Annotated in this window: 54 protein-coding genes and 1 pseudogene (2 of these 55 only partly in view); 30 read left to right on the forward strand and 25 right to left on the reverse strand. The window is 67.4% G+C overall.

What is annotated here, in order from left to right; genetic code table 11:
- From ASC87_RS29925 to ASC87_RS29960, 9 genes and pseudogenes are all read left to right on the forward strand, one after another.
- Positions 1-1,076 carry the 3' portion of an MFS transporter gene (locus tag ASC87_RS29925; protein WP_056671881.1) on the forward strand. 139 nt of this gene lie to the left of the window's left edge, so only the last 1,076 of its 1,215 coding nucleotides appear in the window; its start codon lies beyond the left edge, outside the window; the stop codon is at positions 1,074-1,076.
- Positions 1,073-1,204 carry a hypothetical protein gene (locus tag ASC87_RS33565; protein ID WP_255359274.1) on the forward strand — a complete coding sequence of 44 codons (132 nt, stop codon included), beginning with the start codon at positions 1,073-1,075 and terminating at the stop codon, positions 1,202-1,204. The genes ASC87_RS29925 and ASC87_RS33565 overlap by 4 nt, the downstream gene beginning before the upstream one ends.
- Positions 1,205-2,010, forward strand: a pseudogene (locus ASC87_RS29930) (SDR family oxidoreductase).
- Positions 2,007-2,573, forward strand: coding sequence for a bifunctional 2-polyprenyl-6-hydroxyphenol methylase/3-demethylubiquinol 3-O-methyltransferase UbiG (locus tag ASC87_RS29935; RefSeq protein WP_056671884.1), 567 nt, complete (start codon positions 2,007-2,009; stop codon positions 2,571-2,573). Before ASC87_RS29930 ends, ASC87_RS29935 begins: the two are co-directional and overlap by 4 nt.
- Positions 2,574-2,600: 27 nt before the next feature.
- Positions 2,601-3,482 carry a 4-hydroxy-tetrahydrodipicolinate synthase gene (dapA, locus tag ASC87_RS29940; protein ID WP_056671887.1) on the forward strand — a complete coding sequence of 294 codons (882 nt, stop codon included), beginning with the start codon at positions 2,601-2,603 and terminating at the stop codon, positions 3,480-3,482.
- Between the two features lie 160 nt (positions 3,483-3,642).
- The gene (bamC, locus tag ASC87_RS29945) at positions 3,643-4,791 is read left to right on the forward strand and encodes an outer membrane protein assembly factor BamC (RefSeq protein WP_157604461.1); all 1,149 of its coding nucleotides are present in this window, start codon (positions 3,643-3,645) and stop codon (positions 4,789-4,791) included.
- Between the two features lie 25 nt (positions 4,792-4,816).
- Positions 4,817-5,593: an MBL fold metallo-hydrolase gene (locus ASC87_RS29950; protein ID WP_157604470.1), complete on the forward strand. Its 777-nt coding sequence runs from the start codon at positions 4,817-4,819 to the stop codon at positions 5,591-5,593.
- A gap of 185 nt (positions 5,594-5,778) precedes the next feature.
- A complete protein-coding gene (locus tag ASC87_RS29955; protein WP_056671896.1) occupies positions 5,779-6,471 on the forward strand; it encodes an excisionase family DNA-binding protein in 693 nt (230 codons plus the stop codon).
- Positions 6,468-7,127, forward strand: a complete 660-nt coding sequence (locus tag ASC87_RS29960; RefSeq protein ID WP_056671899.1) for a hypothetical protein — start codon at positions 6,468-6,470, stop codon at positions 7,125-7,127. Before ASC87_RS29955 ends, ASC87_RS29960 begins: the two co-directional genes overlap by 4 nt.
- Positions 7,128-7,338: 211 nt before the next feature.
- Here the strand turns inward: ASC87_RS29960 and ASC87_RS29965 are convergent, their stop codons facing one another.
- The 3 genes from ASC87_RS29965 to ASC87_RS29975 all read right to left on the reverse strand — a co-directional run bounded on the left by ASC87_RS29965 (position 7,339) and on the right by ASC87_RS29975 (position 9,456).
- Positions 7,339-7,668, reverse strand: a complete 330-nt coding sequence (locus tag ASC87_RS29965; RefSeq protein WP_056671904.1) for a hypothetical protein — start codon at positions 7,666-7,668, stop codon at positions 7,339-7,341.
- 158 nt (positions 7,669-7,826) lie between these two features.
- Positions 7,827-8,318 carry a hypothetical protein gene (locus ASC87_RS29970; RefSeq protein WP_056671907.1) on the reverse strand — a complete coding sequence of 164 codons (492 nt, stop codon included), beginning with the start codon at positions 8,316-8,318 and terminating at the stop codon, positions 7,827-7,829.
- Positions 8,319-8,337: 19 nt separating this feature from the next.
- A complete protein-coding gene (locus ASC87_RS29975) occupies positions 8,338-9,456 on the reverse strand; it encodes a JmjC domain-containing protein (protein ID WP_056672179.1) in 1,119 nt (372 codons plus the stop codon).
- 24 nt (positions 9,457-9,480) lie between these two features.
- Between ASC87_RS29975 and ASC87_RS29980 the strand changes: the two genes are divergently transcribed.
- On the forward strand, positions 9,481-10,002 hold the full coding sequence (locus ASC87_RS29980; RefSeq protein ID WP_056671910.1) for a peptidylprolyl isomerase: 522 nt from the start codon (positions 9,481-9,483) through the stop codon (positions 10,000-10,002).
- Between the two features lie 106 nt (positions 10,003-10,108).
- On the opposite strand, the gene dut is transcribed toward ASC87_RS29980, so the two are convergent.
- The 3 genes from dut to lepB are packed head-to-tail and all read right to left on the reverse strand — an operon-like array spanning position 10,109 to position 12,581.
- Positions 10,109-10,558, reverse strand: coding sequence for a dUTP diphosphatase (dut, locus tag ASC87_RS29985; protein ID WP_056671913.1), 450 nt, complete (start codon positions 10,556-10,558; stop codon positions 10,109-10,111).
- A gap of 8 nt (positions 10,559-10,566) precedes the next feature.
- A complete protein-coding gene (gene coaBC / locus ASC87_RS29990; protein ID WP_056671916.1) occupies positions 10,567-11,778 on the reverse strand; it encodes a bifunctional phosphopantothenoylcysteine decarboxylase/phosphopantothenate--cysteine ligase CoaBC in 1,212 nt (403 codons plus the stop codon).
- Between the two features lie 2 nt (positions 11,779-11,780).
- Positions 11,781-12,581 (reverse strand): signal peptidase I, encoded by an 801-nt coding sequence (gene lepB, locus ASC87_RS29995; protein ID WP_056671919.1) that lies wholly within the window; start codon positions 12,579-12,581, stop codon positions 11,781-11,783.
- Positions 12,582-12,737: 156 nt separating this feature from the next.
- Here lepB and ASC87_RS30000 point away from each other — a divergent pair, with 156 nt between their 5' ends.
- From ASC87_RS30000 to ASC87_RS31395, 8 genes are all read left to right on the forward strand, one after another.
- The gene (locus tag ASC87_RS30000) at positions 12,738-13,298 is read left to right on the forward strand and encodes a GbsR/MarR family transcriptional regulator (protein ID WP_056671922.1); all 561 of its coding nucleotides are present in this window, start codon (positions 12,738-12,740) and stop codon (positions 13,296-13,298) included.
- On the forward strand, positions 13,298-14,692 hold the full coding sequence (locus ASC87_RS30005; protein ID WP_056672183.1) for a cytochrome ubiquinol oxidase subunit I: 1,395 nt from the start codon (positions 13,298-13,300) through the stop codon (positions 14,690-14,692). The genes ASC87_RS30000 and ASC87_RS30005 overlap by 1 nt, the downstream gene beginning before the upstream one ends.
- Complete coding sequence (locus tag ASC87_RS30010; protein ID WP_056671925.1) at positions 14,689-15,684, forward strand: cytochrome d ubiquinol oxidase subunit II; 996 nt, start codon at positions 14,689-14,691, stop codon at positions 15,682-15,684. Before ASC87_RS30005 ends, ASC87_RS30010 begins: the two co-directional genes overlap by 4 nt.
- Before the next feature lie 373 nt (positions 15,685-16,057).
- Complete coding sequence (locus ASC87_RS30015) at positions 16,058-16,618, forward strand: hypothetical protein (protein WP_157604462.1); 561 nt, start codon at positions 16,058-16,060, stop codon at positions 16,616-16,618.
- A 409-nt stretch (positions 16,619-17,027) separates the two neighbouring features.
- Positions 17,028-18,629, forward strand: a complete 1,602-nt coding sequence (locus ASC87_RS31390; protein ID WP_082569065.1) for a nitrous oxide reductase family maturation protein NosD — start codon at positions 17,028-17,030, stop codon at positions 18,627-18,629.
- 120 nt (positions 18,630-18,749) lie between these two features.
- Complete coding sequence (locus ASC87_RS30025) at positions 18,750-19,163, forward strand: hypothetical protein (protein ID WP_056671934.1); 414 nt, start codon at positions 18,750-18,752, stop codon at positions 19,161-19,163.
- Positions 19,164-19,576: 413 nt separating this feature from the next.
- A complete protein-coding gene (locus ASC87_RS30030; RefSeq protein WP_162255227.1) occupies positions 19,577-20,011 on the forward strand; it encodes a hypothetical protein in 435 nt (144 codons plus the stop codon).
- A gap of 181 nt (positions 20,012-20,192) precedes the next feature.
- Entirely contained in the window at positions 20,193-20,657 is a 465-nt protein-coding gene (locus ASC87_RS31395; protein WP_082569066.1) for an ADP-ribosylglycohydrolase family protein, read from the forward strand.
- A 257-nt stretch (positions 20,658-20,914) separates the two neighbouring features.
- Here ASC87_RS31395 and ASC87_RS30035 read toward each other — a convergent pair whose 3' ends face one another.
- The 4 genes from ASC87_RS30035 to ASC87_RS30050 form a co-directional block, all read right to left on the reverse strand.
- The gene (locus ASC87_RS30035) at positions 20,915-21,595 is read right to left on the reverse strand and encodes a hypothetical protein (RefSeq protein WP_157604463.1); all 681 of its coding nucleotides are present in this window, start codon (positions 21,593-21,595) and stop codon (positions 20,915-20,917) included.
- Between the two features lie 4 nt (positions 21,596-21,599).
- On the reverse strand, positions 21,600-23,027 hold the full coding sequence (locus tag ASC87_RS30040) for an alkaline phosphatase (RefSeq protein WP_056671944.1): 1,428 nt from the start codon (positions 23,025-23,027) through the stop codon (positions 21,600-21,602).
- 28 nt (positions 23,028-23,055) lie between these two features.
- A complete protein-coding gene (locus ASC87_RS30045) occupies positions 23,056-24,528 on the reverse strand; it encodes an alkaline phosphatase (protein WP_056671947.1) in 1,473 nt (490 codons plus the stop codon).
- Positions 24,529-24,604: 76 nt separating this feature from the next.
- Positions 24,605-26,053, reverse strand: a complete 1,449-nt coding sequence (locus ASC87_RS30050; protein WP_056671950.1) for a SulP family inorganic anion transporter — start codon at positions 26,051-26,053, stop codon at positions 24,605-24,607.
- Between the two features lie 122 nt (positions 26,054-26,175).
- Here ASC87_RS30050 and ASC87_RS30055 point away from each other — a divergent pair, with 122 nt between their 5' ends.
- The 3 genes from ASC87_RS30055 to ASC87_RS30065 all read left to right on the forward strand — a co-directional run bounded on the left by ASC87_RS30055 (position 26,176) and on the right by ASC87_RS30065 (position 29,338).
- Positions 26,176-27,627 carry a carotenoid oxygenase family protein gene (locus ASC87_RS30055; RefSeq protein WP_056671953.1) on the forward strand — a complete coding sequence of 484 codons (1,452 nt, stop codon included), beginning with the start codon at positions 26,176-26,178 and terminating at the stop codon, positions 27,625-27,627.
- A gap of 70 nt (positions 27,628-27,697) precedes the next feature.
- Positions 27,698-28,489 (forward strand): acetoacetate decarboxylase family protein, encoded by a 792-nt coding sequence (locus ASC87_RS30060; protein WP_056671956.1) that lies wholly within the window; start codon positions 27,698-27,700, stop codon positions 28,487-28,489.
- 54 nt (positions 28,490-28,543) lie between these two features.
- Positions 28,544-29,338 (forward strand): AraC family transcriptional regulator, encoded by a 795-nt coding sequence (locus ASC87_RS30065; protein ID WP_157604464.1) that lies wholly within the window; start codon positions 28,544-28,546, stop codon positions 29,336-29,338.
- 42 nt (positions 29,339-29,380) lie between these two features.
- On the opposite strand, the gene ASC87_RS30070 is transcribed toward ASC87_RS30065, so the two are convergent.
- The 5 genes from ASC87_RS30070 to alaS all read right to left on the reverse strand — a co-directional run bounded on the left by ASC87_RS30070 (position 29,381) and on the right by alaS (position 34,781).
- Positions 29,381-30,046 (reverse strand): hypothetical protein, encoded by a 666-nt coding sequence (locus ASC87_RS30070; protein WP_056671963.1) that lies wholly within the window; start codon positions 30,044-30,046, stop codon positions 29,381-29,383.
- Positions 30,027-30,728: a hypothetical protein gene (locus ASC87_RS30075; protein ID WP_056671966.1), complete on the reverse strand. Its 702-nt coding sequence runs from the start codon at positions 30,726-30,728 to the stop codon at positions 30,027-30,029. The genes ASC87_RS30070 and ASC87_RS30075 overlap by 20 nt, the downstream gene beginning before the upstream one ends.
- A 122-nt stretch (positions 30,729-30,850) precedes the next feature.
- The gene (locus ASC87_RS30080) at positions 30,851-31,522 is read right to left on the reverse strand and encodes a hypothetical protein (RefSeq protein WP_157604465.1); all 672 of its coding nucleotides are present in this window, start codon (positions 31,520-31,522) and stop codon (positions 30,851-30,853) included.
- A gap of 32 nt (positions 31,523-31,554) precedes the next feature.
- A complete protein-coding gene (locus ASC87_RS30085; protein WP_056671973.1) occupies positions 31,555-32,157 on the reverse strand; it encodes a hypothetical protein in 603 nt (200 codons plus the stop codon).
- Positions 32,154-34,781 (reverse strand): alanine--tRNA ligase, encoded by a 2,628-nt coding sequence (alaS, locus tag ASC87_RS30090; RefSeq protein WP_056671976.1) that lies wholly within the window; start codon positions 34,779-34,781, stop codon positions 32,154-32,156. The genes ASC87_RS30085 and alaS overlap by 4 nt, the downstream gene beginning before the upstream one ends.
- 155 nt (positions 34,782-34,936) lie before the next feature.
- Between alaS and ASC87_RS30095 the strand changes: the two genes are divergently transcribed.
- On the forward strand, positions 34,937-36,403 hold the full coding sequence (locus ASC87_RS30095; RefSeq protein WP_056671979.1) for an NAD-dependent succinate-semialdehyde dehydrogenase: 1,467 nt from the start codon (positions 34,937-34,939) through the stop codon (positions 36,401-36,403).
- An 18-nt stretch (positions 36,404-36,421) separates the two neighbouring features.
- On the opposite strand, the gene ASC87_RS30100 is transcribed toward ASC87_RS30095, so the two are convergent.
- The 6 genes from ASC87_RS30100 to ASC87_RS30125 form a co-directional block, all read right to left on the reverse strand.
- A complete protein-coding gene (locus ASC87_RS30100) occupies positions 36,422-38,137 on the reverse strand; it encodes a YopJ family acetyltransferase (RefSeq protein WP_056671982.1) in 1,716 nt (571 codons plus the stop codon).
- A 303-nt stretch (positions 38,138-38,440) separates the two neighbouring features.
- Positions 38,441-38,860: a cupin domain-containing protein gene (locus tag ASC87_RS30105; protein ID WP_235582349.1), complete on the reverse strand. Its 420-nt coding sequence runs from the start codon at positions 38,858-38,860 to the stop codon at positions 38,441-38,443.
- Between the two features lie 31 nt (positions 38,861-38,891).
- Entirely contained in the window at positions 38,892-39,830 is a 939-nt protein-coding gene (locus ASC87_RS30110) for a GGDEF domain-containing protein (RefSeq protein WP_056671984.1), read from the reverse strand.
- Between the two features lie 219 nt (positions 39,831-40,049).
- Positions 40,050-43,175 carry an efflux RND transporter permease subunit gene (locus tag ASC87_RS30115; RefSeq protein WP_056671986.1) on the reverse strand — a complete coding sequence of 1,042 codons (3,126 nt, stop codon included), beginning with the start codon at positions 43,173-43,175 and terminating at the stop codon, positions 40,050-40,052.
- A 13-nt stretch (positions 43,176-43,188) separates the two neighbouring features.
- Positions 43,189-44,355, reverse strand: a complete 1,167-nt coding sequence (locus ASC87_RS30120; protein ID WP_157604466.1) for an efflux RND transporter periplasmic adaptor subunit — start codon at positions 44,353-44,355, stop codon at positions 43,189-43,191.
- 80 nt (positions 44,356-44,435) lie between these two features.
- Positions 44,436-45,950 carry an efflux transporter outer membrane subunit gene (locus ASC87_RS30125; protein ID WP_235582350.1) on the reverse strand — a complete coding sequence of 505 codons (1,515 nt, stop codon included), beginning with the start codon at positions 45,948-45,950 and terminating at the stop codon, positions 44,436-44,438.
- 181 nt (positions 45,951-46,131) lie between these two features.
- Here ASC87_RS30125 and ASC87_RS30130 point away from each other — a divergent pair, with 181 nt between their 5' ends.
- The 3 genes from ASC87_RS30130 to ASC87_RS30140 are packed head-to-tail and all read left to right on the forward strand — an operon-like array spanning position 46,132 to position 49,131.
- Positions 46,132-47,091, forward strand: a complete 960-nt coding sequence (locus ASC87_RS30130; protein ID WP_200954594.1) for a MipA/OmpV family protein — start codon at positions 46,132-46,134, stop codon at positions 47,089-47,091.
- A complete protein-coding gene (locus tag ASC87_RS30135; RefSeq protein WP_056672191.1) occupies positions 47,091-47,777 on the forward strand; it encodes a response regulator transcription factor in 687 nt (228 codons plus the stop codon). Before ASC87_RS30130 ends, ASC87_RS30135 begins: the two co-directional genes overlap by 1 nt.
- Positions 47,746-49,131 carry a HAMP domain-containing sensor histidine kinase gene (locus ASC87_RS30140; RefSeq protein ID WP_056671997.1) on the forward strand — a complete coding sequence of 462 codons (1,386 nt, stop codon included), beginning with the start codon at positions 47,746-47,748 and terminating at the stop codon, positions 49,129-49,131. The genes ASC87_RS30135 and ASC87_RS30140 overlap by 32 nt, the downstream gene beginning before the upstream one ends.
- Before the next feature lie 25 nt (positions 49,132-49,156).
- On the opposite strand, the gene ASC87_RS30145 is transcribed toward ASC87_RS30140, so the two are convergent.
- Positions 49,157-49,894, reverse strand: coding sequence for an SDR family oxidoreductase (locus ASC87_RS30145; RefSeq protein WP_056671999.1), 738 nt, complete (start codon positions 49,892-49,894; stop codon positions 49,157-49,159).
- Between the two features lie 61 nt (positions 49,895-49,955).
- Between ASC87_RS30145 and ASC87_RS30150 the strand changes: the two genes are divergently transcribed.
- The 4 genes from ASC87_RS30150 to ASC87_RS30165 all read left to right on the forward strand — a co-directional run bounded on the left by ASC87_RS30150 (position 49,956) and on the right by ASC87_RS30165 (position 53,172).
- Positions 49,956-50,972 (forward strand): AraC family transcriptional regulator, encoded by a 1,017-nt coding sequence (locus ASC87_RS30150; RefSeq protein WP_235582351.1) that lies wholly within the window; start codon positions 49,956-49,958, stop codon positions 50,970-50,972.
- Between the two features lie 96 nt (positions 50,973-51,068).
- Positions 51,069-51,368: a hypothetical protein gene (locus ASC87_RS30155; protein WP_056672005.1), complete on the forward strand. Its 300-nt coding sequence runs from the start codon at positions 51,069-51,071 to the stop codon at positions 51,366-51,368.
- Between the two features lie 46 nt (positions 51,369-51,414).
- Positions 51,415-52,110, forward strand: coding sequence for a type 1 glutamine amidotransferase domain-containing protein (locus tag ASC87_RS30160; RefSeq protein WP_056672009.1), 696 nt, complete (start codon positions 51,415-51,417; stop codon positions 52,108-52,110).
- A gap of 30 nt (positions 52,111-52,140) precedes the next feature.
- The gene (locus ASC87_RS30165) at positions 52,141-53,172 is read left to right on the forward strand and encodes an amidohydrolase family protein (RefSeq protein ID WP_056672012.1); all 1,032 of its coding nucleotides are present in this window, start codon (positions 52,141-52,143) and stop codon (positions 53,170-53,172) included.
- Positions 53,173-53,245: 73 nt separating this feature from the next.
- On the opposite strand, the gene ASC87_RS30170 is transcribed toward ASC87_RS30165, so the two are convergent.
- Complete coding sequence (locus ASC87_RS30170; RefSeq protein WP_200954596.1) at positions 53,246-54,301, reverse strand: NADP-dependent oxidoreductase; 1,056 nt, start codon at positions 54,299-54,301, stop codon at positions 53,246-53,248.
- Between the two features lie 12 nt (positions 54,302-54,313).
- On the opposite strand from ASC87_RS30170, the gene ASC87_RS30175 reads away from it, so the two are divergent.
- Positions 54,314-55,201, forward strand: a complete 888-nt coding sequence (locus tag ASC87_RS30175) for a LysR family transcriptional regulator (protein ID WP_235582352.1) — start codon at positions 54,314-54,316, stop codon at positions 55,199-55,201.
- A 57-nt stretch (positions 55,202-55,258) separates the two neighbouring features.
- Here ASC87_RS30175 and ASC87_RS30180 read toward each other — a convergent pair whose 3' ends face one another.
- Positions 55,259-55,477, reverse strand: a complete 219-nt coding sequence (locus ASC87_RS30180) for a SlyX family protein (RefSeq protein WP_056672022.1) — start codon at positions 55,475-55,477, stop codon at positions 55,259-55,261.
- A gap of 14 nt (positions 55,478-55,491) precedes the next feature.
- A protein-coding gene (locus ASC87_RS30185) for an FUSC family membrane protein (RefSeq protein WP_056672027.1) crosses the window boundary here: on the reverse strand, positions 55,492-56,271 show its 3' portion. The gene runs 1,320 nt beyond the window's last position; only the last 780 of its 2,100 coding nucleotides appear in the window; the start codon falls outside the window, past its right edge; the stop codon is at positions 55,492-55,494.

Below are 56,271 nucleotides of genomic sequence, written 5' to 3' on the forward strand. Positions count from 1 at the left end.
GCGAGACCTTCGCGTTCGCACTGGCCATCCAGAACCTCGCGTGGGGCGTGGCCACCCCGTTCGCCGGCATGCTGGCCGACCGGTTCGGCGCGTTCCGCGTGCTGGTCTCCTGCGCGGTGCTGTACGGCCTCGGCCTGGCCGGCATGGCGGTGGCCACCACCGGCCTCGCGTTCACCACCAGCGCCGGCATCGTGCTGGGCCTGGCCCAGTCGGGCACCACCTACGCGGTGGTGTATGGCGTGATCGGCCGCAACGTGCCGGCCGACCGGCGCAGCTGGGCCATGGGCGTGGCCGCGGCCGCCGGCTCGTTCGGACAGTTCCTGATGGTGCCGGTGGAAAACGCGCTGATCAGCCAGCTCGGCTGGCAAGGCGCGCTGTTCGCGCTGGGCGTGGTGGCGCTGGCCATCGTGCCGCTGGCCCTCGGCCTGAAAGAAGCGCCGTTCGCCAAACCCACGGCCGCGCAGCAAAGCATCGGCGGCGCCATCCGCGAGGCCTTCGGGTACCCGAGTTTCGTGCTGCTGATGGCGGGCTACTTCGTCTGCGGCTTCCAGGTGGTGTTCATCGGCGTGCACATGCCCAGCTACCTGAAGGACCACGGGCTGACCGCCAACGTGGCCACCACCGCGCTCGCGTTGATCGGCCTGTTCAACGTGATCGGCACCTACGCGGCCGGATCGCTGGGCCAGGTGTTCCCGAAACGCTACATCCTCTCGGCCATCTACCTGCTGCGGTCGGTGGTGATCGTGATCTTCCTGAACGTGCCGCTGTCGCCGATGAGCGTGTACGTGTTCGCGGCCACGATGGGCGTGCTGTGGCTGTCCACCGTGCCCCCCACCAACGCCATGGTGGCGCAGATCTTCGGCGTGCGCCACCTGTCCATGCTGGGCGGGTTCGTGTTCTTCAGCCACCAGATCGGCTCGTTCCTCGGCGTGTGGCTGGGCGGCCGCCTGTACGACGCCACCGGCAGCTACGACGTGGTGTGGTGGATCGCGGTGGGCCTCGGCGTGTTCGCCGCGCTCGTGAACCTGCCCGTGCGCGAGACGGCCATCGAGCGGCCCGTCGCCCAGCCCGCATGAGGACTGCCGCCGTGCGCCGCCTGCTCGCCTGGGCGCTCACCGGTGCCGCGCTCGTGGCCGTGTTCCTGGCGTACCTGAACCCGCAACTCGCGTTGACCCTCGCCAACCAGCTCTGGAACTGCTTCTAGATGACAGACACCGCTCGCGTGATCGTGATCACCGGCGCCTCGGACGGCATCGGCGCTGAAATGGCCCGCCAATGGGCCACCCGCGGCGTGGCCCTCGTGCTCGCGGCCCGGCAGGTGGACAAACTCGAGGCGGTGGCCGCACAGTGCCGCGCCTCCGGCGCCCGGGTGGCCGTGCAGCGGTGCGACGTGGGCGTGCAGGCCGACTGCCAGGCCCTGGCCGGGGCAGCCGTGGCCGCGTTCGGCCGCATCGACGTGCTGGTGAACAACGCCGGCGTCTCTGCCCACGCGCTGCTCGGCGACGTGACCGACCTCGGCTGGTACCAGGACGTGATGCGCGTGAACCTGTGGGGTGCGGTGTGGTGCACCCACGCGGCACTGCCGCACCTGAAGGCCACGCGCGGCCAGGTCGTGGCGGTGTCGAGCCTCGCCGGGCTGGTGGGGTGCCGGGGCGCACCGCCTACAGCGCCAGCAAGTTCGCGATGACGGGGTTCTTCGAGGCGCTGCGGGTCGAACTGGCCGGCACCGGCGTCGGCGTGACCCTGGCCTACCCCGGCGTGGTGGCCACGGAGATCCGCTACCGCGGCTACAACGCGAGCGGCCAGCCGGCCGGCCGCAGTGGCCTGGACGAACGCGGTGCCATGACGGTCGAGACCTGCGCGCGCCTGATCGTCGATGGTGCCGAGGCCCGCCGGCGTGACATCGTCATGTCCGCGAAAGGCAAGGCGGGCCGCTGGCTCAAGCTGATCGCGCCGGGCCTCGTGGACCGCCTGGCGCTGAAGGCGCTGAACCAGGACGCGCACCGGTGACCGAATCGCCCTGGATCACGCGCTGGGCGCACCTCGCCCCGCCCGGCGGCACGGTGCTGGACGTGGCCTGCGGGTCGGGCCGCCACACCCGCTGGTTCGCCGCCCGCGGCCACGCCGTCACGGCAGTGGACCGCGACGCCACGGCCGTCGCCGCGCTCGCCCCGGTGGCCGAGGGGGTGGTGGCCGACCTGGAAGACGGCCCCTGGCCGCTGGGTGACCGCCCCTTCGACACCATCGTGGTCACGAACTACCTGTGGCGCCCGCTGCTGCCGGTGCTGGTGGCCCGCCTCGCACCCGGCGGGCTGCTGCTTTACGAAACCTTTACGTTGGGCCAGCAGACCGTGGGCCGGCCGTCGAACCCCGATTTCCTGCTGCGGCCCGGTGAACTGCTGGACGCCGCCCGCGGCCTGCACGTGGTCGCCTACGAGGATGGCTTCGCCGACAATCCCCCCTGTTTCGTGCAGCGGCTGGCCGCTGTGCGGGCCCTGTCCGGCGGGACGCACCCGGTGCGCTTCCCGCTGTCTCCCGCCCCGAATTCCCCTGCCCCCTCCGAGGGTGAGTAAAATCGGCGGATTCCGAGGAAGAACCGAATGAAACCCATTGTTGGCAGCATCGTGGCGCTCGTGACGCCGATGCAGGAAGACGGCAGCGTCGACTACCCGGCCCTGCGCCGCCTGATCGACTGGCACATCGCCGAAGGCACCGATTGCATCGCCGTCGTCGGCACCACCGGCGAATCGCCGGTCGTGTCGGTCGAAGAGCACTGCGAGATCATCCGCGTGTCGGTCGAGCAGGCCAAGGGCCGCGTGCCCATCATGGCCGGCACCGGCGCGAACTCCACGCACGAGGCCATCGAGCTGTCGCGCTTCGCGAAGAAGGCCGGCGCCGACTGCACGCTGTCGGTCGTGCCGTACTACAACAAGCCCTCGCAGGACGGCATCTACGCGCACTTCAAGGCCATCGCCGAAGCCGCCGACATCCCGATGGTGCTGTACAACGTGCCCGGCCGCACGGTCGCGGACATGCTGCCCGAAACGGCACTGCGCCTCGCCACGGTGCCCGGCATCATCGGCATCAAGGAAGCCACCGGCGACATCGAGCGCGCAGGCTGGCTGATCAAGCAGGCCCCGAAGAACTTCTCGATCTACTCCGGTGACGACTCCACCGCGGTGGCCCTGATGCTCCTCGGCGGGCATGGCAACGTCAGCGTGACCGCCAACGTGGCGCCGCGCCTGATGCACGAACTGTGCACCCTCGCACTGGCCGGCAAGGCCCGCGAGGCCGCCGAACTGCACTTCAGGCTGCTGCCGCTGCACAAGCACCTGTTCGTCGAGTCGAGCCCGGCCCCCACCAAGTGGGCCATGGCCAAGCTCGGCCTGTGCGGCGACGCGCTGCGCCTGCCCATCGTGCCGCTGTCGGCCGCGGGCCGAACCACCGTGGAACAAGCGCTGCGCGATTCGGGTCTCATCTGACGCCGGCCCCCGCCGGCAACGTCCGGCAGGGTGTGTTGCCCGCCTTCCCATCGATCCCTCGGCCCCGGTCCGGCCCTTTTGGCCGGCCGAGTCCAGCATGTGCTCCCCGGAGATGAACAACGTGACCTCTTCCACCCGCTCGACCCCCGATATCCGGCCGATGCGCCTTCCCCTCCGGTCCGTTTCTGTCGCCGTGGCGCTCGCGCTCGGCTTGGCCGGGTGCCAATCGCTCAACGACCTGGTCGGTGGCGACAAGGTCGACTACCGTGGTGGCGCAAAGGCGGGCAAGTCGCTCGAAGTGCCGCCCGACCTGACCCAGCTGTCGGTCGACAACCGCTACCAGCCGTCGGCCATCCGCGGTGCGGTGAGCGCCTCCGATTTCGCCGCCGCGGCCTCCGCTCCGGTGGCTGGCGCCGTCTCCACGAACACCGTGGCGCCCAACGCCGTGGGTGAAGCGCGCATCGAGCGCCTCGGCTCGCAGCGCTACCTGTACGTGCCCATGACGCCGGAACAGGTGTGGCCGCAATTGCAGGCCTTCTGGCAGGAACGCACGCTCGCCCTCACCATCGACAAACCCGAAACGGGCGTGATGGAAACCGAGTGGGCCGAGAACCGCGCCAAGCTGCCCACCGACATCGTCCGCCGCACCATCGGCAAGGTGTTCGACGGCATGTTCTCCACCAACACGCTCGACAAGTTCCGCGTGCGGGTCGAACGTTCGCCCTCCGGCGCCGGCTCGGAAATCTACGTGACCCAGAGCGGCCTCGAGGAATTCTTCGGCGGCCCGCAGAAGGACCAGTCGGTGTGGCAACCGCGCCCGCGTGACTACCAGCTCGAAAACGAGGTCCTCTCGCTGATCATGCTCAAGCTCGGCGTCAAGCCCGAGCAGGCCAAGGCCGCCGTGGCCGCCGCCGCGTCCGCACCGGCCACGGCGCTTCGCGCCCGCGCCATCGAAGGCCGCCCGGCCGCCACCGTGCAGGTGGACGACGGCTTCGACCGCGCCTGGCGCCGTGTGGGCCTCGCGCTCGACCGCAGCGGCTTCACGGTGGAAGACCGCGACCGTGCCCAGGGCCTGTACTTCGTGCGTTACGTCGACCCGGCCAGTGCCGGCCGCGAAGAGCCGGGCTTCCTGTCGCGCTGGTTCGGCGGCGACAAGAAGAAGGCCGACAACGCGCTCGTGCGCTACCGCGTCAGCGTGAAGGGTGAAGGCGAGACCACCGAGGTGTCGGTGCTCAACGCCAGCGGCGCCCCGGAAAACGGCGAAGCGGGTCAACGCATCGTGCGCTTCCTGGTGGAAGAGCTGAAGTAAACCCGGCCCGCGGCATCTGCCCATGATGCGTTTTTGCAGCCTGGGCAGCGGCAGCACCGGCAACGCCACGCTCGTCGAGGCGGCAAGCGGCACCACCACCACCCGCGTGCTGGTGGACTGCGGCTTTTCGCTGCGCGAACTCACCGCCCGCCTGGCCCGCATCGGCCTCACCCCGGCCCACATCGACGCCGTGTTCGTCACGCACGAACATGGCGACCACGTGGGCTGCGCCACCACGCTCGTGCGCCGCCATGGCACGGCCCTCTGGACCAGCCGCGGCACGTGGCGCGCCATCGGTGAACCCGAACTGCCTGCGCTGCCGCAGTTCGCGCGCGACAGCGAGCCCATCACGGTGGGTGACCTGTGCCTCACGCCATACACCGTGCCCCACGATGCCGGTGAGCCGCTGCAGCTGTGTTTCAGCGATGGCCACACGAAACTCGGCGTGCTCACCGACGCCGGGATGGCCACGCCCCACGTGCTCGCCCACCTGCAGCACTGCGACGCCCTGCTGCTCGAATTCAACCACGACCGCGACATGCTCGCGCGCTCCAGCTACCCCGCGTCGCTCAAGGCCCGCATCGGCGGCCGGCTGGGGCACCTCGCCAACGACACAGCAGCGGAGATCCTGGCGGCCTGCCTGCACCCGGGACTGCGCCATGTGGTGGCCGCGCACCTGAGCGAGCAGAACAACACGCCCGACCTCGTGCGCGCGCTGATGGCCCAGGTGACCGGGGGGTCGGCCGGCGACTTCGTGGTGGCCCATCCGGGCGCGGGCTTCGACTGGCTGGCCTTGGGCTGACGCACAAGAGTCGTACTGCGCAGATGGCCCGAGCGATGCAACAGAGCCGAGAAGGGGCCAGATGGACACACCTTTTCAGTGCGCCCATTCATGCTGAAGCATCTCGACCAGCGAGGCCGTGAGTTTCGTTTTTTTCGTTTTATTCCAATGAGGTGCTACACTCGTCACTCCCTTGGAGAACTCCGATGCCTCGCGCTCATCCCCCCGTCGTCAAGGCAGCCGGCGCTGCCCGATACATCCCTGCCCTTGCGGACCCGCTGAACCCTCTTGCACAAGAGGTGGGCAAGGTCGTGGCGCAGGAGATGAAGGTTCTGAACGCCCGGAGTGCGAAGGGGACACAGAAGGCGCATGGGGACGCGCGCATCGTCGTCAACATCGACGAGCTCGGGGCGCACATCACCGTACTGGTTGCGAAGATCCTCAATCAGTCGCTGACGTCGCCGACAGAGGAAGGCAAGGCGTTACGCATGGCGCTCATTGCCAAGCTGGCCAACGCAGAGATTGCTCAAGGCGCTGTCATCGCTTCCGCCCCAGCAGGGGCAACAGCCGCCGATGCGCTGTTGACCACGGCGGAAGCCGCAGCCAAGCTGGAAGTCAGCCGCCCGTACGTGTCCATGCTCTGCGATGCAGGCAAGCTGGGCGAGGTCGTCATGACCGAGGGAGGCCACCGGCGAATTCGGTCATCCGCAGTTGATGCATACCTGACCGGACGTACTCGGCAACATGAGAGCGCACCATCGCCTCGCGCCGCCGGGGTAAAAGCAGGCTTGTACGACCATCCGGACGGGCACTTCACAAACGTCGTCCGCGGCGCGCCCGCAGTCAAAGTACCCCGCGAAGCGGCACCCGTAAAAGCTGCGCGCAAGCCCCGTTCGTGAACCTGCAGGACACCTTCGTCATCCTGGATACCTGCGTGCTGCTCAAGCCGCGGGTGTCCGACGTCCTCATGGACTTGCGGGCAGAAAAGGTCTTCGCGGCCCACTGGACCGAGAACATTGACGTCGAGTTCCTGCGCAACATGCAGGAGGTCTTCGGTGTCTCTGAGGCAGGCGCCCAGAATCGCCTGCGCGCGATGAAACGACGCTGCCCGGAATGGGAGGTCTACATGTTCAGCTCGGACTTCAGTGCCGTTCCCAAGCAGGTCGACGCAAAAGACCGCCACGTCGCTGCAGCAGCGATCGCCCTGCGACATGCCGTGGACAAGGACATCGAGGACGACGCACCCGGCGCGTCCTATGACGTCATCCTGGTCACCGACAACGTCAAGGACCTGGCGAAGAACCAGATGGCGAAGCTCGGCGTTCGAGTGCTGCGGTCGGGTGCATTTCTCAATGAGGTGTACACGGCCGAGCCCGAAGCCACGACTCGCGCTGTCTTGCAAGCCGCCAAGGACTTGAAGACGCCACCATATACCGTGGCCGAACTACTCCATGCCCTTCGGGAGCAAGGCGCCACGACACTGGTCGCCCAGATGTCAAAGGCTCTCGCTGTGAAGCCGGTAGAGCGCGAGCGGATGCCGAAGGCGACCGCGTGAGCGTCCGTTCAACGCCTTTGTGCCACCCGAAACCGCCGTTCAAATGAGCCGGGGGCAACAGCTTGGCGGATGCCAAGACCTGCAGGTTCAAGGCAAGCACCTTGTAGAACCGGCCATGCTCCTATTGCAGAAACTCGGGAAGCTGCAAGTCCGCCCACACCCAAACAAAAAGCCGCCCGAAGGCGGCCTTTGCGAAACCGGGAAGCCCGATTTACTTCTTGACAGCGTCGGCAGCCTTGTTGGCGGCGTCCTTGGCAGCGTCAGCAGCCTTGTTGGCAGCGTCAGCAGCAGCGTCGACGGCAGCGCCAGCAGCGGCGGAAGCGCCGGCAGCAGCAGCGTCAACAGCAGCCGAAGCGGCGCCGGTGGCGGCCGAAGCGGCGTCGGTGGCAGCAACAGCGGCGGCGGAAGCAGCGTCAGCAGCCGGCGTCACGATAGCCGAAGCGGCGCCAGCAGCAGCGGCAGCTGCCTCGTCAGGCTTCTTGCCGCAAGCGGCCAGAGCAACAGCAGCAACCAGGGTAGCCATCAGAAGCGACTTGTTCATAGTTATCCTCAATAAGGTCAAAAGGGGGGTCAAACGGGGTCGAACAATTACCGGTAATTCTGGGAACCCGAGCGACAGATCCCCAACTGAGTCAGGCACGAAAAGCTCGAGCCTTCGCATTGCCTAGCCCATGATTATAGGCATGTTAGGGAACTTCCCTACAGACCGAGTGTGGATGCCGGGAACGCCTCTGACGATCGTTGCAAAACAGCGTCAAGCGTTTCCTTGGCGCGCACGGCATCGGCCAGCTCGGACGACACACTCGCCCGGTAATTTTCGGCATCGAACAGGCGCACCGTGACCACCCCCGGCGCGAGGAACATCGAGGGAATGGCACCGGGTTCAGCTTCTTCGAGTGACCTGCATTCCACCACATGCGACCACTGCCGGCGAAATGCCACCCAACGCGGGTGCCGCCTCACCACATCGTCATAGTGCTGTGCCAGCACCGTGAGCTTGCGGTGTGACATGGCCCACTGCGTGAGGTGTTCGACCACGGCGATCTCGCCCAGTGGCCAATCGGAAAAGTCGTTGTCGCTCAACCAGATCTCGCGGCAGCCCAACGACGCGACCTGCGCGAATGCGGCGCGCAAGGCGTCGTGGAACTCGCCTCGCGACGAGAGCATGCGGTGCGGGGTGTCGGCGCTCATGCGGAGTCCTCCAGTGCAGTCAGTGGGGTGTGGCCCATCCGGCCTCGACCCACTCGTCGAGCAGGTCGAGTGCATCATCGCTCAATTGGCGCACCTGCTCGGGCGTCAACACGCGGGCGTCGGCCAGGCGGCGCATCAGGCGGGCATCGCGGCCACCGGCCTTGAACGATTCACCGTTGATGAAGACATGATGATCGTCATACATCATGCGCGTGCGGCGGTCGAGCTGCACACCCGAACCCACCGGCAGCACGTCTGCCGGCGCGAACCAGACGTTGGCCTTCGGCTCCGTCAGCAGCTCACCCATCGCACATTGCAGCGCCTTGGGGTCCTTCAGCAGGCGCGCCACCGCGTCGGCGGCGAACGCCTGCAGGTCGGCGGGGATGCGGCCCGGTTCGCGCGTGGCGGGCTGGCCGCGATCCTGGTACAGCACATCGCTCTCGGGTTCCTCGGCGGCGTCGAGCACCCGTTGCAGCACCTCGCGGCCCAGCGTTTCCTTCGGCGGGGCACGAAAGCCGATCGAGGCCGTCATGCACTCGCCTTCGGCCACGCCGTCGTGCGCCCAACCCGGCGGCAGGTACAGCATGTCGCCCGGTTCGAGCAGCCATTCTTCCTCGGCCTCGAAGTTCTGGAGGATGCGCAGCGGCACGTCGGGCACGAGCGTGGTGTCACGCGTGCGCCCGATGCGCCAGCGGCGCCGGCCCTGCACTTGCAGCAGGAACACGTCGTACGAGTCGACGTGCGGGCCCACGCCACCGCCGTCGCTCGCCCACGAGATCATCAGGTCATCGAGCCGCGCATCGGGCACGAAGCGGAACTGCGAGAGCAGTGCGTGCGCCGCCTCGACATGCAGGTCGACGCCCTGCACCAGCACGGTCCAGCGCGGCTGGTCCACCTTCGGGAAGGTGCGCCGGGCGATGGGGCCGTGGCGCAGGGTCCAGCCGGCCTCGTCGTGCACGATCAGCCGGGCTTCCACGCCATCCTGCCCGGCCAGCGCGAACAGCTCGGCGCGGGTCTGCAGCGCCACGCCGCCCGGCACCGCCTGGAGCACGAGCAGCGGCTTCTTCTGCCAGTGGCGGCGCATGAAATCCTCGGGCGACAGCGCGCCGAGCAGCGGAGTTGGTTTGAGAATGTCCATGCGCGATTGTGCGATCATTGTTCGATGCTTATTTCTTCCCCCTGCGTCGTCAGCCTGACCTGGCGACTCGAAGACACCCAGGGCAACCTGATCGACGAACTCGAGGCCCCGGTGGAATTTTTCGTCGGCGGCGACGACCTGCTTGCCAAGGTCGAGGAGGCCCTCCTGGGCCAGGAGACCGGCTTTGCCGCCAAGCTCCACCTCGAACCCGAACACGCCTTCGGTGACTACGAACCCGAGCTGGTGTTCTTCGAAGACCGCGCCATCTTCCCCGAAGCCACCGAGCCCGGCATGCAGTTCGACGGCCCGCCCCCCGGCGCCAAGACCGAAGGCCTGGTGGAGGACGCCATCTACACGGTCACCGAGGTGTACCCGTCACACGTGGTGCTCGACGGCAACCACCCGCTCGCCGGCATCGCGCTGCGCCTCGACCTGAAGGTGCTCGACGTGCGCGAAGCCACCGAAGACGAGATGGCCAACCGCTCCGTCACCACGCCGGGCCTGAGCGTGCTGCAGACGGCGCCGTCGGGCGGCAAGCTGCACTGACCTCAACGGGTCATCCCGGCGCAGGCCGGGGCCCATTCTTCCACGCAAACCGCTGTCGACCGACGAGCTGGCGTGGGCCCCGGCGTTCGCCGGGGTGACGGAAAGGTCAGTGGCGCCCGGTTGACCCGAAGCCCGAGGCGCCGCGGTCCGATTCCCCGAACTCCGCCACCTGGCGGAACGTCGCCTGCACCACCGGCACGATCACCAGCTGCGCGATGCGTTCCATCGGCTGCACGGTGAACGTGGCCGGGCTGCGGTTCCAGCAGCTCACCATCAGCTGGCCCTGGTAGTCCGAATCGATCAGCCCCACGAGGTTGCCGAGCACGATGCCGTGCTTGTGGCCGAGGCCCGAGCGCGGCAGGATCAGCGCGGCTAGGCCGGGGTCGGCCACATGGATGGCGAGCCCGGTGGGGATCAGCGAGGTCTGTCCCGGCTCGAGCACCAGCGGTGCGTCGATGCAGGCGCGCAAGTCGAGGCCGGCGCTGCCCGGCGTGGCGTAGGCGGGGATCTGCTCGGCCATGCGGCTGTCGAGCACCTTGAGGTCGATGGTGGTCATGGGAACGTTCAGGCGGAAAGCCGGTGGGCGATGTCTTCGATGAGCTGGCGGGCCAGCGTGAGCTTGTCGGCGGACGGCAGCTCGCGCTGGCCCGTCGCGTCGACCAGCACCAGCGCATTGTCGTCGCGCCCGAAGGTGGCCGGGCCGAGGTTGCCCACCACCAGCGGCACCCCCTTGCGCTCGAGCTTCTCGCGGGCGTGTTTCAGCAAGTTCTCGCTCTCGGCGGCAAACCCCACGCAGAACGGCCGGTCGGGCAGGCGCGCCACGGCAGCGAGGATGTCCTGGTTTTCGGTGAGCTCGAACGTGGGCGCCACCTTGCTGCCGTTTTTCTTGATCTTGTGCCCGGACAGGCTCGCCGGCCGCCAGTCGGCCACGGCCGCGGTGGCCACGAACACGCTGTGGCGCGGGGCAAGCGGCAGGACGGCGTCGTACATCTGCTGGGCGGTCTGCACGTCGATGCGGCGCACGCCACGCGGCGTGGGCAGGTGCACCGGGCCCGCCACCAGGGTCACGTCGGCACCGGCCTCGCGGGCGGCGCGCGCGATGGCAAAACCCATCTTGCCGCTGGACAGGTTGGTGATGCCCCGCACGGGGTCGATGGGCTCGAACGTGGGGCCGGCAGTCACCAGCACACGCTGGCCGCGCAGGCGCTTGACCGCGAAGAAGTCGACCACGTCGGCCAGCAGTTCGGCGGGTTCGAGCATGCGCCCGTCGCCCACCTCGCCACAAGCCTGGTCGCCGTTGCCGGGGCCGAACACCGTGGTGCCGTCGTCACGCAGCTGCGCGAGGTTGCGGCGTGTGGCGGGGTGGTCCCACATCTCGCGGTTCATGGCCGGGGCCACGAGCAGCGGGCACGTGGCGATGGGGCGCGCGAGGCACAGCAGGCTCAGCAGGTCGTCGGCACGGCCCTGCACGAGCTTGGCCAGGAAGTCGGCGCTGGCGGGCGCCACCAGCACCGCATCGGCACCGCGCGTGAGGTTGATGTGGGCCATGTTGTTGGCCTCGCGGGTGTCCCACTGGCTCGTGAACACCGGGTGCGTGGACAGCGCCTGCATCGTCACCGGCGTGATGAACTGTTCCGCCGCCTCGGTCATCACCACGTTCACGGTGGCGCCGGCCTTCACGAGCAGGCGCGTGAGTTCGGCCACCTTGTAGCAGGCGATGCCGCCCGTGAGGCCGAGCACGATGCGCCGGCCTTGGAGGTCCAGGGGTGGGGTCATGGTCAGAGGGCAGTCCAGCTGCGCGAGAGGTCGGAGAAATTGAAGAGCACCCGGACGGCCTTGCCGTAGACCTGGTGGTGTGGCAGGAAGCCCCACACCCGCGAGTCGGCCGAGTTGTCGCGGTTGTCACCCAGCATCAGGTACTCGCCTGCCGGCACGGTGCATTCCCACTGGCCGGTCTGCTCGCTGTGGCACTGTGCCGCCAGTTCCGGGCGTGTCAGGTCGAGCGGCATGCGCCCTTGAAGCAGCGGGTTCACCTTGATGGCGCGGTGCCCGCCCTGCGACGATTCCTGCAGCAGCCATTGCCCGCGGTCTTCGGCCTTTTTCACCACCGAGGCGCCGGCCGGGGACGTGTCGAACGGCTCGCCGTTCACGCTGACGGCGCCGCCCTGGAACCGCACCACGTCACCCGGCATGCCCACCAGGCGCTTCACGTAGAACTCGGACACCTTGAGCGGGTAGCGGAACACCACCACGTCGCCCCGTTGAGGGCGGCCCAGTTCGATGGCGGTGTTGGTGAACGGCAGGCGCGGGCCGTAGGCCAGGTGGTTGACCAGCAGGTAGTCGCCGACACGCAGCGTGGGCTCCATCGAGCCCGTGGGCACCTTGGGCCAGTCGGCCACGGCCACCCGGCACGTGAACATCAGCGCCACCACCACGAACAGGTCGGCGCCCAGCGCCCAGAACGGGCGGTGGGCGGCGTCGGGCTTGCGGCGCTGCCGGCGGCGCAGCGCGAACCAGCAGCCGCCGGTGACCACCAGCAGCAGGAAAAGCGTCTCGTTGATCGAAAAACCGATTTGCATGCGAGCCCAGTGAAGTTGGCCGAATTATGAAGGGGTGCCCAAGTGGACCATCCGGGCGCGGCATCGGTTCCGCAGGCTTTTGAACTTCATAAACTTTCAGTAATTCCTGAAACTTCAAATACACTTGCCCTTGACCTGCATCAACCCGAACTTGCCATGCCCCCCCTCTCCCCCCTCGTCCGCAGCTTCGTGAGCCATTTCGGTGAAATGGGCAGCCGCTGGGGCATCAACCGCACCGTGGGCCAGATCTACGCGTTGATCTTCGTGTCGCCCCGTGCCGTGAACGCCGACGAGATTGCCGAGGCGTTGGCGTTTTCCCGGTCGAACGTGAGCATGGGCCTGAAGGAGCTGCAGTCATGGCGGCTCGTGAACCTGCGCCACCTGCCCGGCGACCGCCGCGAGTACTTCGACGCCCCCACCGACGCCTGGGAGATCTTCCGCACGCTGGCCGAGCAGCGCCGCCGCCGGGAGATCGAGCCCACGCTCACGATGTTGCGCGCCGCGCTGCTGGAGCAGCCCGCCACCGAAGACGACCGCGTGGCCCAGGAACGCATGCGCGGCATGCACGACCTGATCGAGATGATGACCACCTGGTTCGACGACGTGCAGCGCATGGACCAGAAGACCCTCTCCCAGCTCATGAAGATGGGCTCCAAGGTACAGCGGCTGCTCGAGTTCACCGGCAAGGTTCCCGCTCGCAAAGGAGTCTCCTCATGATGGACGCCCTCCTGCTGGCCCGCATGCAGTTCGCGGCCAACATCACGTTCCACATCCTGTTTCCCACCATCAGCATCTCGCTGGGCTGGGTGCTGCTGTTCTTCCGGTGGCGGTGGCTCACCACCCACGACACGGCCTGGCTCACGGCCTACCGCTACTGGACCAAGGTGTTCGCCCTCACCTTCGCGCTCGGGGTGGTGAGCGGCATCACGATGAGTTTCCAGTTCGGCACCAATTGGCCGGGGTACATGGAGAAGGCCGGCAACATCGCGGGCCCGCTGCTGGGCTACGAGGTGCTGACGGCGTTTTTCCTGGAGGCCAGCTTCCTCGGCATCATGCTGTTCGGCCATGGCAAGGTCAGCGAACGGGTGCACCTCACCGCCACGTTCCTCGTGGCGTTCGGCACCACCCTCAGTGCCTTCTGGATCCTGAGCCTGAACTCGTGGATGCAGACACCCACCGGCCACACCATCATCGACGGCGAGTTCCACGTGCTGAGCTGGTTCGACGTGATCTTCAACCCGTCGTTCCCGTACCGGCTGGCGCACAAGCTGCTGGCCTCGGGCTTGACGGTGGGGTTCCTGCTGTGTGGCATCAGCGCCTGGCAACTGCTCAAGCACAAGGCGAACGCGGCCACGGCACGGGTGCTGCGCACCGGCGTCACGCTGGCCGCGGTGCTGATCCCGGTGCAGATTTTCGTGGGTGACCTGCACGGCCTCAACACGCTGAAACACCAGCCGGCCAAGGTCGCCGCGATGGAGGGGGTGTGGGACACCGAACAGGGCGCACCGCTGCTGCTGTTCGCCTGGCCCGACGAGACCACGCGCCGCAACGACTTCGCCATCGGCGTGCCCAACGGCGCGAGCCTGATCCTCACGCACCGGGCCGACGGCGAGATCAAGGGCCTGAACGAGTTCAAGGGCGCCCACCCGCCGGTGGCCCCGCTGTTCTTCGGCTTTCGCATCATGGTGGGCATGGGCGTGCTCATGTTGCTGCTGAGCTGGTACGGCTTCTGGGCCGCGCGGCGCCGCGGATGGCAGGTGGCGCAGCTGCCCCGGCCGCTGCTGTGGGCCTTCACCGCGATGACCTTCTCGGGCTGGGTGGCCACCGTGGCCGGCTGGTACGTCACCGAGATCGGGCGGCAGCCCTTCATCGTGTACGGCCTGCTGCGCACGGCCGACGTGGCATCCACCGTGCCGTCCGGCATGATCGCGCTCACGTTGACGCTCTACGTGCTGACCTACGCTGCGCTCATCGTCTCGTACATCGCGGTGCTGAAGTACATGGCCGAGAAACCCGAGGAGGTGCTCGCCACCGAAGCGGACGACCGCGCTCGCACGCCGCCGGGCGCCCAGACGGCCAACCTGCCCGCCCACGAAGGGACTGCCCCATGACGTTCAACGACACCCTGCCCCTGATCTTCATGGCGCTGATGGGCGTCTCGATGCTCACCTACGTGGTGCTCGACGGCTACGACCTGGGCGTGGGCCTGCTGATGCACCGGGCCACCGACGACCAGAAGGACGTGATGGTGGCGTCCATCGGCCCGTTCTGGGACGCCAATGAAACCTGGCTCGTGCTGGGCGTGGGCATCCTGCTGATCGCGTTCCCGAAGGCCCACGGCATGGTGCTGACCGCGTTGTACCTGCCCGTGGCGCTCATGCTCATTGGCCTCGTGTTGCGCGGCGTGGCGTTCGATTTCCGCGTGAAGGCGCGCGACACGCACAAGCACGCATGGAACCGCGTGTTCTTCGCCGGCTCGGGCCTGGCGTCGGTCTCGCAGGGCTGGATGCTCGGCCACTACATCACCGGCCTGAACACCGGCTGGCAGTACGACCTGTTCGCCGCGGCCATCGCGCTCGCGTTGCCGGCCGCCTACGTGCTGCTGGGCGCCGGCTGGCTCATCATGAAGACCGACGGCGAGCTGCAGGCCCAGGCCGTGAAGTGGGCCAAGCTCGCGTGGGTACCGGTGGTGGTGGGCATGGGGTTGATCTCCATTGCCACTCCCTGGGTCAGCGGCACCGTGCGGGACCGCTGGTTCAGCATGCCTGCATTCATCGCGCTGCTGCCCATCCCGCTGATGACCGTGGCTGCGCTGGGCTTGCTGCGGGTGTCGCTCGGCTGGAAGCGGGTGCTCGGGCCCCAGTGCTGGGTGCCGTTCGTGCTGATGGTGACCGTGTTTTTCCTCGGCTTCTTCGGCCTGGCCTACAGCATCTACCCGTACGTGGTGATGGACCGCCTCACGCTGCAGCAGGCCGCCAGCTCACCCGCGTCCCTGAAGGTCATCCTCGTGGGCGTGGCCCTCACGGTGCCCATGATCGCGGCGTACACGGTGTTCGCGTACCGCGTGTTCTGGGGCAAGGCGGGCGAGCTGAAATATGCATGAGGCCCCCCAGTCGCTTCGCTCCTGCCCCCGAGGGGCGACCCCGGGTCGGCCGGCGGAGCCGGTCCTCGCGGGTGGCTTGATCTGGCGCTTCGCTTCGCTTGCTCAACGACAAGAGGCCCGGATTGACCGAGCCTTTTGTCGTGGGACGACGGGCGATTCGACGCAACGTTCCGCAACGCGGGTGTTCCGTGCCTTTAGCGGCTGAGACATGCCATTAAAGTCCGAGACATCGAGCATGGCCGGAACGACCGCCATGCAGGCGGAAGCGAACACCAGGCAGGCAGAATTGAGCCATGGATTCGGAGACCGAGTAGGTCCGCAACACGTTCGTTCAGAGAAGTCTTCTCGTCCCGCATAGAAAGTGATTCGGACCGTGCTCACCGACAATGACGCATGCCAGTTGGTACTTGCAAAACTCGACTACGGCGAGCCCTTCGCGCTGCAGTCATGCTCGTTGTCAGAGCGAAAAGACTATTGGATCATTCGGGGAAACAGTGCTGCCTACGTCTTGCACGGAGACGCCTCGCGGCGCTATGTCGGCGTCAACGCGTACCTCGTCGATGTTGACAGCGGACTCATCGAGATCGTCGGTAGTGGACACGACGTGAGTGAGTACCTTCAGGACAAATATGACCTACGCGAGGCGGATGGGCGGCACTATGTCCTGACCGCAAACTTTCCCCGCTCTGACAAGCGCGCGATCGTACACCTTCGCCAGGTGCTGGAGTGCTCAGTACAGCGCGCGAGGGAACTCGCTGACGCAGGCCGCCCTTGGCTCACTGGAACGCGTCGCGACTTGCAACGGGCAGAGGAACTGCTGCGAGATCGGGGGGTAGCAACGGCAGTCAAACTCGTTGAGCAACCGCTTGATGCTCGGCCCCTTGGCGGCTCGGTCTGGTTCTGGGATCCGATCAAGACAGCTCTGAGGGAGTGAACGGCTGAGCTCAAGCCAAACCCGTCGAATGTGCTCGACCCGTTGTGCGGTACGCAGTGCAGCCGACGGCCCGGAGACGGCGCTCAGCCTGAACCACCCGCACTGCAGACGGAAGCGGACCCGACCGCTACCTTTGCAGCGAGCCCGGTTGGGTCCTTTGCGGTTTGTAGAATCTCTGCCCACGCTTCTGGGAAATCAGCATGCCGGTTGATGAGATCACTGCTTTCAGGGTTGCTGCCGAGGCTGCTGGCCGGCAGGGCTGGCCGTGGCGGCCTCCGTTTGCCGTTGGGCACGACGGCCAGGTACTGCACAGCTCCGTCAACCCGAAGTAGTAGCGGCTAGGCGGTGTGACCGCAATCAGCCTGAACCAGCAGCACCCAGTCGCCGCCCACACATCGCGACTCAATTCATGAAGCCTGAAGTCAACGCCAACAAGATCGTCGTCGTTTCGGGCGCCGGGGTCAGCGCCGAGAGCGGGCTGCCCACGTTCCGCGACACGAACGGTTTGTGGAACGAATACTCGTGGCAGGACGGGTTCCACCTTGCTTCAGCGGTGAAGGTCCTCGTGGTGGGAACGTCTCTCTCGGTTTTTCCTGCAGCTTCGCTGCTCAGGCACGCGCGCGGGCGGGCGGAGAAGGTGCTTGTTTCACTGGACGTCTTGAAGCCGCTTCACGGATTCAGGTGGATCAAAAAGCTGGCGAGCAAAGCGGTGCCCGCGTTGACGTCGGACTGGCTCTCTGAGGCCGGGACGGAAAAAACCTGTGAAGCGCTTGGGATGTCAGGTCGTCGTCCGCAGCCGTACTTCCGCTTCCAGCTTGAATCGGCGGTCGCTGTGCAGACTGAAGCGGGCATCCCGTGCTACGGCGTCAGGCAGGACGGCCACCCTCTTTGGAGGGAAGGTGGCAGAAGGGACGCTTGCCTAGACTGCGGACCCACCGGCGCCCTGCGTCAATTCCGAAGAAGGTGTTCAATGTTTCATCGTGTCCGCGGGTTGTTGATGGCGCTCGGCGTGCTTGTTCCCCTGGCCTCGCAGGCGGTCGTGCTGACGGTGCCCGGTGCTTACCCGACGATCCAGAGCGCCATCGATGCAGCCCCGGCCGACGCGACAGTGCGTGTCTCGCCGGGCACGTACCGCGAAAACCTGCGCATCCAGAAAGCCTTGAAGCTGGTTTCAACGGATGGTGCCGAGAGCACCATCCTCGATGGAAGCGCGAAGGATGTGGTGATCTGGGTGTACGGTGCGGGCGACGGCTCGGAAGCCGTGACGATTTCGGGTTTCACGATCACGAACGGGCGCAATCTTTTCGACGGCGGGAACGCCCAGACCCCGGGGACGGGCGGAGGTGTTCGCGCCGAAAACGTCGTGGCCACGATCGTCGACAACACCATCACGCACAACGCTGCCTGCAGGGGTGGCGGCATCTTCACCCAGACGATCACGGTCAGCATCGGCCGCAACACCATTCGGCAGAACAATGCCGAATGTGGAGGCGACCAAGTCGCGGCGGTGTTCCTCAACGGAGGCGGGTCGGCACCGTCCGAGCTCACGCACAACCTCATCGCGGGGCATCGCTTCGGCGGCGGAGTCCGCGTGAACTCGGTAGACAGCGTCCGCATCGCATCGAACATCTTCCGCAACAACCACGCGCCCGAATACGGCGGAGCTCTCTCCGTTTACTCATCCAGCGCCGACATCGTCGACAACACCTTTGTCAACAACTCAACACCGTATGGCGGTGGTGGCCTGTTGCTGCAGACCGATGTGCAGACCAACAAGGCCAGGGTTCGGAACAACACCTTTCGGGACAACAACTCGGCGGACGGGTCAGCCGCCTTGTTGAGGAGTTACTACGATCAGGCGATCCGCTTCGTCAACAACGAAGCCTCTGCCAACTCTCCAGCCGCCCTGGTGAGCTGCGAGGCATTCCAAGTCACCATCCCAAGGAACAATTCCCTGGTGAACAGTGGTGGGCCCGCGTTGGGTGGCAACTGCATTGAAGGGCGCCCTTGACCGTGCGTGAGGCTCGCGGCGGAGATGCTCAGGATCGTGTGCCCTAACTGTCTACGCGACGGCGCTGCAACGGTTCGCAGCTGGGCGCATACATTGATTGCTTGACCGCAGGAGAATGCTGTGAGTAAGTTCTTCGCCATCGTCGTCCTGCCGCCCACCGTTGATATCCGCTCGGCTGATGCGGTCGAGCAGGCTGTTGACCGATTGATGCGGCCGTTCGAAATTTGGGACGGCGACGATCCGACTCCGCCTGGGCACAACGGCTGTTGGGACTACTACTGGTGCTGTTCGAAGGCGTGGTTGGTAGAGGACGACAGGGCATCCGACGTCTACGATGGTCAAGAAGACCTCGTATTTCCGGTCGACCGAATCACGGAAGACGGTGTCGTGCATGCGCTCGTGACGCCTGATGGCAAGTGGCACGAGAGCAATGCGACGTACATGAAGGAGGATCCCGACTGGGACCAGAAGGCACTTGCACTTTTGCGCGCCCATCCTGCGCATTTCGGGGTCCTGGCCTACTGCCACAGTTGACGAGGGATGGCCGCGCCCGTGGAGCCGCGCTTCGTACGACACTGAGGGTCAGGTCTCTAGTTTGAAGTTCAACCTTCAGACCTGACCCCAAAGAGCTACGGTGTTCGCGTACCGCGTGTTCTGGGGCAAGGCGGGCCAGCTGAAATATGCATGAGGCCCCCAGTCGCTTCGCTCCTGCCCCCGAGGGGCGACCCCGGGTCGGCCGGCAGAGCCGGTCCTCGCGGGTGGCTTGAGGGGGAACTTCGCTTCGCTCGTCCCACAACGCGGGTGTTCCGTGCCATTAGAGTCTGAGACATGCCATTGAAGTCCGCGACATCGAGCATGGCCGGAACGACCGCTATGCAGGCGGAAGCGGACTTGTGCCATCAACTCGGGTAACGTGCGCTGCCTCACAAGAGCAAGGGTTGCCTTTCATGTTGCTGGACGTTTCCCACTTGCCGCCGGAGCATGGCTGGTTGACGGTCACTTTCATCACCTCGGATTCAACGGTCGTGGTCGATGCTTCCGACGCGTTGAACAATCCGATTCAGGACTTGCTGGCTGCACTAGATGCGGTCTCGCGCGGGCAACCTTCATCCGTTCGATGGTTCCTTGAGCCGGGCGCTTACGTGTTGGACCTGGAACCAAGCGGCCAGGAGGTCATGCTCCGTCTGACGCTATGTCGCGACTCGTTGGAAGGGAATGACGGCGTGCGGAAGCTGGACCTGTCCGGCCCACGCGGCGCCATCCTCGCTCCCATTTGTCGGTTGCTTCGAAACATTGAGGCCGGGAACTATCCGACCTCGACTTGGCCACACTCGAACTTGGGAGGGCTCGAAATCATCGAGCATCGCCTCGGCCTCGATTAGGCGAAACGCGCTTCAGCGCATACCGATGTCGCTCTCAGCCTGAAGCGGCGCGCATGCATACTGCAGCGATGGCAATCTGGCAATTTGATGTCTGCATCCTCCCCGGCTGGGCGCCGGCCCTTTCGCACGGCCCCGACGGCTACATCTCGCCACAGTGGACGCTTCGACCGCGGAGCGAGTCATGACCTGGTGTAGTGAACGTTGGGCCCGCCAACCATCTGCGCTCGTCGCAAGTCGCCTGCTCGGCGGTAGAAGCTTTGTGCAGGCGCTCGACGAAGCCCAGGAGGTACTTGAGCACAGCACCGGACCGGTCGAGCGTTATGAGCTTGGTGTCCTGCTGGACGGTCGATTGGATCCACCTCAGGGGAGCGGTTACGTGGTCGACTGCTTTTGGTCTGCAGTGGCGGCTGTCCTGCGAACTAGGACGTTCGAAGACTGCCTACGGACTGCTATTGCGTTTGGCAATGACACGGACACTACCGCTTGCGTGGCCGGCGGGTGGGCCGGTCTTCTTTACGGAGAAGAAGCCATTCCCTCGCGCTGGCGGGCGGCGCTCCACGGCAAACACTTGGTCGAACCGTTGCTTGAGCGTTTGACGGCCGCGTGGATTTCGGGCGAGGCCCCTCGCTCGGCGCGGGTCGAGTGACCGCTTCCTCAGGCGGTCATAGCGAGATGTCTCAGACACTGCCGCCAAGACCGCATTGCGGCCCTCGGGGCAGCCGAGGGCGTCTCAGCCTTTCGCAGCGAAAGATCGGCTGACGCCACCTGGGCCAGTCGTCTCAGGCGGTGCGCCAGGAGAGCAAGCGCAGCCGAGCGGCCGATCAAGCTACCGCCGAGCCCGGGTCCCCCGGGCGACCGCGGGCGCCCCTTGGGGGCAGGAGCGAAGCGACTGGGGGGCCTCATTCAATCCATGAAGTCGTCGTAGCGCTTCTGGGCGTAGCCGCCCAGCTGGTCCCATGGAACGGCACGTGCGGTAGCCGGCTGCAGCTGCACGGACACCGTCCGCCGCACGCTGCCATCGTCACGCCGCGATTCCACCTTCAGCGCAATCTGTCGTTGTTCCGACCACAGCACGCGGTGCGACCAGCCGTCGCGCTTGTCGGTGCGCCACTGGGCGTCACCCACCGCGCCCGAGGCCTTCATCGAGCGGGCCAGTGCGGCCGGCACGACGCTCGACGCGGCGGCAAAGCTGCCGTCGAACCCCACGGTGCCGAACTCGGCGCGCGGGATGGCCACCACGGCCTTGTGTTCACGGTCCACGAACTTCACGTCCACCTGGCCATCGGCACCCAGCTTGAGCCAGCGCGCGGCCGTCTCGCCGTTGAAGTGCTTGTGGCCCACGTGTTCGGCCTTGTGGTCGTGGTCGTCATCCGCGCCAGCAGGCAGGATGCGTTCGATCCACACCTGGTCGCCGCGCCGCACGAGGCGCTCCTGCCAGGTGTCGGTGCGGGTGACACCGGACGACATCACCTGCCGGGTCTCGTAGGTGACGATGGCGTCGACGTCGGGCGCCGGTGCAGCCGCGCCGGCAGCCGCCGCGGCCACCGCCAGCGCCACAGCCGCGGCACGAAGCAGTCGTGTCATCGTGTCAGTACCCCGCCGCCGTCTTCACCAGGCCGAAGACCTTGGTGTTGTCGAGCGTGCCCTTGAAGGCCTTCGCCCCGGCGCCTTCGGCGTGCAGCTTCACGTCACCGCCACCGTGGGTCTCGGAACCCGGCGAGCCGCGGCGGATCGCCACTTCCTGGAGGTAGTTCTTGCCGGCCATCACGGTGGGGTCGACGTCCACGCGCACGTCGGCACGGTTGGAGCCGTTCGCGAACACGAGGTTGCCGTACGTGACACCGTTGACGTCCTTGCTGGCAACGCCGGTGGCGTAGCTGATGTTCGGGCCGAGGATGTCGGTGCCGCGCTTGCCGTACCCGTTGAACGCCATGCCGTGGTCGTGGTCGGCCGTGACGACGATCAGCGTGTTCGTGAGGTCCGGGTCGAACGTCTTGACCTTGTCGATCACCGCCTGGATGGCGTCGTCGAAGGCCTTGGTGTCGGCCAGCGCGCGGGCGGCGTTCGTGCCGTGCAGCGCATGGTCGATGCGGCCGCCTTCAACCATCAGGAAGAAGCCGTTCGTGTTCTTCGACAGCACGTCGACGGCCTTCGTGGCCATCTGCGCGAGGCTCGGCTCCTTGGTGGCGTCGCGGTCGAGTTCGTACGACATGTGGCCCTCGGCCGCAGCCTGGTCGAACAGGCCGATCAGCTTCGTGGTGGCGGCCACCGGCGCGGCGTTCAGGCTCGCGAGGTCGTTGACGGCGGTGTAACCCTTGGCCTGCAGTTCGGCCACGAGGTCACGCCCATCCGGACGGCCACGCGGCGTGGTCGTCGCGTTGTACGGGCGCCAGTATTGGCTCATGCCGCCCAGCAGCACCGTCACGCCATTGCCCAGCGCGGCGTTGTAGCCCGTGCCACCGGGCACGGCCTGGCGGGCAATCTCGTACTCGGCGTTGCGGTGGCAGGTGTGCGCGTAGGTGGCGGCCGGCGTGGCGTGCGTCAGGCGGGCCGTGGTGACGGCGCCCGTGGCCTTGCCCTTGGCGATCGCCAGCTCGAGCAGGGTGACGGACGCCGAGCCGTTGCCGGTGGTGGGGCACTTGTCCACCGAACTGGGCACGCCGGTGGCGGCATCGGTGCCGGGCGACACCGCGACGGTGGTGCCGTCGAGGCCCAGTGTCTCGTTGCGGGTCTTCACACCGGTCATGTACGCGGCCATCGACGGGGCGCTGTCGGTGGTCTGGCCATCCTTCGAGAACGTCTTGATGCGGGCCGCGTAACGCAGCTTGTCCATCGCAAGGGAACCTTCTTCGCCGACGTACTTGATGCGCGTGGCGGTGGTGGTGACCGGGCCCATGCCGTCGCCGAGGAAGAAGATGACGTTCCTGGCTTCACCGGCGGCGAGCACCGGGGTGGACAACGCGGCGCCAGCCAGGCCGACGGAGATGGCGAGGGCCAGGGAGTTGAGCTTGTTCATGGAAAGTGTTCTCCGGGTGCGTCGGCGATCAGAGGCCGACGGCCGTGCGGACCAGCTGGAAGACGGCGGTGTTGTCGATCACGCCGTGGAAGGTGTCGGCGCCACGGCCCATCGCGCCGAGGAAGACGTCGGAGCCGCCATGGGTCTCGCCGCCCACGCCCATGGGGATCACCGCTTCCTGGTGGTAGTTCTTGTCGGTCACGGCGGCGTCGGTCAGCGCGGTCATCAGGCTGCGGTTGCCGGCGACGCGGTTTTCACCGTTGCCGAACACGAGGGTGGTGAACGGCTTGCCGTCGGCGTCGAGGGCCGGGGTGGCCGGCGACGTGTAGTCGCGCATCAGGCCCAGGATGCCGGGATTGCTGGCGGTGGTTTTGCCGGTGATCGCGGCGTAGCCGTTCATCACCATCGTGTGGTCGTGGTCGGCGGTGACGACGATCAGCGTGTTCTTCAGCTCGGGGTCGGTCAGCTTGACCTTGGCGATCGCGGCCAGGATGGCGTCGTCGAAGGCCTTGGCGTCGCCCAGTGCGCGGGCAGCGTTCGTGCCGTGCAGCGCGTGGTCGATGCGGCCGCCTTCCACCATCAGGAAGTAGCCCTTGTCGCGCTTCGACAGGATGTCGATCGACTTGGTGGTCATCTCGGCGAGGCTCGGTTCCTTCGTGGCGTCGCGGTCGAGTTCGTACGACATGTGGCCTTCGGCCTTCGCCTGGTCGAACAGGGCGATCACCTTCGTGCCGGCGGCGGTGGGCGCGGCATTGAGCGTGGCCAGGTCGCTGACGTAGGTGTAGCCCCTGGCTTGCAGCTCGGCGACCAGGTCGCGGCCGTCAGGCCGGCCGGTGGGCGTGGTGGTGGCGTTGTACGGGCGCCAGTACTGGCTGACGCCGCCCATCAGCACGTCGACACCGGCACCCAGTGCGGCGTTGTAGCCGGCACCGCCGGGAACGGCCTGGCGGGCGATCTCGTATTCGGCGTTGCGGTGGCAGGTGTGGGCGTACGTGGCGGCCGGCGTGGCGTGGGTCAGGCGGGCCGTGGTGACCACACCCGTGGCCCGGCCGGCGGTGGCGGCGAGTTCGAGCAGCGTGGTGGCCGCGGCGCCGTTGCCGGTGGCGGGGCACTTGTCGACCGAGTTGGACACGCCGGTGGTGGCATCCTTGCCCGGGGCGTAGGCGAACGTGTCGCCGTTCATGCCGAGCACCTCGTTGCGGGTCTTCACGCCCGTCATGTAGGCGGCCATCGACGGCGCGCTGTCGATCACCTGGGCGTCGAGCGAGTACGTTTTGACGAAGGCGGTTTCGGGGAAGGTGTCGATCGCGAGCTCACCGTCCTCGCCGGCCGCGTAGATGCGGGTCGCGGTCATCGGCACGATGCCGTAGCCGTCTCCCAGGAAAAAGATGACGTTCTTCGGTGCGGCGGGCGCCGGGGCGGCCAGCTCGTCGCTGGTACTGCACGCGGCGGTGAACAGGGCGGCGGTGGCAGCGAACGCGGCCAACAGCTTCGGATTCATGGTTGCTCCTGGATGAGAAGCAACAGGTTACGGAATGAACATGACGGTGGCGTGAATGGTCCGGTCCGGACCTTCATCAATCCCCGTGCGACTCCCCGGCGCGCCGGAGCAACTGCCGGCACCGCTCCGACAGGTGCACCACGCGCAGGTGCTTGCCTGTGCGGACGTAACGCTCCCTGAGGGTCCGGAGCGCTTCGATGGCCGAGTAGTCCACGAAGCTCAGGTGCCGGCAATCCAGGGTGACCCAGGCAGGGTCCCCGGCCGCGTCGAAGAGGTTCAGGAAGGGTTTCACGGATGCGAAGAAGAGCGTGCCGTGCAGCCGGTAGACCTTGCTGCCATCCGCTTCGAGCTGGTGGTCGGCATAGAGTTCGCGGGCATGCTGCCACGCGAAGTTCAGCGCGGCGATGACGATGCCACACATCACTGCCATGGCCAGGTCGGTCAGCACCGTGATGACCGTGACGGCGACGATGACCAGGACGTCATGGAACGGCACCTTGTTCACCGTGCCCAACGATGCCCACGAGAACGTCTGCTGCGCCACCACGAACATGACACCCACCAGCGCCGCCAGCGGGATCCGTTCGATCAGCGGCGACAGGAACAGCACGAACATCAGGATCAGCACGCCGCTCACCACCCCCGACAGGCGCCCGCGCCCGCCCGAGTTGAGGTTGATCATGGTCTGCCCGATCATGGCGCACCCGCCCATGCCGCCCGCCAGGCCCGACGCCACGTTCGCCACGCCGAGGGCCACGCATTCGCGGTTCGTGCGCCCCCGGCTCTGCGTGATCTCGTCCGTGAGGTTCAGGGTCAGCAACGTCTCCAGCAACCCGACCAATGCCATCAGCACCGCGTACGGCGCGATGATGTGCAGCGTCTCGAGGGTCCACGGGATGTCGGGCAACGCCAGGCTCGGCAGCCCGCCGGCGATGTGGGCCAGGTCACCCAGGCTGCGCGTGGGCAGGCCGAGCACATTGGTCATCACGCCCACGCCAACGATCGCCACCAGCGCCGGTGGCACGCTGCGGGTCAGGCGCGGCACCGTGTAGACGATCGCCATGGTGAGCGCCACCAGCCCGATCATCAGCCACAGCGGCTCGCCGGTGAGCCAGGCGTGCCCCTCCTTGAAGTGCGCCAGCTGGGCCATGGCGATGACGATGGCCAGGCCGTTGACGAAGCCCATCATCACGGGGTGCGGCACCATGCGCACCAGCTTGCCCAGCCGCAGTGCCCCGAAGAGGATCATCAGCGCCCCGCTCAGCAGCACCGTCGCCAGCAGGTAGGCCACCCCGTGCTGCACCACGAGCGCCACGATGACCACCGCCATCGAACCGGCCGCGCCGGACACCATGCCCGGCCGCCCCCCGAACAGCGCCGTGATCGTGCAGATGACGAAGGCGCCGTACAACCCCATCAACGGATTGAGCTGGGCCACGAGGGCGAAGGCGATGCACTCGGGTACCAGGGCGAAGGAGGTCGTGAGTCCGGCCAGGACATCGGCACGGATGCGAGCGAGTTGCATGAGGGAGAACCGGAAAGCGGAACCCGCTATTGTTCTACGTTCGGAAGGCCACCGGATGCGGATGCGAACAAGCGCTGCTATCGTGTCGCGTCGCCGCGACCGCGGCTTCAACAGGGACGGCGATGGCAAGCAAGGTCGAAAAAGTGATCCGGGGCGTGGTGTCCGGCGTGTTGGGCGGCATCTCGGCGTTCAATCGCCGGTGGCTGCCGGTGCCCGACGGGCCCTACCCCTACTTCACGGGTCTCCACGAACCCGCCGCCGCGGAACGCACGATCGAGGACCTGGCCGTGACCGGCGTGCTGCCGCCGGAACTCGACGGGCGGTACCTGCGCATCGGCCCCAATCCGGTCCACCGCGACACCCGCGGCCACCACTGGTTCATCGGCGACGGCATGGTGCACGGCGTGCGCCTGCAAGGCGGCCATGCGCGCTGGTACCGGAACCGCTATGTGCGGTCGCGCAAGGTGGCCAAGGCCCTGAAAAGTGCCATGGCACCGGGCCCGCACCGCGGGCGCTTCGACAACGTGAACACGGCCATCGTGCCCATCGCCGGCGCGGCCTGGGCGCTGGTCGAGGCCGGCAGCGCGCCGGTGCGCTTCGGCGACGACCTGGAACGCCACGCCTACGATGACCTCGACGGCACGCTGCAGGGGCCGTTCTCGGCCCACCCGCATCGCCACCCGGTGACTGGCGACCTGCATGCCATCGCGTACCGGGGCGACGAACCCGACAGCGTGCGCCACGTCGTCGTGGATCCGGCGGGCCGGGTGCGCCGGGAACTGCGCATTCCCATCGCCCACGGCCCCATGGTCCACGACTGCGCCGTGACCGAGCGGCACGTCGTGATCCTCGACCTGCCGGTGACGTTTTCGATGAAGTCCATGCTGTCGGGCCAGGCCTTCCCGTACCGCTGGAACCCGGCCCACCCGGCGCGCGTGGGCCTGCTGCCCAAGGACGGCACGGCGGCCGATGTGGTGTGGATGCCCGTGGAGGCGTGTTTCGTGTTCCATACCGTCAACGCCTACGACGCCCCCGACGGCACGGTGGTGCTCGACGTGGTGGTGTACGACCGCATGTTCGACGGCAGCACCCATGGCCCCGAGGCCAACCCGCGCGGGCTCGAACGCTGGACCCTCGATCCGGTGGGCCTCACCGTGACGCAGCGCCTGCTCGATGCGGCACCGCAGGAATTCCCGCGCATCGACGAACGGCGCAGCGGGCTGCCTCACCGCTTCGTCTACACGGTGGGGCTGCCGGAGACGTTCACGCCCCACATCGTCGGGGCGAGCCACCTGTTCAAGCATGACCTGCAGACCGGCGAACGCCAGCGGCACGACTTCGGCGCAGGGCACGCGCCCGGCGAGTTCGTGTTCGTGCCGCGGCACGCCACATCGGCGGAGGACGACGGGTGGCTCGTGGGCCTGGTCATCCACGCCGCGGCCGACGCCACCGACCTGGTGGTGCTCGACGCCGCCCGGTTCGCCGGGCCGCCGGTGGCCTCCGTCCGCATCCCGCACCGCGTGCCGGCCGGATTCCATGGCAACTGGTTCTCGGCCGGGCTGGCTGCAGGTTGACGGCGAGGCGGGCCAGGCAAGGGTCACATCCGTTCTAGTCACGGCGTGCGGAGGTCAGCACCATGGGGCCATGAATTCCCCCACCTGGTCCCATCGCAGCTTCACCGCACCGTTCACCGCCACCGGCCGGGCGGCGCTGGTTCCGCCACCCCCCTGGCACTATGCCGGTTGGTTGCTCAACATCGCCTTCCGGTGCAATGCCAGCGCCGCGATCCCCCTGGTGCCGCCAGCGGCCGGCAGGCCCGTGGGAACGGGCTGCGTGCACTTCGCCGATTGGCAGGCCTGCACCGACGGCCACGAGATGCTGGACCCGGTGCTGGCCCAGTACCGCGAGACCATCGTGGTCCTTGAGATCGAGCGCCCGGACGGGAGTCGTTGCATGTACTGCCCCGCCATCTGGGTCGACCAGGACATCTCCCTGCTGCGAGGGCTGCTGCAGGGCTGGCCCAAGAAGATGGGCAGCACCTGGCTCACGCGAAGCTTGCCGCTCGAACATCCTGCCGCCGCGCCCTTGCGTGCGGGCAGCCGCCTGGGTGCCAGCCTGGCGGTGAAGGACCGCCGCGTGGTCGACGCCCAGGCGACGCTCACCGGGCGGCCGGGGCGCCCGATGGGCTTCCTGGCCCACGAGACCATCGGCGCGGTGGGTTGGCCCGATCTGCGGCAACCCCGGCGGTTGCCGGAGCTGGTGCTGGTGAAGCCCGAGATCGGCCAACGGGTGGGCGGCGACTGGCACGAGGCCTCGGCTTCGGTGCACCTGACGCCACACCCCGGGGAGGACATCGGCATGCTGGGCCCACTGGTGGCGGAAGATGCCAGTGCGGGCTGGCTGGGCATCACCGTGGCCGGCGCACGCGATGCCTGACCGGCCATCATCTTCGGTGCCGTCGAAGGTCGCAGGAGGCTGGCCACTGTGGCGTTGAATCGATCTGAAGTGCGGCGGGTGCGCCTGGTCGACCTCGAGCAGGTGCGGCACCAGCAGCATGGGCAGGAGTGGGCGCCGCACTGGCACGAAGAATGGTCCTTCGGCGCCATCGTTCAAGGCGAATGCCGCTGCAGCGTGGCGGGCCGCCCCTTCCTCGCGCGAACGGGGGACCTCATCGCCATCGCACCGGGTGTCGTCCATACCGGCGCGCTCACCGCGTCGGCCCACAGTGGCGCGGTGCTGGCCACCATGCTGTATGTGCCGACCACGTGGCTCGACCAGGTGGGTCTTGCCGTGCCCACCCGCAGCGGATCGGTCCGGGATCTTGCACTGGCGTGCCAGGCGGGCGATCTCACGTCACCGGAGGATGTGCAGGCCTGGTTGTTGCGGGCGATACCCCTGCTGGCCGAGACACTGCGGCCCGGTTCCTCTGCCAACACCGATCCCATGCCAGGCGAGGCCGTTCGGGCGCTGATCGGGCGTGTGCAGTCTGCCGTGCTGGCTGGAGAACAGACCGTGTCGGGTCTCGCACGCCGCTGTGACGTCAGCCGGGAACGACTCCACCGGGTGCTGAAACAATGGCTCGGCATGGCACCGGGTGAATACCTGCGTGCGGTGCGGCTGCATCGCGCAAAGCACCTGGTGATCCAGGGTGAGCCCGCCGCTTCTGTCGCGGCGGAGTGCGGATTCTCGGACCAGGCACACTTCACGCGCTGGTTCAAGCGAACGTTCGGCTACACGCCCGGCGACCTGGCGCAAGCCGTATCCAGGCAGTCGGCGCCCGACTGATCCGACCGCCGGGACGTCCGCTTCAATCCCCGCCAACCCCCTTCAACGCAACGGCACCCCATCCGGCGCGAAGTTCACGGCCTTCGCCAACGGTGCTACATGCAACACCTGCGTGCCCGGTGTGTTGGCCAGCGTGGTGACCGCACCCACGCCCACGTCCTGGCTCCAGCCCACGCCGCGGAAGCGCCACTGCACCTGGGCGCGCCAGGCACCGGCGCGTTCGAGGTTGCGGTCCACTTCGACGCGGGCCTTGGCGCCCTTGGCGGTGAGGGTGCCCACCATGGCGGCGAGTGCGGCGCGCAGCGGCGGGCCCTCTTGCTGCTCCACCCACAGGCTGCATTGGGTGTCGGTGGCGGCGAGCAGCACGAGGCCGCCGGAATCGGGGGCCATCAGCACGGTGCCGGGTTTGCCGTCCAGCAGGCCGTCGGCAGAACCTCGCATCGGGTCCACCGGCTCGAAACCGTTGGCCAAGGCCCAGTCCATCGCGGCCCCGGCCTGGCCTTGGGTGAGCACACAGGCCTGCTCGAACCAGCGCAGCAGGGCCTGGGGCGATGCCGGTTCGCGGGCGACGGGCGCGGACACGGCAGCCGGGGGCGCCACGAGCGGCGCCGTGAACACAGGCGTGCCCTGGGCCGCGGCCAGCGCCGGGGCCAGCAGCAACACCCCACCCAGCGCGCCACCGAGCAGGTCAGCGGGCAGGCGGCGCATCGTCGATCATCAATGCGAGCAGCGCGAGGCCGCGGCCCACGCCCACGGGGGCCGTCACGACGAGCGAGTCGATCCAGCGGCCCGACGTGACCTTGTAGCCCACCATGCGCGTGCCGGCCTGCGGGTTGTCGAGCGAAACCGCCGGGGCCGGGGGCTTGGCCTGCCCCACCCACCCGGCCACGAGCTGGGCCATGCGGTCGCGCAGCCGGGCACCGTCGATGTTCTGGCGCGTGCCCACGGAACAGGCCAGCGGGTTGTCGCCCAGCAGCAGCATCACGGTGTCAGTGGTGTCGGCCCGGCGCACGAACACGTTGACCATCTGGATGGCCTCGCCCGTGCCGCCCATGCCTTGGGCCATTTCCTTCACGGCGTCTTCGGACAGCGGCGAGAACCCGTGGTTCAGCGCCCAGTCGGACGCCGCGGCGGTCTGGCCGCGGCCCTGCAGGCACGCCTGCTTGAACACTTCGGCCACCTCCACGGCATGGGCACGCGGGTTGTGGCCGCGCGGGATGGGCCGTTGGGGCGGCGGCGGTGGCGGGGCATCGGCATCGCGCACGACACCCAGCACCGGCGCGTCATACGGGTGCACGGTCTTGGCCGTGAACACGGGGTTGCCCTGGGCCATCGCGGCGGAAGCGCCGAAGGCCAGGCTGCAGAGCACGGTCCACACGGGACGGTTCATCGTTTCACTCCAGGGAAAACTTCATCAGGGTCGATCGACACCGCCATGATCGCAACCCCACGGGGTGCGGCTGTCGGGGAAATCCCCTCAAACGGTAACGGTCGGTTCCGGATGTGGCTTGTTCACGGTGCCGGAGGGATGAGGATCATGTGCGCGCCCTCATGGCTCGCCGCGGTTTCGGGCCCGATGGTGCGCACGGCCCCCCCCTGCCCCTGCGGACCCAGCGGATAGACCGCCACACGCAAGCTGCCATTCCCCCAGCGGGTGCTTTCGGTGGGGGGCACCGGTTGCCGCACCCCCGCCGTCGCGGCGGCGATTTCACCGGCGCGGCGGCGCAGCCGCGGACCGTCGATGACCCCATGCGACCAGACCGCACAGCCCTCGGGCTGCTGCGTCAGCGTGATGGCGGGGCCCGACGGGTTGTCGGCTTGCCGCAGGTGCTTTTGCATCGACGGCACGGCATCGGCCGCGCCGGGCGGCCGTGGGGCCGGTTTCATGGCCACCACGAAACCGCGTTCGCGCGCCCAGGCCTCGGCCGGTTCGACACGCCCGCCGTGTTGCACGCACACGTGGCTGAACAGGTCGGCGAGTTCATCGGTGCGGTGCCTCGGTGACCCGCGCCCACGGTCCGCGGCGGGCGGCAGCCCGATGCCGGTTTTCCGCGGCGGTTCGGCCACCCGCGACGCCGCGTTGCCTTGCACGAGCGACGCGGTGAACACCGGGTCGCCGGCCTGGGCGGATGCCCCGGCGTGAACCAGCACCAGCATGAACGAGACGGTCAGTCGACGGGTCATTGCGAAGCTCCCAGGCAGGTTGCCGCCAACGCTCAGCGGCGAGGTTCCACCGACACCCCGAGGATGACCGATCCGCGCGCCGTGCCCACGGGTGACACCACCATGAGGCGGTAGCGGTCGGGGCCGGACACCCCGATGTAGCTGATCTTGCGATGCGGACCGTCTTCGTCGTAGTCCATGCTGTTGGCCGGTTCGGCGGTGACGGTGATGCCCGGCCACTCGCCGGTCATCGCCTCCATGCGGCCGCGCAGGCGCGGGCCGTCCACGGGGGACAAGCCCATCACGACGCAGTTGGACGGGTTCGCCGTGGCAATCAGCAGTACCGACTCGTCCTTGTTGCTGCGCGAGAACACATTGCCGGACTCGCCGCGCTGCTTCAGCGCCGCAGCCACCTCGCCGCCAGACTGGGTGCCCACCACGAACCCGTGGTTCAGCGCCCAGTCGGCCACGTCGTCGGGATTGGCCTTCTGCAGCAGGCAGGCTTCACGGAACAGGTCGGCGATGTCCTGCGCGTGCACCCGTGCCGCCGCGGCCTTCTGGGCCGGCGACGGCTCGGCGGCCCAGGCGGTGCCGGCCACCGAAGCGGCCACCAGAGCGGCCAGCAGGACCACGCCCACCGCGCGGCGGGCGTTCACAGGCGCTCGGCGACCCAACCCTGCACCGACGCGAGCGCCTGCGCAAGGTTCGTGGCATCGGTGCCACCGGCCATGGCCATGTCGGGCTTGCCGCCGCCCTTGCCGCCCACTTGCTGGGCCACGAAGTTGACGAGTTCGCCGGCCTTGACCTTGGCCACACTGTCGGCCGTCACGCCCGCGGCCAGCTGCACCTTGCCACCCTCCACGGCGGCCAGCACGATGGCGGCGGTCTTGAGCTTGTCCTTGAGCTTGTCCATCGTCTCGCGCAGCGCCTTCGCGTCGGCGCCATCGAGCACGGCGGCCAGCACCTTCAGGCCCTTCACGTCGACGGCCTTTTGCAGCAGCTCGTCGCCTTGCGACGAGGCCAGCTTGCCCTTGATGGCCGCGAGTTCCTTCTCGAGCGCACGCACCTGGTCGAGCACCTGGCCCAGGCGGGCCGGCACTTCCGCCGGCGCCGCCTTCAGCGAACCGGCGATCTGGCGCACGGTGCCTTCGAGCGACTGCAGGTAGGACAGCGCGTTGTCGCCGGTCACGGCCTCGACACGGCGCACGCCGGCCTGGATGCCCGTCTCGGCCACGATCTTGAACAGGCCGATGTCACCGGTGCGTTGCACGTGGGTGCCACCGCACAGCTCACGGCTGGTACCGATGTCGAGCACACGCACCTCGTCGCCGTACTTCTCGCCGAACAGCATCACGGCGCCGGTCTTCTGGGCTTCCTCGATGGGCAGCACACGCGCCTGCGTGGCGGCATTGGCCAGGATCTCGGCGTTGACGAGGGCCTCGATCTTCGCGATCTCGGCGTCGGTCACCGGCGCGTTGTGGGCGAAGTCGAAGCGCGTGCGGTCGGCCGTCACGAGCGAGCCCTTCTGCTGCACGTGGCTGCCGAGCACTTCGCGCAGGGCCTTGTGCATCAAATGGGTGGCCGAGTGGTTGCGCACGGTGCGCGCACGCTTGTCGGCGTCCACCTTCGTGGCCACCACGTCGCCCACGCGCAGCTCGCCTTCGGCGAGCTGGCCCTGGTGGCCGAACACGGCGGCCTGCACCTTGATGGTGTCCTCGACAATGAAGCGCGTGGTGGCGTTGCGCAGCTCGCCGGTGTCACCCACCTGGCCGCCGCTTTCGGCGTAGAACGGGGTTTCGTCGAGCACCACCACCACGTCGTCACCGGCACGGGCCACGTCCACCGGCGAACCGTCGATGTACAGGGCCACCACCTTCGCGCCATCGCGCTGCAGGTGCTCGTAGCCGTGGAACGTGGTGTTCGCGCCGGCGTACTCGAGGCCGGCGGCCATCTTGAACTTGCCGGCCGCGCGGGCCTTGTCCTTCTGGCGCTGCATGGCCGCGTCGAAGCCGGCGTTGTCCACCGTCACGCCACGCTCGCGGCACACGTCGGCCGTGAGGTCGACCGGGAAACCGTAGGTGTCGTGCAGCTTGAACGCGGTTTCGCCGTCGATGGTCTTCGCCCCGCCGGCGAGCGCGGCCTCGAGGATCTCCATGCCGTTGGCGATGGTGCGGAAGAAGCCTTCTTCCTCCAGCTTGAGCACGTCGGTGACACGCTTCTCGGCCTGGCGCAGTTCCGGGTAGGCGTCGCCCATCTCCTTCGAGAGCGCGGCCACGAGCGTGTAGAAGAACGGCTTGCGGGCGCCGAGCTTGTAGCCGTGGCGGATGGCGCGGCGCGCGATGCGGCGCAGCACGTAGCCGCGGCCGGCGTTGCTCGGGATCACGCCGTCGGTGACGGTGAAGCTGCAGGCGCGGATGTGGTCGGCGATGACCTTGAGCGACGGCGAGTCCTTGTCGCAGTCACCACCGCCGGCGGCGTCCACGGACTGCTTCGCGGCGGCCAGCAGGTTCACGAAGGTGTCGATCTCGTAGTTGCTGTGCACGTGCTGCAGCACGGCCGTGAGCCGCTCGAGGCCCATGCCGGTGTCCACGCTGGGCTTGGGCAACTTGTGCATCACGCCCGCTTCGTCGCGGTTGAACTGCATGAACACGTTGTTCCAGATCTCGATGTAACGGTCACCGTCCTCGTTGGGCGAGCCCGGCGGGCCGCCGGCGATCTCGGGGCCGTGGTCGTAGAAGATCTCGGTGCACGGGCCGCAGGGGCCGGTGTCGCCCATCATCCAGAAGTTGTCCGATGCGTAGCGGGCGCCCTTGTTGTCGCCGATGCGCACGATGCGTTCGGCGGGCACGCCCACCGTCTTGTTCCAGATCTCGTAGGCCTCGTCGTCTTCGGCGTACACGGTGACCCAGAGCTTGTCCTTCGGCAGCTTGTAGACCTCGGTCAGCAGCTCCCAGGCGTACTGGATGGCATCGTGCTTGAAGTAGTCGCCGAAGCTGAAGTTGCCCAGCATCTCGAAAAACGTGTGGTGGCGCGCGGTGTAGCCCACGTTGTCGAGGTCGTTGTGCTTGCCGCCGGCGCGGATGCACTTCTGCGACGTGGTGGCGCGGCTGTACGCGCGCTTGTCGAACCCCAGGAACACGTCCTTGAACTGGTTCATGCCCGCGTTGGTGAACAGCAGCGTGGGGTCGTCGCCGGGCACCACCGGGCTCGACGCCACGATCGTGTGGCCCTTGGCTTCGAAGAACTTCAGGAACTGGGAACGGATTTCGGAGGCTTTCATGCCGTGGCTTTCTGCGACAACGCCGGTTTGAAGCGGCGCGCAAGGGCTTGATTTTTCGAGGGTTTTGATTATAGGGCGGCCCGCCGGGCAAGCCCCTTGCGTCCCACGGGGCTGCGGCCGGTTCCGTATCATGGCCGTTCACCCTGGAGGGCACCATGGACCAACGCATTTCCCCGCTGTCGAACCTGCTCGACCCGAGCCTCCTGAAGACCGATGCGCTGATCGACGGCAAGTGGGTGCGCGGCGCCCGGCGCTTCGACGTGACCGACCCGGCCACCGGCGCGAAGCTCGCCGACGTGGCCGACCTGGGGGTGGACGAGACCCGCGCGGCGCTGGCCGCCGCCCAGGCGGCCTGGCCGGCGTGGCGCGCCAAGACGGCCAAGGAACGCGCGGCGATCCTGACCAAATGGTTCCAGCTGCTGGTGCAGCACACCGACGACCTGGCCCGCATCATGACCGCCGAGCAGGGCAAGCCGCTTGCCGAATCGAAGGGCGAAGTGACCTACGGCGCGAGCTTCATCGAGTGGTTCGCCGAGGAAGGCCGGCGCGTGTACGGGGAGACCATCCCCACCACCGACCCCACCAAACGCTACCTCGTGATCAAGCAGCCGATGGGCGTCTGCGCGGCCATCACGCCGTGGAACTTCCCCATCGCGATGATCACCCGCAAGGTGGGCCCGGCGCTTGCGGCCGGCTGCCCGGTGGTCGTGAAGCCGGCGGGGCAGACGCCCTTGTCGGCGCTGGCCATCGCCGAGCTGGGCCAGCGCGCCGGCCTGCCGGCGGGCGTGCTCAACATCGTCACCGCCGCCAAGTCCGCCGAGATCGGCAAGGTGCTGTGCGAGAGCGAGGTGGTGCGCCACCTGTCGTTCACCGGGTCCACCGAGGTGGGCCGCATCCTCGCCGCCCAGTGTGCCCCCACCATCAAGAAGCTGTCGCTGGAGCTGGGCGGCAACGCGCCGTTCATCGTGTTCGACGATGCCGACATCGACGCAGCGGTCGAGGGTGCGCTGGTCAGCAAGTACCGCAACGGGGGGCAGACGTGCGTGTGCGCGAACCGTTTGTACGTGCAGGACGCGGTGTACGACACCTTCGTGCAGCGCCTGGCCGCCAAGGTCAAGGGCATCAAGGTGGGCAACGGATTCGACCTCGGGGTCACCCAGGGCCCGATGATCGACGACAACGCCATCGCCAAGATCGAGAAACACGTGGCCGACGCCACGGCCAAGGGCGCGAAGGTGCTCACCGGCGGCAAGCGCCTGCACGACCGGTTCTTCGAGCCCACCGTGCTCACCGAGGCCACCAGCGACATGCTGTGCGCCCGCGAGGAAACCTTCGGCCCGGTGGCCCCGGTGTTCCGCTTCCAGACCGAGGCCGAGGCGATCGCCCTGGCCAACGACACCGAGTTCGGCCTGGCCGCGTACTTCTACAGCCGCGACATCGGGCGCATCTTCCGCGTGGGCGAAGGGCTCGAGTCGGGGATGGTGGGGGTCAACACCGGGTTGATCTCGACGGCCGAGGTGCCGTTCGGCGGCGTGAAGCAATCGGGCCTGGGCCGCGAGGGGTCGCGGCATGGCATCGAGGACTACGTGGAGATCAAATACCTCTGTCTCGGGGGGATCTGAGGGCTCCGGCGCCTGTGTTCATGGCGCCGGAGGAGGCGACGCGGCGGCATGCGCCCGCAGCGCCTGTGCGAGGCGGTTGCCGTGTTCGCCGCCTTCGTTCTCGAAATATGCCGCCGGCGTGAGGCCGTCCTCGTTGAGCTGGTGAATGTCGGCACCGCGCCTGATGAGTTCATCGAGCACCGCCAGGTGCTTGACCGCGAACATCGGCGTGCCTTCATCCGCTTCGGCATTCACATCGGCCCCGTTGTCCAGGAGTGCCTTCACCAGCCAGAGGTGTTCTGACTTCGCGGCATCGAACAGGGGCGTCCTTTCATAGTCGTCGCGCCCGTTCACGTCCACGCCCGCTTCTACAAGCAGGCTGACGAGCGCCACGACACGGTCTTTCAGGCGCCCATCGGCGTCCAGGCTGACCCCGCCCAGCACCTCGCCAAGCAAGTGCAGCGTGTTGCCGCCGTTCGTTGTCAGTTCGTCCAGTGCGGGTGACGCATCGCGCAACGTCTGCAGCGCCTGCTCCCTCGCTTGCGAGTCCGTCTCGAGCGGCAGGTTGAGCAGATCCGCCAACAAGCCGTGCATGTCCGGCCCGCCTCCCTCGTGTTGTCGCGATACCGCACCAGCCGCCTGCGCCTGCGTGGGCGCGGGCGGTCTCCCCCTGAGGGCCTGCAGCATCACCGCAAAGTCCAGCTCCTGTGGAGGCTCACGCCAAGGTTGATCCAGACCGAGGCCCGGGAGGGCCAGCGCCGCCTCGAAGAAGGCAATGCGCTTGCTTTCGATCGAACTGCTGTAGACATGCAGCTTGTGGTCTTTGGCACGGAACACGACGTTTCGTTCAAAGCGATCGCGCAAGCCTTCTTCCCGCTTGTTGACCGGCTCGGCGGCCTTGTCCTCGGGAAGCTGATGCAGGTATCGATCGATCACGCTGCTGGAAGTGACATGCTTGAAGAAGCCGGCCTCGAGTTTCTCGCTCGCGCGAGCGTCTTCTTCGTGGATCGAAGGCGTGTCCGGCCGCTCGGCCGCAGCGGCCAACGCGTCACTGTGCATCTGGTCAATGGCCGCGCTGTCGTGCATCTTCTTGACTGCGGACAGCGCGAAGATCGTGCAGCCGAGGTTTCGCTGCGCGTCCGTGCTCATGTACGTGACCTGGAGCTTCAGGCCTTTCGAGTCCAGCGTCTGGGAAAGCGTGGGAAGCGCGGGATCGTGGATGTTCTCCGCATGGCCGTGGTGGTCCTTCGCGCCCTTCAGCCGCGAATCGATCAGGATCACCGAGGCCCTGCCCGGATCGTCGCGGTCGATGCGGACGGACGCCGCCACGCGATGGCCGCCGTCATCGAAGACCGCCTGCCACTGCAACGCACCGGGCGCCGCGCCCGGCGGCGGGGCATCGGCCAGGGCCCGCGCGACGGCATGCAGGGCCGATTTCGCCGAGCGAAGGATCCGGAGATTGAGGCCCGGCGTGCGGATGTTCTCGCTGCTGGCAAGCACGTCGAGGAACAGGTGATCGCGCGGCTCCGGTTCGGTGTGGTTCTTCAGGTGCGTGCGAAGCTCATCGACATAGGCGCTGATCTTCTGCCTCGCCGTTGAAGCGCTCGGTGCGGACACCACGCCGGCCGAGGGTTCCGCCGGCAGTCGGGCCACTTCGGTGAGAGGTGCCAGCGCTTGCAGGCGAGTCAGTTCCGCGCGCGGAGCCCGTGTTGGCACCGGCAGGTCACTCCGGCGGTCCAGCGACCGCAGGCCCATGACACCCGTGTCGTGGGCGAGGGGCCGGCTCGGCGATGCCCCGGGAGCCGGGGCCGCAGGCGCCTGAGGCGTTGTGGCGGCACCGCGGTTGGGGTCGTCGTTCCGAGCGATTCTCATGCGTGTCCAGTCTCACGGTCAGCCTCGTGCGCGCTGACCACGGCCACCGCCATGAAGGCCACTCAGTGTGACGGCCCCACCCTGCGACGGTCGCGGCACAGGCGAAGCAGCGCGCGAGATCGCGAAGTACACGCGGCCGGCGCGACTGTACCGACGAGGCCGTTCAGGGGCTGCGCACGGGTTGCCTCACCGTGACTGGTCGTACAGCGCCTTGCCCTTGTCCACGATGTGCACGGTGTAGAGCTTGAGCGAGGTGTCGCCCACCACCTTGAACCCCCCGTGCTTCACGTCGCGCAGGTTCAGCACCGAGCCGCCGGTGACGAGCGTCATGGGGTCCTTGCCCGGCACCTGCACGGTGGCACCCTGCACCACGTAGGCAGCTTCCACGCCATGGTGAAAATGCAGGTCGACCACGTCCCCCGGCTTGTACTCGGCCACCGACGTGATGACCTCCATGCCGGGAGCGCCCGACAGGTCGGTGCGCTTGAGTTCGACACGCTGGGGGGAGTCGGTGGGGGTTTGCGCCACGAGGCCGGTGGCCACGCCCAGCCCGAACAGCACGAGGCCCGCTGCGGCCCCGCGAACCCACACCTTGTGTTGTGTCATCGTCACCTCTCCTTGGGGTTGGAAACCGGGGTCAGTCAGCCTGCTCGTCGTTGGCAGCCCGCTTCGGGCCCCGCTCGGCGACGTTGGCGAAGCCGTCGCGCCCGGCAGCCGCGCTGGTGGCCGCCAGGCCCACCGCGCGGCGCAGCAGCGTGGCGGCGTCCTTGCCGTCGGCCGGGTACTGCGCGATGCCGATGGCCACGGCCACCGACACCTGGCTGCCCGCAATGGGGAACGGCGGGTGCAATGCCTCGCGCAATTTCGCGGCCACGCGGTCGGCGTCGTGGGGCTCCTGGAACTTCGACAACAACACGGCGAAGGCATCGGGGCCCACCGAGGCCACCACGTCGCTCGCGCGCAGCCCCATGCGCAGGCGCACCGCGATCTTGCGGCGCAGCACGTTGGCCGATTCACCGCCCAGGCGCGCCTCGGCCGACGACAGGCCCTCGACGCGCACCGCCATCAGCGCCATGGGCGCGGGCTCGCGCTCACGCAACGCGAGCAGCTGGTTCACGTGTTCGACGAGCTGCGACTGGTTGGGCAGCCCGGTCATGAGGTCGGTGGCGTAGGCCTTGCGCGTCTGCTGGTGCTGGGCCTTGCGTTCCACCGCCAGGCGCACCGCACGCGGCAGCGCGTCGACAGGGTCCACCGCGAGTGGCAGCACGTCCTGCACACCGGCGCGCACCAATCGCACGGCGAGGTCGGCGCCGGGGTCGTCGGTGGTGAGCACGAGCACGGCGGGGTCGGTGACCGCCTGCGACAGGCCGGGCCAGGCGAGCAGCTTGCGGGCCTCCACCGTTCGGGCGGCGAGCACGACCGCGTCGAAGTGCTGGGCCGCGAGTTGCGCGGAGGCCTCGGCCAAGCCGCTGCAACGTGCCGAGGCAAACGGACCGAACGGCGACTTGGCCGCCAGCTCGGGCACGGCAGCCCCGTCGGTGTCGATCAGCAGCAGGTTCAGTGCATCAGCGGTCATGGCGGGGATGGCGGGTCGTCAGGCCCCCATTGTGGAGGAAGTGGACATGAGTTCACCACCCGAATCGTGACAGCTCGTCCTTCATCCAGGCCATGTGCCGGCGTCGGCGATCTGCACGAAGGCGGCCATGGCCCTGAGCGTGTCCATCCGGGCATATTAATCCGATCTCCCGGATTGAGTTCTTCAATCCTGGCCTTGTCACTGGCGGTCGCGGCCCGGTCACGTGCGAACCTCCGCCACATCGGGGCTGGTGCCGCCAGCCGGCTGGGCGTGATGCGGCTTGCGCAGGCGCTTGAAGACCAGCTGGGCGGCATCGTCCACATAGGTGAACGCCACCGGAATCACCAGCAGGCTCAGGAACGTCGATGTCATCAGCCCGCCGATCACGACGATGGCCATCGGCGCACGGAAGCTCGAATCGGCGCCCCATCCCATGGCGATCGGGACCATGCCTGCGCCCATCGCGATGGTCGTCATCACGATGGGGCGCGCGCGCTTGCGGCAGGCGTCGATGATCGCGTCCCAGCGCGCCAGGCCATGCTCCCGGCGCGCGAGGATCACGTAGTCGACCAGCAGGATCGAGTTCTTGGTCGCGATGCCCATCAACATGATGAGACCGATCATCGACGGCATCGACAGCGCCGATTGGGTGACGAACAGGGCCAGGAAGGCACCGGGGATCGACAGCACCAGCGCCGCAAGGATCGTGGCCGGCTGCACGAAGTCGTGGAACAGCAGCACCAGCACGATGTAGATGCACAACACGCCGGTGAGCATCGCCACGCCGAAGCCCGATGCGAGCTCGCCCATGGATTCCGCATCCCCGGTCGCCGTCTGCGTGACGCCCGCCGGCAGCATCTTCAGGCTCGACAGCGCGAGCACCGCGTCTTCGACATCCCCAAGCGGCAGGCCGTTCGGCTCGATCTGGAAGTTGACGTTGCGCATCCGGTCGTAGCGCGTGATCTGCGACGGGCCGCTCGCGATCTCCAAGGTCGCGACATTCTCGAGCGGAACCGGCCCGCGGGCGCCCGGTACAGGCAGGCGCTTGAGTGTCTCGATGTCCTGGCGCGAGGCATCGTCCAGCTTGACCACGATCGGCACTTGCCGCTGGCTGAGATTGAGCTTCGCGAGACTTTGGTCGTAGTCGCCCGCCGTCGCAATGCGCAACGTGTCCGCGATCGCCCCGGAAGTCACGCCGAGATCGGCAGCGCGAGCGAAGTCGGGTCGCACGACCAGTTCCGGCCGCACGAGGCTGGCGGTCGATGTCACCCCGCCGATGCCGGGAATCGCACGCAACTCGCGCTCGACCTGCTGCGCGTGTTCCGCGAGCACACGTTCGTCCTCGCCGGCGAGCACCAGCACATAGTTCTCGTCCGAGTCGCCCATGCCGACCTTCACGCGTGCGCCCGGAAGCACGACGAGCGCATCGCGCAGTCGTGCCTCGAGTTGCTGCCTCGTCAGCCCTGGGCGGTCGTTGCGGTGGGTCATGTTGAGCGTCAGCACAGCCGTCCGCACGTCGGCGGCGCCGACGCTCGCGGGATCGGTCGGATCGGCGCCGGCATTGCCGCTGCCGATGGCGGTGTAGATCATCCTGACATGCTCGTTCTGCTGAACGATCCGGCGCGCCTGCTCGGCGAGCGCCAGGGTGTCGCGCAGCGTGCCGCCCGGCGGGAGCGTCAGCGTGACCTGCGTTTGAGACGCATCGTCCGGCGGGATGAACGTGCCGGGCAGCGATGCAGCGAGCATCACCCCCCCGCCGAAGAACGCAGCGGCGCCTGCGATGGTCAGGAGGCGGTGCCGCAGGCACCAGCGCGCCCACGACAAGTAGATCCGCATCCAGCCCGGCTCCTGTTCCGCGTGCTGCGCCGGTGCGCGCAGCAGGTAGGCTGCCATCATGGGCGTCAGCACGCGCGCAACGACCAGCGAGAAGAACACCGCGATCGCTGCGGTCCAGCCGAACTGCACGAAGAACTTGCCAACCACACCGCTCATGAAGGCGGTCGGCAGGAACACCGCGATCAGCGTGAACGTGGTCGCGACCACGGCCAGGCCGATCTCGTCGGCCGCCTCCATCGCGGCCTGGTACGGCGTCTTGCCCATGCGCAGGTGGCGCATGATGTTCTCGATCTCGACGATCGCATCGTCGACCAGGATCCCGACGACGAGCGAGAGCGACAGCAAGGTCACGACGTTCACCGTGAAGCCCATCAGGTGCATCACCGCGAAGGTCGGTATCGCCGACAGCGGCAGCGCGACCGCCGAGACGATCGTTGCGCGCCAGTCGCGCAGGAACAGGAACACGACCAGCACCGCGAGCGCCGCGCCTTCGTAGAGCAGCTTCATCGAGCCTTCGTAGTTCTCGACGACGGGGTCGACGAAGTTGAAGGCCTCGGTGACGGTGATCTCGGGGTGCTTCTGTTTCAGCATTTCCAGCGAGGCGCGCACACCCTCGGTCACATCGATCTCGCCCGCGCCGCGCGCGCGCACGATCTCGAAGCCGACCACCGGCTTGCCGTTCAGGAGCGCCGCAGAGCGCGGCTCGGCGATGGTGTCGTAGACCTTCGCCACCTGGTCGAGCCGGATGTGCCGGCCGTCGGCCAGCGTGACCTCGAGCGCGGCCAGCTCCTCGGCCGACTGCACGGTCGCAATCGTGCGCACCGACTGTTCCGCGCCACCCAGATCCACACGGCCGCCCGAACTTTCCTGCTGCACCTGACGCAGCTGGCGCGAGATGTCGGCCGCGGTGGCGTTCAGCGCGAGCAAGCGCGCCGGGTCGACTTCGACGCGCACCTCGCGCGTCACGCCACCGACCCGCGTGACGGCGCCGACGCCGCGCACCGCGCGCAGCGTCTTGCTGAGCTCGTTGTCGACGAACCACGACAGTGCCTCGTCGTCCATGCGCTGCGACGCGACGGTGTAGGTCAGGATCGGCGCGCCGGCGAGGTCGACCTTCCGGATGACCGGGTCGCGCAGGTCTGCCGGCAGATCGGCCCGCACGCGGGAGACCGCGTCGCGCACGTCGTCGACCGCGTCCTGGATCGGCTTCTCGAGGCGAAACTCGACCGCAATGTTCGCCGTGCCATCGGTCAACGTCGTCTGGACGTGCTTGACGCCCTGGACAGCCGCCAGCGAGTCCTCGATCTTGCGCGCAACTTCAGCTTCGAGTTGTCCCGGCGACGCACCCGGCAGCGAGGCGGTGATGGTGACCGTCGGCAGATCGATGTCGGGGAAGTTCTGGACCTTCATCGCGCGAAAGCCCATCAGGCCCGCCAGCGTTAGCATGATGAAGAGCAGGATCGCGGGGGTTGGATTGCGGATCGACCAGGAGGAGACGTTGATGCCCATCGTTGCCTCCCGCTCAGTTCGCAGCGGCCGACGCGGCGCTGGAACTCAAGGTCTGCCCGCCGCTGACTGCAGCCGGGCTGCCGTCGACCACGCGGACGACGTCTCCGTCGCCGAGGAAGCCGCCGCCGCCAGCGACGACCCGGGCAGATGCGTCGATGCCGCCCGTGATCTCGACGCGGTCTCCTGCGCGCCGGCCGACGGCCACCTTGGTCTGCACGACCTTCGAGTCCGGGCCGACGCGCAGCACGTAGCTGAATCCGTCTCGCTGCAGCACGGCACCCTGTGGCAGGGTGAGCGCCTGGCTCTGACCAATCTCGAACTGCCCGCGTGCAAACGTGCCGGCACGCGCCGGGCTGCCCGCCGGAAGGTCGACGTAGACCACGCCGTTGCGCGTTTGCGTGTCGACCGACGGTGCCACCATGCGCACCGCGCCCCGGACCGGCTCGCCGCCGGTGGGGACGATGTGCACCGCCTGGCCGAACTTGAGTTTCGCGAGGTCCGCAGCCGCAACCTCGGCCCGCCATTCGAGCCGCCCACGCCGGATCATGCGGAACAGCTCCTGCCCAGCCGGCAGGACCGCGCCCACCGTGGCGCTGCGCGCCGAGATCACGCCGTCGTCCGGCGCGAGAACCTGCGTCTGGGCAAGACGAAGCTGCTGGGTCGTGGCGACGGCCTTCGCGGCGTCGAGGCGCGCCTGCGCGGTGTGCTCGGCGGTGATGTACTGGTTGATCACCTGCGCCGACAGTGCGCCGGTTGCCTGCAGGTCACGGGCTCTCTGCGCGTTGGCCGAAGCGTCCGCCAGTGTTGCCGCGGCCTCGGCGACGGTTGCCCGGCTTTGCGCCAGTTCGGCACTCATGGTGTCGCCGGCAAACCTCGCGAGCAGCTGGCCACGCCGGACCACATCGCCGACATTGACCTTCACGTCGGCCAGGCGCAAACCGTTCGCCTCGGTGCCGATGCTGGCCTCCTGCCAGGCCATGATGTTGCCGTTCGCGGAAATCCTGATCGGCAAGGTGGCTGGCTGCGGCGTCGTGACGGCCACCGAGAGCGCGGGCTTCGGCGCCGCGGCGGGCCTCCCGCCGCCTGGCTCCGCGGCCGTCACGGCGAGCGTCACCGGCACGGCGGTGAACGCCGCGACCAATGGCGCGGCAAAGAGGACGAGTCGGCTTCGATTGTTCATCATGTGTTCCTGTTGCAGTGCGTGGCGGCTTGTGTAGCGGCCTGCACGTGGGCGGCGGGTAGGTTGGGCGGGGCGGGGCTTCAACTGCGCGGCGCTGGCGACGAAGCAACTGGGGCCTCGCCGGCGGACCAGCCGCCACCCAGCGCGCGATACAACGCAATCCAGGCCGTCACACGATCGCGCTGCAGCTCGATCGAGGCGCTCTGGGCGCCCACCATGCTGCGGCGAGCGTCCTCGAGCTCGAAGAGGCTGGCAGCGCCTGCGCGGTAGCGCGATTCGGCGGCCTTGAACGAGCGCTCGAAGCCATCGACGGCCGTACGCGCGTCCTCGCCTCGCTCGGCCGTGCTTTGCAGCGTGACCAGCGCGCCTTCCACTTCGCGCACGGCACTGCGCAGCGTGGCGGCGTAGACGACGGTCGCGGTTTCATAGCGCACGCGGGCCGCGTCGGCGTTCGCTCGCCGCGTGCCTGCGTCGAACAGCGGCAGCGTCACGGCGACCGGGCCGACGCTCCACACCGTGCCGTCTGTCTTCACGCCGCCGCTTTCGACGTGCAGGTTGCCGATGCTGCCGGCCAGCGTCACGCGCGGCCAGCGCTGTGCCTGCGCCTGCACCGACTCGGCACTGGCAACGACGACGTCGCGTGCGGCCGCGTAGATGTCGGGACGCTGCGCCAGCGTCTGCGCCGGAACCGCAGCCACGCTGAGTGCGGCGGGTTGCGGCATCCGGGCCGTTGCGACGGCCGCGTCGCGGCGCAGCGCTTCCTCATCGAGCGCGGTGAGCGCCACCAGCGCCTTGATCGAAAGATCACACTCGGCGCGCCGCTGCGCCAGCGTCGAGCTGCCCTGCGCCGCACTGGCGCGCGCGAGATCGGCCGCCGCGGGCGCCTCGAAGCCGGCGTCCGCTGCCAGGCCGGTCAGGCGCGACGTTTCTGCACGCGACCGGGCATCCAGTTCAGCCTGGGCAGCCTGCGCCTCGCATGCGCGCAGTGCCACGTAGGTGGTCGCGATTTCGGCGGCAACCGAGACGCGCGCGTCGTGCCACATCGCTTCGCTGGCCTCCAGCCGGGCTCGCGCGGCATGGGCGCCCGCGCGGTTCGCGCCGAAGAAGTCGAGTTCCCAGTTCGCTTGCAGGCCTGCCGAGGCCGTGCTGCCGATCGGCGGGCCGAGGTCGGAGCGGCCTCGGCTCCCGCTGGCAGTCGCATCCAGGGTTGGCAGAAGTGCAGCGTCGCGGGACACGCGCGCAGCGCGCGCATCGGCAATGCGTGCGGTGGCCTGGGCGACCGTCGGATTGGCTTGCTGGCCGGCATCGATCAAGCGCAGCAGGAGCGGGTCGTCGAAGCGCGCCCACCATCGATGCAGCTCGGCGAGTTGCGCGCCGTGTGGCAGTGGGGCGTGCCACTGCGCGGCAACAGGGCCTGCGGCGCTCCCCGCCACAGGCGATTGAACCATCGGCGCACAGCCGGCGAGCTGCATGGCCGCCGCAAGCCCCAGCGCGGATGCGAGCAAGCGCCGCTTGCGGTGCAGCAACGCTTGCAGGAACGCCGTGCGGCGTGGCGGGAACATCGAGGAGACAGGAGCGAGCTCGGCGGACGGCATGGAATGGAATGGCCTCGTAGCAACAGGCCGGGACTGTCGGGCCATGCGTCTTTCCGAACACTTACCGGCCGACGGGGCATTCAAAAGGTTTTGCGGCAAGTGTTCGGCAATCCTGCACAGCCCCCCGTCATGGCCAGCGACACGACGAGGCACGCGTGCATTGGGGTGTGTAGGATGCCGTGTGGCCATCAACAGGTCATGCATTGGCGAAGAAGAACGACGCTCGACCAAGCCATCGGCAACCAGTAAGTGCGCGGTAAGAGGGGCCCATCGAAAATTTCGGCTCCTCAACAGATCGCGCGGAAATCCACTCATGCCGTCAATGAACTTCCTTGTCTCGCCCTCCCGGGTCCAACTTTCCCGCGCGACCATCGCCTCCGCCTTCACGCTTGGCTTGTGCATGTCCTTGCCGGGTGTTGCTGCCGAACAAGCCGCCAACAAGGCGTCCGCGGAGTCTTCGTCCTGGGGCCTCGGCATCGGCGTGCTCAGCACGCAGAAGCCCTATGCCGGGATCGATCGCGACAATTCGGGCCTGCCGCTGATCTACTTCGAGAACAAGTACGTGCGGGTGTTTGGCCCGGGTGCCGAGATCAAGTTGCCCGCGATCGACATCAGCAGTTCCCAGCGCATCGACTTCAGCATCCTGGGCAAGTACGACGGCAGCGGCTACAAGGCGGACGACGCACCCATCCTCAACGGGATGAGCAAGCGCAAGAGCGGCTTCTGGGTTGGAGCCGGCGCAACGTGGCACAACGACGTGGTGGATGTCGGTGCCGAGTGGCTCGCCGCTTCCGGCAACAGCAAGGGGAACAGCTTCAGTCTCGGGCTGGAAAAGACATGGCAGCTCGGCGAACGTGTGAGGCTCACACCGCGCCTGAAGGCGAAGTGGGTGGACAAGAAGTACGTTGACTATTACTACGGCGTTCGCGACGATGAGGTTCGCGCCGGCCGTGCGGCCTACGTGGGCGAATCCGCCGTCATGGGCGAACTGGGTATCCGCGCAAACTACCGGTTCGATTCGCGGCATTCCATCTTCACGGACTTCGGCGTCACGGCACTGCCGAAGGAAATCAAGAACAGCCCCCTGGTCGATCGTTCCACCGAGAACCGTGTGATGCTGGGCTATCTGTATCGCTTCTGATGAACCGCATTCTCCTGGTCGAGGATCATGAGCGGCTGGCCCAGCTGGTGTGCAAGGGGCTGGACGCCGCGAGCATCGCAGCCGACGTGGTCGGCCGCATGGATGCCGCCTGGGCAGCCCTCCACCAGATGCCCTACGGCGCGCTGGTCGTCGACCGAGGATTGCCTGACGGAGACGGGCTCGCCTTGCTGCAACGCGTGCGAACGTCCGGCCTCGGCGTCCCGTGCCTCCTCTTGACGGCGCGGGATGCCTTGCACGATCGCGTGGAAGGCCTGGAGGCCGGTGCCGATGACTACCTGGCCAAACCGTTCGCGATGGAAGAGCTGGTTGCACGCGTACGTGCCTTGCTGCGACGTCCCGTGGAATGCCGGCCGGTCGAGGTTTCCCATGGCGACCTGCAGTTGAAAGCCAACGCCAGCGCTGTTTGTTGCGGCAACGAATCGGTCACGTTGGCTCCAGCGGAAATGCAGATCCTGCTGCTGCTCGTGCACAAGAATCGCGAGCCGCTGCGTCGCAGCGCACTGGAAGCCGCTGGGTGGGGCTTGGGCCACGCCGTCACGCCAAATGCGCTGGATGTTGCACTTCACCGTCTTCGCCGCAAACTGCTCGCGATCGGCTCACGGCAGCGCATCGTCAATGTGAAAGGCCTCGGTTATGCGCTTCGTGAAGCCGGCGTGGCTGAATAGCCTCAGCCTGAAGGTACTGTTCGCATACCTGATTGGCATGGTGCTCAGCATCGGGCTGATCGCATTGGTCAGTGTCACGGTACTGACCGTGCGCAGCGATTTCGTGTCGGCCACGGACCTGGCCGGACGCACGCAGGAACTGGCGGACGTGCTGCAGTTCGATGACGCCGGGATGCCCGTCGGGTTCGATTCGAGCGAGGACCATGCGGCATGGATGTATGAGAGCCTGAAGCAAGAGACGGCGTATCGCGTGCTCGACGCCTCCGGGCGTGTCGTGCTGTCCTCTGCTGCGGGGGAAGCGTTCTGGAATGGCGCTCCCCGCCAACTCCGGCCAGGCGGCTTTGCGTTCGAACACGGGGGATCATCGATGCATGGCGCGACGGCGCCTGTCGAACACGGTGGCCGAACCTGGTACTTTCAGTTTGCAGCGAGCCAACGGCTCACGGATTTGATGTACCAGCAATTCGCATTGCCGTTCATGGGCGCTGGTATCACGGTGTTCAGCATCGTCTTGCTGTTCGTTTTTGGCGGATGTGCCTATGTCACGCTGGGACACACGCTCAGGCCGCTGCGAGACGTTTCTGCCTCCGCTGCAGCCATCTCTCCAAGCTCCATTCATGCCCGGCTGCAGCTTCGCGGCGTGCCGTCCGAGGTTGTGCCACTGGTGGAGAGCTTCAACCGTGTGCTCGAACGGCTGGAGCACGGGTTTCGCGTTCAGCAGGAATTCCTTGCGACGGCGGCGCATGAACTGAAGACACCGCTCGCGTTGATCCGTGCGCAGATCGAATTGAGCAACGCGGGCGCCGACCGCGATGCATTGCTCAAGGACGTCGAGCACATGACACGCCAGGTTCAGCAGTTGCTTCTCCTCGCCGAGGCCAGCGAGGTTCAGAACTACGCCTTCGCGCCGGTCGACGTGCGAGACGTGACGAACGAAGTCGTGGCCTACCTGGAGCGCATGGCCCAGGCGGCTGGCGTGAGGATTTCAGCACCTGACCGCACCGAAGCCATTCAATGGCTCGCCGACCGAGGGCCGCTCTTCACCCTGCTGAAGAACCTGATAGAGAACGCCATCCAGCATGCCCCGCGGGGCAGCGAGATCAAGGTGGAAATCAGCGACGAGAGCCTGACCGTTCGAGATTGGGGGCCCGGGGCAGAGCCGGAGCAACTCTCGAAGATGTTTGCGCGCTTCTGGCGTGGTGAACACCGCCGCGACGAGGGAGCCGGTCTCGGCCTGGCCATCTGCCAGGAGATTGCGCGGGCGCACGGATGGACGCTGTCCGCGCACCGGGCCGAGCCCGGCCTGCGGTTTCTGTTGTCCCGGTCGAATGCGGAACAGGCAGTCTCGTCGTGACGCCATTGCGACGTCGTTGAAACCGTCAGTGACTGTTCATTCGATCGAACAAGGCTTCGCCATGCTTTCGCGTATTCGCGGCCATGCCCACCAGGATCTCGTCCAGGTCGTTTTCCAACTTGGCGAGCGCTTCGGCAGCGAAGTCTTCCGGTGACATCATCTGTTGACGGCTTGTTCCCTCGCTGCGATCGCCGCTGCCCAGCCCGGTGCCGACGATGGGCGGCACCATCTCCACGACCCTGATGCCAGTCGCTCTCAACTGATGGCGCAAGCTGAGCGTGAAGGAATGGAGCGCCGCTTTGGTGGCGCAATAGACCGGAACGTCCGCCATCGGCGAGAACGCGAGTCCCGAGCTCACGTTGACGATCCATGCCCGCGGCTGTTGCCTCAACAGCGGCAGCACTTCACCGATCAGGTGGATGGGGGCGGTCAGGTTGGTCGACACCTCCTGGTCGAGGTGCTGGAGCGCCGTGGCAGCGGTGAAGTCGCGGCGGTACTGGACACCTGCATTGTTGACCACGATGTTCAAGCCGGGATGAGCGTCGTTCAGCCAGGTCACCAGGGCCCGGCGACTTTCCGGGTCAGCAACATCGCAGATCCGCGTGATCAGCGTTGGCGCCAGTGCCTTCGCCCTCTGCAGAGCGTCTTCGCTTCGTCCGCAAATGATGACGCGATTGCCTCTTTCCAACAGCTGCCGCGCAAGCGCGAAGCCAATGCCGGTTGCGCCGCCGGTGATGAGGGCTGTGTTTGCAGTCAGATCCATACTCGAACATCCTTTCGGTCAATGTGTGCCGTGCGTTCCGCTTCCTGCGGGGCATTCTTGTTTGCAGGATCCGCGGCGCGGTAGCCAATTGCTCCCGATTGTTTGCACGATCCGACTGCTGGCAGGAAGATCAGCCCACGAGGCACCTGGCGCTCACTATGATTCGACGATGGACGCCGAATTTGAACGGGTGCGAACGCACATCGCGACGCGGATCGCGCAGCGCACGGCAGGCCATGGGCCGTATGCCACCGCCATCCCCGGCCTGAGCCTGTATCGTCATTCCGAGGTGGGCGGGCCGATCAGTTGCATGATCCCGCCCGCCATCGCGGTGCCCGTTCAAGGCGCCAAGTGCGCTCACTTCGGATCCGAGTCCTACGCCTACGACAGGCACCGCTTCCTGATCACCGCGCTCGACCTTCCGGTGGTGTTGCAGGTGGCGGAGGCCTCGGCCGATTCACCTTATCTGAGCGCCGTGCTGCAGCTCGACGCGAGGGTGATCTCGGAGTTGATGCTGGAGAGCAATCTGCGGCCTTCCGACCGCCACGGGGTACTCGAGCGAGGCATGGTGCTCGGGACAACCACCGTGCCCCTTCTCGAAGCCTTCGACAGGCTCGTCGGACTGCTCGACGAGCCGGAGTTGATTCCGGTGCTGGCGCCGTTGATGCAGCGCGAGATCTTCTACCGGGTCCTCCGCAGCGAGAGCGGCAAGTACCTGTGGCAGATGGCTTCGATCGGAAGTCAAAGCGAACGCATCGGCCGCGCGATCGAGTGGGTGAAGGCGAACTTCCATGAGCCGCTCCAGATCCAGGAACTCGCCAGCCGGGTGGAGATGAGCCCGTCCAGGTTTCACCACCACTTTCGGCAGTTCACGTCGATGAGCCCGCTCCAGTTCCAGAAGTGGCTGCGGCTGACGGAGGCCCGGCGCCTGATGGTCACCCAGAACCTGGACGCCGCGGCCGCTGCCTATCAAGTCGGCTATGGAAGTGCGTCGCAGTTCACCCGGGAATATGTGCGCCAGTTCGGGATGCCGCCGCGCCGCGACGTCGACCGCCTGCTGCGGCAGGCCACGGCCTGATGCAGTCCGCCGAACCCGGGCTGTGACCCGGCCACGTCGGGCAGTGCGGCGCGCCCCAACCTGTTCGATTCATCTTTTCCAACCAAGGAACGTTCCATGAAGCTGCTTTGTCTCGATATTCCCCAGCCCGGCGCCAGCCTGGAGAAGTACCAACCCCACATGCTTGACGAAGTCCGCCACACCTGGGGGCTCTACAAGAGCGGCATCGTGCGCGACATCTACTTCCGCCAGGACCGGCCCGGCGTCGCGATCATCGCCGAATGCGATTCGGTCGAAGCCGCGCGGAAAGTCCTGCGCGAGTTTCCGCTGGCCCAAGCCGGGCTCATCGATTGGGACGTCATTCCGCTGGGTCCCTTTGCAAACTGGGAAGCGCTTTTCTCACCCGGCAACGCTTGATGCGCCAGGCCACCTTGATTTCGCCTCAACAAAGGAACCTGCAACCATGACCAAGCAAGCGGCTGAACTCAGGCCCGTCCTTTTCGTCGTCACCAGCCACGCGGTAAAGGGAGCGACCGGCATCTCCACCGGCTACAACCTGGCCGAAGTCACTCACCCCCTGGAAAAATTGCAGGCGGCGGGCATTCGCGTGGCGTTCGCCTCTCCCCAAGGCGGCGACGCGCCGCTGGATGGCCTGGAAGACATGCAGGACCCGGTCATTGCCCGCTATTGGGCCGACACCAACTTTCGCCGCGACATCGCCCACACACTGCGGCTGGATGACGTGGATCCCTCGCGTTACTCGGCCATCTTCTTTGCCGGTGGTCACGGCACGATGTGGGACTTCCCCGACAGCGCCGCCGCGCAAAAGGCCATCCGCGACATCGATGCGGCGGGCGGCATCGTCTCGGCGGTGTGCCACGGCCCGGCGGCCCTGGTCAACGCGCGCCGCGCCGACGGCAGCCTGCTGGTGGCGGGCAAGCGGGTGGCGGCGTTCACCGATGACGAAGAAGAGGAAGTGCAGTCCACCCACGTCGTGCCCTTCCTGCTGGCCTCCACGCTCGCCGAGCGCGGTGCGCTTCACCAGAACGCCGCGAACTGGGCCGACAACGTGGTGGTCGATGGCCGGCTCATCACGGGTCAGAACCCCCAGTCCGCCGCGAGGCTGGGCGAAGTGTTGCGCGACGCGCTGCTGGCCTGAACGGCCGCCGGGCATGAAGGAGGGCCATCCATGAAGCTGATCTGTGTCGAAGAGCACGTGCTCGATCCTGCCATCGGTGCGGCCACGCAAGGCTTCGTGCGCACCGAGGCGCCCTACCTGCCCGACTGGGGCAGCCGCGTGATCGATGGCCGGCAGGCGAGCCCGACCGGTCGCCCGCATGTCATCGCACCGAGCGAGTCTGCGCGCAAGGCGCTGGACATGGGCGAGGCGCGCCTGGCCGACATGGACGCGGCAGGCATCGACATGCAGGTGCTCTCCTACGGCGGGTTCCCTCAATTGCTGCCGGATGCGCAGGCCATCGACCTGAATCGCCGTGCGAACGACAGGTTGGCCTCGACGGCGCGAGCGCACCCCACGCGCTTCGCCGGATTCGCCACGCTGCCGTGGCAGGCGCCCGAGGCGGCCGCACGCGAACTGGCGCGGGCGGTGAACGAGTTGGGCCTCAAGGGTGCGCTGATCAACGGTCGTCCCGGCGAAACCTTTCTGGACGACCCGCGTTACGCCCCCCTCCTCGAAGCCTTCGATGCGTTGAACGTGCCGCTGTACGTTCATCCCGGCTTGCCACTGCGCGCCGTGCAAGCGCCGTACTACGGTGGCTTCGAGCGCGAGCTCGGCGCGCGGCTGTCCATGTTCGCCTGGGGCTGGCACAACGAGGCGGGCATCCAGGTGGTGCGCATGCTGCTGGCAGGCGTGTTCGACCGCTACCCCAGGCTGCAGGTCATCAGCGGCCATTGGGGCGAGATGGTTCCCTTCTTCCTGCAAAGGCTGGAGGACGCCATCCCGCAGGAAGCTTCCGGCCTCATGCGCCCGATCGTGCAGACCTATCGGGAGCACGTGTTCGTGTCGCCCAGCGGCATGCTCACGCTGCCGCACTTCCAGTTCATCCACGCGGTGATGGGGCCGGAACGCATCCTGTATTCCATCGACTATCCCTACCAGAGCCTGGACGGCGCACGCGCCTTCATCGAGCGCCTGCCGCTCGACGACGTGGACAAGGCCCTCATCGCCCACGGCAACGCCGAGCGGCTCCTCGGTTTGTGATCGAATTTCGAGAGAGCCGTCTCGACGCTGCGGGACAAGCAGGACCACCACCGTGCTCCTGCTTGTTTCGCCATCAATCGATCGTGATGACGAGTCGCCCCGTGACATGGCCTTGCGCGCTCAGTTCGTGCGCGGCGGCAATGCGGTCCAACGGAAAGACTCGCTCTACGGGCAAGGTGAACGATCCAGCGGTGAACAGTGCTGCAGCGCCCGCCAGCGCCTGGGTCGAGTCCTTCGGCTCGAACGATGTCTTCACGCCGTGTTGAGGTGCCGTGGGGTCTGTGATCGACAGGACCCTCGAGGGGTCGCCGCCGGTGATCGCCACCAACTCCTGGATGATTCCAGAGCCGGCGATGTCGAGTGCCGCCTGCACACCTTCCGGCGCAAGGGCCGCAACCCGCCCGGCCAAGCCGGGACCGTAGGTCGTCGGGATGGCGCCCAGGGAGCGAAGGTATGCATGCTTCGGTTCGCTCGCGGTGCCAATCGTGCGGATGCCGGCGGCCCTGGCGAGTTGGATGACCGCGGACCCTACCCCGCCGGCAGCACCACTGACCAACAGCGTCTCCCCTCGCTTCACCCCCACCTGGTCGATGATCCGTGCGGCCGTCTCGACCGCCACGGCGAAGCCCGCGGCTTCTTCGAAGGAGAGCCCATCGGGCTTCAGCGCCCACTCTTGCAGGATCGCATACTCGGCCATCGTGTGGTGCCCCTTGCCGAACACGGCATCGCCCACCGACACGCCGGACACGCCATCGCCAACCGCATCAATGACACCTGCCGCGTCGAAGCCACTCCCGGCCGGCAGCGGGATGGGCATCATCTCGCGCATGTATCCAGCCCGCAGTTTCCAGTCGATCGGGTTGACGCCGGCCGCCCTGACCGCGATCCGCACCTGGCCTGGACCAGGCTCGGGCACATCGATTTCTTCAATCTTCAAAACCTCTGGGCCACCGTAGCTGTGAAACCGCACTGCTTTCATTTGAGCATTCCTTGTTTGACGTTCGTGAATGGCGTGGGCATCGAAGGCGCCAATGGCCGCCGCACGCGTGCGGACCAACCGCCAGTTCCTGTCCACGCCGCCATTGTTCGGTGGCCCATGCACGGCGCATAGCCCAGAAAACTTGGACACGATGTCTCGCAGATGGAACACTCATTGGATATCACCGCACTCGCCGACTTCAACCTTGTTGCGACCCACGGCGGGTTCGGGCGCGCAAGCCGTGCCAGCGGGCAGCCGAAGGCCACGCTGTCTCGCCGCGTGCGGGCGCTGGAGGAAAGTCTGGGCGTTCGCCTCGTCGAGCGTGGTGCCCGCAGGCTGAAGCTGACGCCGGAGGGCGCAGTTCTGCATGCGCGAACCGTTGATCCTTTCGGCGAGATCGCGCAGGTGGCGCAGGAACTGAAATCCGGCATCGGCCGGCCGCGCGGCGTGTTGCGCGTCAGTGCGCCACTGCTGTTCGCGCTTACCGCGATGGGGCGTCTGGGCGCAGCGTTCCTCAGCGCCCATCCCGAGGTGCGGCTGGAGGTGACCGCGGAGGACCGCCTCGTCGACCTCGTGGGCGAAGGATACGATGCCGTGGTGCGCTTCAACCCGCGGCCAGACGACGCGCTGGTTGGCCGCCGCTTCATGAGCGACCAACTGGTGCTCGTTGCGCCGCCCGGCCTGCGCCAGCCGCAGGCCGATGCATCGGCGCCCGGCGATGCCGAACTTCCGGCGATCGTGCGCACCGGCCGCACCGAGGTGGGACCGTGGACGGTCGTCGACGAGGCAGGATGCTTGCGTACCTACCACCCACGGCCGGTGCTGTGCTTCTCGACCCCGCTGCTGATACGAGACGCCGTGCTCGCTGGCGCCGGCGCCGCCGTGGTGCCCCGCTCTCCGGTGGCCGAAGACATCGCTGCCGGACGCCTCGTCGAGTGGGGCGTGGTGCAGGCGCCGCCAATCGAAGGCTGGGTGCTGCACGCATCGCGCCGGCTGGTGAGCCCCAAAGTGAGCGCGTTCGTGGATTTCCTGTGCGAGCACTTCGCCTGATGTGCTGACTTGATATCCGCCGGAATCAAGGAGGCCAGCGTTTGATCCGCCGCCGCCTCAGTAGTGCGGCGGCAGTTCGTCGCGCAGGCTGCGGAAGCTGCCGGCGTCGGGCGCGGGCATCTGCTGGCGCAGGTTCGCCAGCTCGCGGGCGAGCTGGTCGATCTGTTGCTGCTGCCGCGCCACGATCTCGTTGAGCGAATCCACCAGGTCCTCGGTGTAGCTCGCCTTGATCTCGAGGTCGGTCAGGCGCTGGTCGGTGTCGTGCGGTTGGTCCATGGCTGTATTGGAACTCACTGGCGTGCGACCTTCACCAGCGCCTCGTTCGCGGCCTGCTGGATGCGGCGGGCATCGGTCTCCAGCACGTGCAGCCGGCGCAGCAGCCACGGCATCACGTCGCGGGCCGGCGCTTCCATCGGCAGCATCGACAGGCCGCCGGCCGCGTCGTCGGGCACGGCGGCCGGAGGGGTGTCGTGCAGTGCAAGGCTCGCGGCCACCGACGCGGCCGTGGCCGCCAGCGCCGCGGCCACCACCGGTTCGTCCAGCTCCGCACGGCGGCGCGACAGGATCATCCGCACCACCGACAGGTGCGCCATCAGGCGTTGGCCGTGGTCGAGCACCTTGGCCACGTCCTGCACCGGCAGCCGCACCGCTTCCGGTTCCGCGCCCGTGCGCTGCAACAGCCCGGCCAGCACCTCGATCGCGTCATACGCGCGGCGGCGGGCGAGCCGGGGCGCCACCCCATCGGCGACCGCCAGCGTCAGCGCGTGGGCGGCGTAGTCGGCCAGTTCCTTCAGCGTGCGCCCCAGTGTGCCCGGCAGGCTGCGCCGTTCCCATGACGGCAGCACGTAGCTGAAGGCCCATGCGAGGGCGGCACCCAGCACCGTGTCGGCCACCCGCTCGGGGATCGCAAAGCCGCCGGCCGGGTGCACGAGGTGCGCCTGCAACAGGGCCATCACCGTGGCGGCCGTGGCCGTCAGCCAGTACCGCTTCAGCACGAACGCGTGGGCCGTGCCCACCGCGAGCAGGAACACCGCGCCCAGCAGGAACGGCGAGTGCACCAGGGACAGCCC

This window comes from Rhizobacter sp. Root1221 (assembly GCF_001425785.1).
GTDB lineage: Bacteria > Pseudomonadota > Gammaproteobacteria > Burkholderiales > Burkholderiaceae_C > Rhizobacter.

Bases quoted from the DNA above. Each gene is read 5' to 3' on its own strand.
- ASC87_RS33565 (WP_255359274.1), top strand. From the start codon at position 1,073: ATGAGGACTGCCGCCGTGCGCCGCCTGCTCGCCTGGGCGCTCACCGGT.
- dapA (WP_056671887.1), top strand. From the start codon at position 2,601: ATGAAACCCATTGTTGGCAGCATCGTGGCGCTCGTGACGCCGATGCAG.
- bamC (WP_157604461.1), top strand. From the start codon at position 3,643: ATGCGCCTTCCCCTCCGGTCCGTTTCTGTCGCCGTGGCGCTCGCGCTC.
- ASC87_RS29950 (WP_157604470.1), top strand. From the start codon at position 4,817: ATGCGTTTTTGCAGCCTGGGCAGCGGCAGCACCGGCAACGCCACGCTC.
- ASC87_RS29955 (WP_056671896.1), top strand. From the start codon at position 5,779: ATGCCTCGCGCTCATCCCCCCGTCGTCAAGGCAGCCGGCGCTGCCCGA.
- ASC87_RS29965 (WP_056671904.1), bottom strand. From the start codon at position 7,668: ATGAACAAGTCGCTTCTGATGGCTACCCTGGTTGCTGCTGTTGCTCTG.
- ASC87_RS29970 (WP_056671907.1), bottom strand. From the start codon at position 8,318: ATGAGCGCCGACACCCCGCACCGCATGCTCTCGTCGCGAGGCGAGTTC.
- ASC87_RS29975 (WP_056672179.1), bottom strand. From the start codon at position 9,456: ATGGACATTCTCAAACCAACTCCGCTGCTCGGCGCGCTGTCGCCCGAG.
- ASC87_RS29980 (WP_056671910.1), top strand. From the start codon at position 9,481: ATGCTTATTTCTTCCCCCTGCGTCGTCAGCCTGACCTGGCGACTCGAA.
- dut (WP_056671913.1), bottom strand. From the start codon at position 10,558: ATGACCACCATCGACCTCAAGGTGCTCGACAGCCGCATGGCCGAGCAG.
- coaBC (WP_056671916.1), bottom strand. From the start codon at position 11,778: ATGACCCCACCCCTGGACCTCCAAGGCCGGCGCATCGTGCTCGGCCTC.
- lepB (WP_056671919.1), bottom strand. From the start codon at position 12,581: ATGCAAATCGGTTTTTCGATCAACGAGACGCTTTTCCTGCTGCTGGTG.
- ASC87_RS30000 (WP_056671922.1), top strand. From the start codon at position 12,738: ATGCCCCCCCTCTCCCCCCTCGTCCGCAGCTTCGTGAGCCATTTCGGT.
- ASC87_RS30005 (WP_056672183.1), top strand. From the start codon at position 13,298: ATGGACGCCCTCCTGCTGGCCCGCATGCAGTTCGCGGCCAACATCACG.
- ASC87_RS30010 (WP_056671925.1), top strand. From the start codon at position 14,689: ATGACGTTCAACGACACCCTGCCCCTGATCTTCATGGCGCTGATGGGC.
- ASC87_RS31390 (WP_082569065.1), top strand. From the start codon at position 17,028: ATGAAGCCTGAAGTCAACGCCAACAAGATCGTCGTCGTTTCGGGCGCC.
- ASC87_RS30030 (WP_162255227.1), top strand. From the start codon at position 19,577: ATGTTGCTGGACGTTTCCCACTTGCCGCCGGAGCATGGCTGGTTGACG.
- ASC87_RS31395 (WP_082569066.1), top strand. From the start codon at position 20,193: ATGACCTGGTGTAGTGAACGTTGGGCCCGCCAACCATCTGCGCTCGTC.
- ASC87_RS30035 (WP_157604463.1), bottom strand. From the start codon at position 21,595: ATGACACGACTGCTTCGTGCCGCGGCTGTGGCGCTGGCGGTGGCCGCG.
- ASC87_RS30040 (WP_056671944.1), bottom strand. From the start codon at position 23,027: ATGAACAAGCTCAACTCCCTGGCCCTCGCCATCTCCGTCGGCCTGGCT.
- ASC87_RS30045 (WP_056671947.1), bottom strand. From the start codon at position 24,528: ATGAATCCGAAGCTGTTGGCCGCGTTCGCTGCCACCGCCGCCCTGTTC.
- ASC87_RS30050 (WP_056671950.1), bottom strand. From the start codon at position 26,053: ATGCAACTCGCTCGCATCCGTGCCGATGTCCTGGCCGGACTCACGACC.
- ASC87_RS30055 (WP_056671953.1), top strand. From the start codon at position 26,176: ATGGCAAGCAAGGTCGAAAAAGTGATCCGGGGCGTGGTGTCCGGCGTG.
- ASC87_RS30060 (WP_056671956.1), top strand. From the start codon at position 27,698: ATGAATTCCCCCACCTGGTCCCATCGCAGCTTCACCGCACCGTTCACC.
- ASC87_RS30070 (WP_056671963.1), bottom strand. From the start codon at position 30,046: ATGCGCCGCCTGCCCGCTGACCTGCTCGGTGGCGCGCTGGGTGGGGTG.
- ASC87_RS30075 (WP_056671966.1), bottom strand. From the start codon at position 30,728: ATGAACCGTCCCGTGTGGACCGTGCTCTGCAGCCTGGCCTTCGGCGCT.
- ASC87_RS30080 (WP_157604465.1), bottom strand. From the start codon at position 31,522: ATGACCCGTCGACTGACCGTCTCGTTCATGCTGGTGCTGGTTCACGCC.
- alaS (WP_056671976.1), bottom strand. From the start codon at position 34,781: ATGAAAGCCTCCGAAATCCGTTCCCAGTTCCTGAAGTTCTTCGAAGCC.
- ASC87_RS30095 (WP_056671979.1), top strand. From the start codon at position 34,937: ATGGACCAACGCATTTCCCCGCTGTCGAACCTGCTCGACCCGAGCCTC.
- ASC87_RS30100 (WP_056671982.1), bottom strand. From the start codon at position 38,137: ATGGGCCTGCGGTCGCTGGACCGCCGGAGTGACCTGCCGGTGCCAACA.
- ASC87_RS30105 (WP_235582349.1), bottom strand. From the start codon at position 38,860: ATGACACAACACAAGGTGTGGGTTCGCGGGGCCGCAGCGGGCCTCGTG.
- ASC87_RS30110 (WP_056671984.1), bottom strand. From the start codon at position 39,830: ATGACCGCTGATGCACTGAACCTGCTGCTGATCGACACCGACGGGGCT.
- ASC87_RS30115 (WP_056671986.1), bottom strand. From the start codon at position 43,175: ATGGGCATCAACGTCTCCTCCTGGTCGATCCGCAATCCAACCCCCGCG.
- ASC87_RS30120 (WP_157604466.1), bottom strand. From the start codon at position 44,355: ATGAACAATCGAAGCCGACTCGTCCTCTTTGCCGCGCCATTGGTCGCG.
- ASC87_RS30125 (WP_235582350.1), bottom strand. From the start codon at position 45,950: ATGCCGTCCGCCGAGCTCGCTCCTGTCTCCTCGATGTTCCCGCCACGC.
- ASC87_RS30135 (WP_056672191.1), top strand. From the start codon at position 47,091: ATGAACCGCATTCTCCTGGTCGAGGATCATGAGCGGCTGGCCCAGCTG.
- ASC87_RS30140 (WP_056671997.1), top strand. From the start codon at position 47,746: ATGCGCTTCGTGAAGCCGGCGTGGCTGAATAGCCTCAGCCTGAAGGTA.
- ASC87_RS30145 (WP_056671999.1), bottom strand. From the start codon at position 49,894: ATGGATCTGACTGCAAACACAGCCCTCATCACCGGCGGCGCAACCGGC.
- ASC87_RS30155 (WP_056672005.1), top strand. From the start codon at position 51,069: ATGAAGCTGCTTTGTCTCGATATTCCCCAGCCCGGCGCCAGCCTGGAG.
- ASC87_RS30160 (WP_056672009.1), top strand. From the start codon at position 51,415: ATGACCAAGCAAGCGGCTGAACTCAGGCCCGTCCTTTTCGTCGTCACC.
- ASC87_RS30165 (WP_056672012.1), top strand. From the start codon at position 52,141: ATGAAGCTGATCTGTGTCGAAGAGCACGTGCTCGATCCTGCCATCGGT.
- ASC87_RS30175 (WP_235582352.1), top strand. From the start codon at position 54,314: ATGGAACACTCATTGGATATCACCGCACTCGCCGACTTCAACCTTGTT.
- ASC87_RS30180 (WP_056672022.1), bottom strand. From the start codon at position 55,477: ATGGACCAACCGCACGACACCGACCAGCGCCTGACCGACCTCGAGATC.